General features: G+C 61.8%; 55 protein-coding genes, 1 tRNA gene and 1 riboswitch (2 of these 57 only partly in view). Of the genes, 22 read left to right on the top strand and 34 right to left on the bottom strand.

Features of this window, described 5'->3' with window-relative positions:
* Positions 1-625 carry the 5' end (the start) of a glutamine--fructose-6-phosphate transaminase (isomerizing) gene (gene glmS, locus KR52_RS01745; protein WP_038551697.1) on the bottom strand. It extends 1,265 nt beyond the left edge of the window, so 625 of the gene's 1,890 nt are visible here — the first part of the coding sequence; it begins with the start codon at positions 623-625; the stop codon falls past the left edge of the window.
* A gap of 51 nt (positions 626-676) precedes the next feature.
* The gene (psaC, locus tag KR52_RS01750) at positions 677-922 is read right to left on the bottom strand and encodes a photosystem I iron-sulfur center protein PsaC (protein WP_006850103.1); all 246 of its coding nucleotides are present in this window, start codon (positions 920-922) and stop codon (positions 677-679) included.
* 147 nt (positions 923-1,069) lie between these two features.
* Here psaC and acpP point away from each other — a divergent pair, with 147 nt between their 5' ends.
* Genes acpP through tkt form a run of 3 tightly spaced genes read left to right on the top strand, consistent with a single transcriptional unit; the run spans position 1,070 to position 4,631 of the window.
* Positions 1,070-1,312 carry an acyl carrier protein gene (gene acpP, locus KR52_RS01755; RefSeq protein ID WP_011363161.1) on the top strand — a complete coding sequence of 81 codons (243 nt, stop codon included), beginning with the start codon at positions 1,070-1,072 and terminating at the stop codon, positions 1,310-1,312.
* A gap of 8 nt (positions 1,313-1,320) precedes the next feature.
* Positions 1,321-2,568, top strand: coding sequence for a beta-ketoacyl-ACP synthase II (gene fabF / locus KR52_RS01760; protein WP_038551700.1), 1,248 nt, complete (start codon positions 1,321-1,323; stop codon positions 2,566-2,568).
* A 53-nt stretch (positions 2,569-2,621) separates the two neighbouring features.
* Positions 2,622-4,631, top strand: a complete 2,010-nt coding sequence (gene tkt / locus KR52_RS01765; RefSeq protein ID WP_038551702.1) for a transketolase — start codon at positions 2,622-2,624, stop codon at positions 4,629-4,631.
* 132 nt (positions 4,632-4,763) lie between these two features.
* On the opposite strand, the gene thiC is transcribed toward tkt, so the two are convergent.
* The 6 genes from thiC to ruvB form a co-directional block, all read right to left on the bottom strand.
* The gene (gene thiC, locus KR52_RS01770; protein WP_038556705.1) at positions 4,764-6,167 is read right to left on the bottom strand and encodes a phosphomethylpyrimidine synthase ThiC; all 1,404 of its coding nucleotides are present in this window, start codon (positions 6,165-6,167) and stop codon (positions 4,764-4,766) included.
* Positions 6,168-6,212: 45 nt separating this feature from the next.
* Positions 6,213-6,319, bottom strand: a riboswitch (TPP riboswitch).
* A gap of 31 nt (positions 6,320-6,350) precedes the next feature.
* A complete protein-coding gene (locus tag KR52_RS01775) occupies positions 6,351-6,965 on the bottom strand; it encodes a HEAT repeat domain-containing protein (protein WP_038551705.1) in 615 nt (204 codons plus the stop codon).
* Positions 6,962-7,189 carry a DUF3188 domain-containing protein gene (locus KR52_RS01780; protein ID WP_038551707.1) on the bottom strand — a complete coding sequence of 76 codons (228 nt, stop codon included), beginning with the start codon at positions 7,187-7,189 and terminating at the stop codon, positions 6,962-6,964. The genes KR52_RS01775 and KR52_RS01780 overlap by 4 nt, the downstream gene beginning before the upstream one ends.
* Positions 7,186-8,367: an amidohydrolase gene (locus KR52_RS01785; protein WP_038551710.1), complete on the bottom strand. Its 1,182-nt coding sequence runs from the start codon at positions 8,365-8,367 to the stop codon at positions 7,186-7,188. The genes KR52_RS01780 and KR52_RS01785 overlap by 4 nt, the downstream gene beginning before the upstream one ends.
* 1 nt (position 8,368) lies before the next feature.
* Entirely contained in the window at positions 8,369-9,133 is a 765-nt protein-coding gene (locus KR52_RS01790) for a tetratricopeptide repeat protein (protein WP_038551712.1), read from the bottom strand.
* On the bottom strand, positions 9,130-10,176 hold the full coding sequence (gene ruvB / locus KR52_RS01795; protein WP_038551714.1) for a Holliday junction branch migration DNA helicase RuvB: 1,047 nt from the start codon (positions 10,174-10,176) through the stop codon (positions 9,130-9,132). Before ruvB ends, KR52_RS01790 begins: the two co-directional genes overlap by 4 nt.
* Positions 10,177-10,226: 50 nt before the next feature.
* Between ruvB and smpB the strand changes: the two genes are divergently transcribed.
* Positions 10,227-10,727, top strand: coding sequence for an SsrA-binding protein SmpB (gene smpB / locus KR52_RS01800; RefSeq protein WP_038551717.1), 501 nt, complete (start codon positions 10,227-10,229; stop codon positions 10,725-10,727).
* On the opposite strand, the gene KR52_RS01805 is transcribed toward smpB, so the two are convergent.
* On the bottom strand, positions 10,721-12,496 hold the full coding sequence (locus KR52_RS01805; protein ID WP_051834245.1) for a serine/threonine protein kinase: 1,776 nt from the start codon (positions 12,494-12,496) through the stop codon (positions 10,721-10,723). The genes smpB and KR52_RS01805 overlap by 7 nt on opposite strands.
* Before the next feature lie 81 nt (positions 12,497-12,577).
* Here KR52_RS01805 and egtB point away from each other — a divergent pair, with 81 nt between their 5' ends.
* Genes egtB through KR52_RS01825 form a run of 4 tightly spaced genes read left to right on the top strand, consistent with a single transcriptional unit; the run spans position 12,578 to position 15,406 of the window.
* On the top strand, positions 12,578-13,726 hold the full coding sequence (egtB, locus tag KR52_RS01810; protein ID WP_038551718.1) for an ergothioneine biosynthesis protein EgtB: 1,149 nt from the start codon (positions 12,578-12,580) through the stop codon (positions 13,724-13,726).
* Positions 13,723-14,676 (top strand): L-histidine N(alpha)-methyltransferase, encoded by a 954-nt coding sequence (gene egtD / locus KR52_RS01815; RefSeq protein WP_038551721.1) that lies wholly within the window; start codon positions 13,723-13,725, stop codon positions 14,674-14,676. Before egtB ends, egtD begins: the two co-directional genes overlap by 4 nt.
* Positions 14,677-14,696: 20 nt before the next feature.
* Positions 14,697-14,930: a hercynine metabolism small protein gene (locus KR52_RS01820; protein WP_038551723.1), complete on the top strand. Its 234-nt coding sequence runs from the start codon at positions 14,697-14,699 to the stop codon at positions 14,928-14,930.
* The gene (locus tag KR52_RS01825) at positions 14,927-15,406 is read left to right on the top strand and encodes a hercynine metabolism protein (protein WP_038551726.1); all 480 of its coding nucleotides are present in this window, start codon (positions 14,927-14,929) and stop codon (positions 15,404-15,406) included. Before KR52_RS01820 ends, KR52_RS01825 begins: the two co-directional genes overlap by 4 nt.
* Before the next feature lies 1 nt (position 15,407).
* Here KR52_RS01825 and KR52_RS01830 read toward each other — a convergent pair whose 3' ends face one another.
* From KR52_RS01830 to KR52_RS01860, 7 genes are all read right to left on the bottom strand, one after another.
* Positions 15,408-15,671, bottom strand: coding sequence for a hypothetical protein (locus KR52_RS01830; protein ID WP_006851112.1), 264 nt, complete (start codon positions 15,669-15,671; stop codon positions 15,408-15,410).
* A 27-nt stretch (positions 15,672-15,698) separates the two neighbouring features.
* Positions 15,699-17,207: a lysine--tRNA ligase gene (gene lysS / locus KR52_RS01835; RefSeq protein ID WP_038551728.1), complete on the bottom strand. Its 1,509-nt coding sequence runs from the start codon at positions 17,205-17,207 to the stop codon at positions 15,699-15,701.
* A 44-nt stretch (positions 17,208-17,251) separates the two neighbouring features.
* On the bottom strand, positions 17,252-18,013 hold the full coding sequence (gene rpaB / locus KR52_RS01840; protein ID WP_038551731.1) for a response regulator transcription factor RpaB: 762 nt from the start codon (positions 18,011-18,013) through the stop codon (positions 17,252-17,254).
* Positions 18,014-18,105: 92 nt separating this feature from the next.
* Positions 18,106-19,413, bottom strand: coding sequence for a sugar ABC transporter substrate-binding protein (locus tag KR52_RS01845; RefSeq protein ID WP_038551733.1), 1,308 nt, complete (start codon positions 19,411-19,413; stop codon positions 18,106-18,108).
* Complete coding sequence (locus KR52_RS01850; RefSeq protein WP_038551735.1) at positions 19,410-19,919, bottom strand: hypothetical protein; 510 nt, start codon at positions 19,917-19,919, stop codon at positions 19,410-19,412. The genes KR52_RS01845 and KR52_RS01850 overlap by 4 nt, the downstream gene beginning before the upstream one ends.
* 1 nt (position 19,920) lies before the next feature.
* Positions 19,921-20,667, bottom strand: a complete 747-nt coding sequence (gene mreC, locus KR52_RS01855) for a rod shape-determining protein MreC (RefSeq protein ID WP_038551738.1) — start codon at positions 20,665-20,667, stop codon at positions 19,921-19,923.
* 4 nt (positions 20,668-20,671) lie between these two features.
* Positions 20,672-21,724 carry a rod shape-determining protein gene (locus KR52_RS01860; RefSeq protein ID WP_038556710.1) on the bottom strand — a complete coding sequence of 351 codons (1,053 nt, stop codon included), beginning with the start codon at positions 21,722-21,724 and terminating at the stop codon, positions 20,672-20,674.
* A 142-nt stretch (positions 21,725-21,866) separates the two neighbouring features.
* Here KR52_RS01860 and KR52_RS01865 point away from each other — a divergent pair, with 142 nt between their 5' ends.
* Positions 21,867-22,244 carry a single-stranded DNA-binding protein gene (locus KR52_RS01865; protein ID WP_038551740.1) on the top strand — a complete coding sequence of 126 codons (378 nt, stop codon included), beginning with the start codon at positions 21,867-21,869 and terminating at the stop codon, positions 22,242-22,244.
* Positions 22,245-22,275: 31 nt separating this feature from the next.
* On the opposite strand, the gene KR52_RS01870 is transcribed toward KR52_RS01865, so the two are convergent.
* Both KR52_RS01870 and ahcY read right to left on the bottom strand, forming a co-directional pair.
* Positions 22,276-22,935 (bottom strand): DedA family protein, encoded by a 660-nt coding sequence (locus KR52_RS01870; protein ID WP_038551743.1) that lies wholly within the window; start codon positions 22,933-22,935, stop codon positions 22,276-22,278.
* A gap of 71 nt (positions 22,936-23,006) precedes the next feature.
* Entirely contained in the window at positions 23,007-24,437 is a 1,431-nt protein-coding gene (gene ahcY / locus KR52_RS01875) for an adenosylhomocysteinase (RefSeq protein WP_038551746.1), read from the bottom strand.
* Between the two features lie 31 nt (positions 24,438-24,468).
* Between ahcY and tsaE the strand changes: the two genes are divergently transcribed.
* Positions 24,469-24,960 (top strand): tRNA (adenosine(37)-N6)-threonylcarbamoyltransferase complex ATPase subunit type 1 TsaE, encoded by a 492-nt coding sequence (gene tsaE, locus KR52_RS01880; protein ID WP_038556712.1) that lies wholly within the window; start codon positions 24,469-24,471, stop codon positions 24,958-24,960.
* Here the strand turns inward: tsaE and KR52_RS01885 are convergent.
* The 6 genes from KR52_RS01885 to KR52_RS01905 form a co-directional block, all read right to left on the bottom strand.
* Positions 24,927-25,883, bottom strand: a complete 957-nt coding sequence (locus KR52_RS01885; protein WP_038551748.1) for a carbohydrate kinase — start codon at positions 25,881-25,883, stop codon at positions 24,927-24,929. The two genes, tsaE and KR52_RS01885, sit on opposite strands and share 34 nt — an antisense overlap.
* Before the next feature lie 21 nt (positions 25,884-25,904).
* The gene (gene mutT, locus KR52_RS01890; RefSeq protein ID WP_038551751.1) at positions 25,905-27,008 is read right to left on the bottom strand and encodes an 8-oxo-dGTP diphosphatase MutT; all 1,104 of its coding nucleotides are present in this window, start codon (positions 27,006-27,008) and stop codon (positions 25,905-25,907) included.
* A gap of 61 nt (positions 27,009-27,069) precedes the next feature.
* The gene (locus KR52_RS15040) at positions 27,070-27,303 is read right to left on the bottom strand and encodes a hypothetical protein (RefSeq protein ID WP_253912431.1); all 234 of its coding nucleotides are present in this window, start codon (positions 27,301-27,303) and stop codon (positions 27,070-27,072) included.
* Positions 27,243-27,515 carry a phosphatase PAP2 family protein gene (locus KR52_RS15325; protein ID WP_071840144.1) on the bottom strand — a complete coding sequence of 91 codons (273 nt, stop codon included), beginning with the start codon at positions 27,513-27,515 and terminating at the stop codon, positions 27,243-27,245. The genes KR52_RS15040 and KR52_RS15325 overlap by 61 nt, the downstream gene beginning before the upstream one ends.
* Positions 27,516-27,930: 415 nt before the next feature.
* Positions 27,931-28,638: a class I SAM-dependent methyltransferase gene (locus KR52_RS01900; protein WP_038551756.1), complete on the bottom strand. Its 708-nt coding sequence runs from the start codon at positions 28,636-28,638 to the stop codon at positions 27,931-27,933.
* Positions 28,635-30,017, bottom strand: coding sequence for a sodium/glutamate symporter (locus tag KR52_RS01905; RefSeq protein ID WP_051834247.1), 1,383 nt, complete (start codon positions 30,015-30,017; stop codon positions 28,635-28,637). Before KR52_RS01905 ends, KR52_RS01900 begins: the two co-directional genes overlap by 4 nt.
* Positions 30,018-31,627: 1,610 nt before the next feature.
* On the opposite strand from KR52_RS01905, the gene KR52_RS01910 reads away from it, so the two are divergent.
* From KR52_RS01910 to KR52_RS01925, 4 genes are all read left to right on the top strand, one after another.
* Positions 31,628-32,053: a zf-TFIIB domain-containing protein gene (locus KR52_RS01910; RefSeq protein WP_038551762.1), complete on the top strand. Its 426-nt coding sequence runs from the start codon at positions 31,628-31,630 to the stop codon at positions 32,051-32,053.
* A gap of 330 nt (positions 32,054-32,383) precedes the next feature.
* On the top strand, positions 32,384-33,496 hold the full coding sequence (locus KR52_RS01915) for an efflux RND transporter periplasmic adaptor subunit (protein WP_038556714.1): 1,113 nt from the start codon (positions 32,384-32,386) through the stop codon (positions 33,494-33,496).
* Between the two features lie 4 nt (positions 33,497-33,500).
* On the top strand, positions 33,501-36,764 hold the full coding sequence (locus KR52_RS01920; RefSeq protein WP_038551764.1) for an efflux RND transporter permease subunit: 3,264 nt from the start codon (positions 33,501-33,503) through the stop codon (positions 36,762-36,764).
* 68 nt (positions 36,765-36,832) lie between these two features.
* Entirely contained in the window at positions 36,833-37,696 is an 864-nt protein-coding gene (locus tag KR52_RS01925; protein ID WP_051834249.1) for an alpha/beta fold hydrolase, read from the top strand.
* Here KR52_RS01925 and KR52_RS01930 read toward each other — a convergent pair.
* Positions 37,681-38,688: an RpoD/SigA family RNA polymerase sigma factor gene (locus KR52_RS01930; RefSeq protein ID WP_038551769.1), complete on the bottom strand. Its 1,008-nt coding sequence runs from the start codon at positions 38,686-38,688 to the stop codon at positions 37,681-37,683. The genes KR52_RS01925 and KR52_RS01930 overlap by 16 nt on opposite strands.
* Before the next feature lie 54 nt (positions 38,689-38,742).
* Positions 38,743-40,203: a magnesium transporter gene (mgtE, locus tag KR52_RS01935; RefSeq protein ID WP_038551772.1), complete on the bottom strand. Its 1,461-nt coding sequence runs from the start codon at positions 40,201-40,203 to the stop codon at positions 38,743-38,745.
* Positions 40,204-40,275: 72 nt separating this feature from the next.
* Here mgtE and KR52_RS01940 point away from each other — a divergent pair, with 72 nt between their 5' ends.
* Entirely contained in the window at positions 40,276-40,749 is a 474-nt protein-coding gene (locus KR52_RS01940) for a glutathione peroxidase (protein ID WP_038556716.1), read from the top strand.
* Here the strand turns inward: KR52_RS01940 and KR52_RS01945 are convergent.
* Genes KR52_RS01945 through gyrB form a run of 4 tightly spaced genes read right to left on the bottom strand, consistent with a single transcriptional unit; the run spans position 40,715 to position 43,739 of the window.
* Entirely contained in the window at positions 40,715-41,113 is a 399-nt protein-coding gene (locus KR52_RS01945; RefSeq protein WP_038551774.1) for a CrcB family protein, read from the bottom strand. The two genes, KR52_RS01940 and KR52_RS01945, sit on opposite strands and share 35 nt — an antisense overlap.
* Positions 41,106-41,486: a CrcB family protein gene (locus tag KR52_RS01950; protein ID WP_038551777.1), complete on the bottom strand. Its 381-nt coding sequence runs from the start codon at positions 41,484-41,486 to the stop codon at positions 41,106-41,108. Before KR52_RS01950 ends, KR52_RS01945 begins: the two co-directional genes overlap by 8 nt.
* Positions 41,467-41,772, bottom strand: coding sequence for a hypothetical protein (locus tag KR52_RS01955; RefSeq protein ID WP_038551779.1), 306 nt, complete (start codon positions 41,770-41,772; stop codon positions 41,467-41,469). The genes KR52_RS01950 and KR52_RS01955 overlap by 20 nt, the downstream gene beginning before the upstream one ends.
* The gene (gene gyrB, locus KR52_RS01960) at positions 41,772-43,739 is read right to left on the bottom strand and encodes a DNA topoisomerase (ATP-hydrolyzing) subunit B (protein WP_038551782.1); all 1,968 of its coding nucleotides are present in this window, start codon (positions 43,737-43,739) and stop codon (positions 41,772-41,774) included. The genes KR52_RS01955 and gyrB overlap by 1 nt, the downstream gene beginning before the upstream one ends.
* 153 nt (positions 43,740-43,892) lie before the next feature.
* Between gyrB and miaA the strand changes: the two genes are divergently transcribed.
* On the top strand, positions 43,893-44,792 hold the full coding sequence (miaA, locus tag KR52_RS01965) for a tRNA (adenosine(37)-N6)-dimethylallyltransferase MiaA (RefSeq protein WP_038556719.1): 900 nt from the start codon (positions 43,893-43,895) through the stop codon (positions 44,790-44,792).
* Positions 44,793-44,849: 57 nt separating this feature from the next.
* Positions 44,850-45,503, top strand: coding sequence for a translation initiation factor IF-3 (gene infC, locus KR52_RS01970; RefSeq protein WP_038551784.1), 654 nt, complete (start codon positions 44,850-44,852; stop codon positions 45,501-45,503).
* Here infC and KR52_RS01975 read toward each other — a convergent pair.
* Positions 45,500-46,327: a dienelactone hydrolase family protein gene (locus tag KR52_RS01975; RefSeq protein WP_051834250.1), complete on the bottom strand. Its 828-nt coding sequence runs from the start codon at positions 46,325-46,327 to the stop codon at positions 45,500-45,502. The genes infC and KR52_RS01975 overlap by 4 nt on opposite strands.
* Positions 46,328-46,346: 19 nt before the next feature.
* On the opposite strand from KR52_RS01975, the gene KR52_RS01980 reads away from it, so the two are divergent.
* A complete protein-coding gene (locus KR52_RS01980) occupies positions 46,347-47,348 on the top strand; it encodes a GntR family transcriptional regulator (RefSeq protein WP_038556721.1) in 1,002 nt (333 codons plus the stop codon).
* A gap of 10 nt (positions 47,349-47,358) precedes the next feature.
* A complete protein-coding gene (cysE, locus tag KR52_RS01985; RefSeq protein ID WP_038551790.1) occupies positions 47,359-48,105 on the top strand; it encodes a serine O-acetyltransferase in 747 nt (248 codons plus the stop codon).
* Between the two features lie 223 nt (positions 48,106-48,328).
* On the opposite strand, the gene secA is transcribed toward cysE, so the two are convergent.
* The 3 genes from secA to uvrB all read right to left on the bottom strand — a co-directional run bounded on the left by secA (position 48,329) and on the right by uvrB (position 53,420).
* Entirely contained in the window at positions 48,329-51,139 is a 2,811-nt protein-coding gene (gene secA, locus KR52_RS01990) for a preprotein translocase subunit SecA (RefSeq protein WP_038556724.1), read from the bottom strand.
* Positions 51,140-51,217: 78 nt separating this feature from the next.
* Positions 51,218-51,289, bottom strand: a tRNA-Gly gene (locus tag KR52_RS01995).
* 91 nt (positions 51,290-51,380) lie between these two features.
* Positions 51,381-53,420, bottom strand: a complete 2,040-nt coding sequence (gene uvrB, locus KR52_RS02000; protein WP_038551792.1) for an excinuclease ABC subunit UvrB — start codon at positions 53,418-53,420, stop codon at positions 51,381-51,383.
* A gap of 71 nt (positions 53,421-53,491) precedes the next feature.
* On the opposite strand from uvrB, the gene KR52_RS02005 reads away from it, so the two are divergent.
* The 3 genes from KR52_RS02005 to KR52_RS02015 all read left to right on the top strand — a co-directional run.
* Positions 53,492-53,947 carry a GNAT family N-acetyltransferase gene (locus KR52_RS02005; protein WP_038551795.1) on the top strand — a complete coding sequence of 152 codons (456 nt, stop codon included), beginning with the start codon at positions 53,492-53,494 and terminating at the stop codon, positions 53,945-53,947.
* Between the two features lie 52 nt (positions 53,948-53,999).
* The gene (gene mutS / locus KR52_RS02010; RefSeq protein WP_038551797.1) at positions 54,000-56,705 is read left to right on the top strand and encodes a DNA mismatch repair protein MutS; all 2,706 of its coding nucleotides are present in this window, start codon (positions 54,000-54,002) and stop codon (positions 56,703-56,705) included.
* Between the two features lie 61 nt (positions 56,706-56,766).
* Positions 56,767-57,242, top strand: the 5' end (the start) of a protein-coding gene (locus KR52_RS02015) for a glycosyltransferase family 2 protein (protein ID WP_156957557.1). 2,404 nt of this gene lie beyond the right edge of the window; 476 of the gene's 2,880 nt are visible here — the first part of the coding sequence; the start codon lies at positions 56,767-56,769; the stop codon falls past the right edge of the window.

Raw genomic sequence — 57,242 nt, forward strand, 5'->3', positions numbered from 1 at the left:
CCAGAGCCGGCGTGTCGCTGGCACAGAGAAATTCCCCTTCGCCCAGGCCAATTAGCAGCGGTGCCGCCTTACGGGCCACCACCAATGCCCCAGGCGCCTGATCCCAGATCACCGCCAGGGCGTAGGCCCCTTGCAACTTGGGCAGCACCTGCTGCAGGGCCGCCAGCAACAAGCCACCACCAGGGGTTCCACCCCCGGCCTGCAGTTGCTGCAGTTCCTCGGCCAGGAGGTGAGGGATCACTTCGGTGTCGGTCTCCGACTGGAACACCACCCCTGTCGCCTCCAGCTGCTCCCGCAGAGCCCGGTGATTCTCAATGATTCCGTTCTGCACCACCGCCACCGCGCCGTCGCTGCTGCGGTGCGGGTGGGCATTGCGCTCTTCCGGCTTGCCATGGGTGGCCCAGCGGGTGTGGCCGATGCCGCATTGCCCGGGCGCGCCTTTGGCCTCAAGACAGGCGGTGAGGTTGCGCAGTTTGCCCTTGGCCCGCAGGCAGGTCAGCTGCCCCTCAGCGGCGACCGTCGCAATCCCAGCGGAGTCGTAACCGCGGTATTCCAGCTGCCGAAGACCCTCCAGGAGCTGGGGCGCCGCTTCTCTGGAGCCCACCAGGGCAACGATTCCGCACATACAAAAAAGGCCCGGCTTCAGCCGGGCCGAGCTTATGGGATGAAACTGGGATCAGTAAGCCAGACCCATGGAGCGAGTGGTCTCGTCGCCGAGATAGACGCGGATGCTGAGGAAGTCGGTGGGGCAGGCGGTTTCGCAGCGCTTGCAGCCAACACAGTCTTCGGTGCGAGGCGAGGACGCAATCTGGCCGGCCTTGCAACCGTCCCAGGGCACCATCTCAAGCACGTCGAGAGGGCAGGCACGCACACATTGGGTGCAGCCGATGCAGGTGTCGTAGATCTTGACGGCGTGGGACATGTGCCCGATGCATGCGAAGGCTTGCGGCAAACGTACCCGTCCTTCGCCGGTCCATGGCCAGGCCGTCACCGTTGTTAACGGCCCAGTCCTTGGCGAGAAGGCCGCAGAGGGCGTGCCCGTAAGATGCAGCGTCCCGTTGCCACGGCTATGTCCCAGGAAGCGATTCTCGAAAAGGTGCGTTCGATCGTCGCCGAGCAACTGAGTGTTGACTCTGGCGAAGTGAAGCCGGAATCCAACTTCCAGAACGATCTGGGCGCTGATTCCCTGGACACTGTGGAACTCGTGATGGCTTTGGAAGAAGCCTTCGACATCGAAATCCCCGACGAAGCAGCTGAAGGCATCACCACCGTCGGCGACGCCGTCAAATACATCGAAGACAAGCAGGCCTGAGCATCGCAATGGTGGATGGTCTCCATCGCGTCGTCATCACAGGCCTCGGCGCGGTTACACCGATCGGCAACACGGTTCAGGATTACTGGAACGGCCTCATCTCCGGCAGCAACGGAGTCGAAGCCATCACCCTGTTCGATGCATCCGAGCACGCCTGTCGCTTTGGAGCCGAGGTGAAGGATTTTGATCCCTCCGGTTTCATCGAACCGAAGGAAGCCAAGCGTTGGGATCGATTCTGCAAATTCGGTGTGGTGGCAGCCAAACAGGCTGTGGCCCATGCCGGGCTTGAGATCAGCGATTCGAACGCAGATCGGATCGGCACGATCATCGGCTCCGGCGTTGGCGGCCTGTTGATGATGGAAACGCAGGCCCATGTGCTTGAGGGCCGTGGTCCTGGGCGGGTGAGCCCGTTCACGGTGCCGATGATGATTCCCAACATGGCCACGGGGCTGGCGGCCATCGCCCTTGGCACCAAGGGCCCCAGCTCAGCCGTCGCCACTGCCTGCGCCGCCGGCTCCAATGCTGTTGGCGATGCGTTTCGAATCCTGCAACTGGGCAAGGCCGACGCAATGGTGTGTGGTGGGGCCGAGTCCTGCATCACTCCCCTGGGTGTGGCAGCGTTCGCCAGCGCCAAGGCCCTGTCTTTCCGTAACGACGACCCGGCTAAGGCCAGCCGTCCGTTCGACAAAGATCGCGATGGCTTTGTGATCGGTGAAGGGGCCGGCGTGCTGGTGCTCGAAACCCTCGAGCACGCCCAGGCCCGTGGCGCCACGATCCTTGGCGAAGTGGTGGGCTACGGCATGACCTGCGACGCACACCACATCACCTCCCCCACGCCGGGTGGGGTCGGTGGTGCCGAAGCGATGCGCCTCGCCCTGGCCGATGGTGGGATTGATCCGTCCGAGATCGATTACGTCAACGCCCACGGCACCAGCACCCCTGCGAACGACAAAAACGAAACCTCGGCCATCAAAAGTGCCCTGGGTGAACGTGCGCTGCAGATTCCGGTGAGCTCCACCAAATCGATGACCGGTCACCTGCTGGGCGGTTCTGGTGGCATCGAGGCCGTGGCCTGCGTGCTGGCGCTGCAACACGGCGTCGTGCCCCCCACGATCAACCACACCACGCCAGATCCGGACTGTGATCTGGATGTCGTGCCGAACGAGGCGCGGGACCAGACACTGGGAACCGTCTTGTCGAACTCCTTTGGCTTCGGCGGCCACAACGTCTGCCTGGCTTTCAAACGCGCCAGCTGAGCTTTCCGCTCACGCCGTGCGTCAAAATCGCTCCAACTTTCCCTCTTAACACCATGGTCGCTGCGCCCGCGTCACTCGACACGCTCTGCATCAACAGCATTCGGATGCTGGCTGTAGACGCCATCAACAAGTCCAACAGCGGCCACCCCGGCCTGCCGATGGGCTGCGCACCCATGGGTTACGCCCTTTGGGACAAGTTCCTCAAGCACAACCCCAAGAACCCCAAGTGGTTCAACCGCGACCGCTTCGTGCTGTCGGCTGGTCACGGCTGCATGCTCCTCTACGCCCTGCTGCACCTCACCGGCTACGACTCAGTCACCATTGAGGACATCAAACAGTTCCGCCAGTGGGGCTCCAAAACCCCTGGCCACCCCGAAACCTTCGAAACCCCTGGCGTTGAAGTGACCACCGGCCCTCTGGGTGCCGGCATCTCCAACGCCGTGGGCCTGGCCATCGCGGAATCCCACCTGGCGGCCAAGTTCAACAAGGCCGACGCCACCGTGGTAGATCACTACACCTACGTGGTCATGGGCGACGGCTGCAATCAGGAGGGTGTGTCCTCCGAAGCTGCCTCCCTGGCTGGTCACCTGAAGCTGGGCAAGCTGATCGCCCTGTACGACGACAACAGCATCACCATCGACGGCCGCACCGATGTGTCCTTCACCGAGGACGTGTTGAAGCGCTACGAGGCCTACGGCTGGCACGTGCAGCACGTGGCCGAAGGCAACACTGATGTGGATGCCATCGCCAAGGCGATCGAAGCTGCCAAAGCAGTCACCGACAAGCCATCGATCATCAAGGTGACGACCACCATCGGCTACGGCTCCCCAAACAAGGCTGACACAGCTGGTGTGCACGGTGCTGCTCTGGGTGAAGAGGAAGCAGCCCTGACCCGTCAGCAGCTGGGTTGGGACTACGCCCCCTTCGAGATTCCCCAGGACGCCTACGACCAGTTCCGCCAGGCCATCGACCGCGGCGCCAGCCTCGAGGCCGAGTGGAACCAGACCCTGGCCGCTTACCGCACCAAGTACCCCAGCGAAGCCGCCGAGTTCGAACGGATGCTGCGCGGTGAACTGCCCGAGGGCTGGGACAAGGACCTGCCCACCTACACCCCCGAAGACGGTGGCCTGGCCACCCGCAAGCACTCCCAGATCTGCCTGGGCGCACTGGGCCCCAACCTGCCCGAACTGATCGGCGGCTCCGCTGACCTCACCCACTCCAACTACACGGACATCAAGGGTGAAACCGGCTCCTATCAGGCCAGCAGCCCTGAGAAGCGCTACCTGCACTTCGGTGTGCGCGAGCACGCCATGGCCGCCATCCTCAACGGCATCGCTTATCACAACAGCGGCTTGATCCCCTACGGCGGCACCTTCCTGGTGTTCGCCGACTACATGCGCGGCTCGATGCGCCTGTCAGCCCTGAGTGAACTGGGTGTGATCTACGTGCTCACCCACGACTCCATCGGTGTCGGCGAAGACGGCCCCACCCACCAGCCGATCGAAACCATCCCCTCCCTGCGGGCGATGCCGAACATGCTGGTGTTCCGTCCTGGCGACGGTAACGAGACCAGCGGTGCTTACAAGGTGGCTATCCAGAACCGCAAGCGCCCCAGCTCCCTCTGCCTCAGCCGTCAGGGCATGGCCAACCAGGCCAACTCCTCGATCGACAAGGTGGCCCTGGGCGGTTACGTGCTCGAAGACTGCGCTGGAACTCCCGATCTGATCCTGATCGGCACCGGCACCGAACTTGACCTCTGCGTCCAAGCCGCCAAGCAGCTCACCGCCGAAGGCAAGAAGGTGCGCGTGGTCTCCATGCCCTGCGTGGAGCTGTTCGACGAACAGACCGACGCCTACAAGGAAGAGGTGCTCCCCAACGCCGTGCGCAAGCGCATGGTGGTGGAAGCCGCTGAATCCTTCGGCTGGCACCGTTTCATCGGCCTCGATGGCGACAGTGTCACCATGAACCGCTTTGGCGCTTCCGCCCCCGGCGGCACCTGCCTCAAGGAATTCGGCTTCACGGTGGAGAACGTGGTGGCCAAGGCCAAGGCTCTGCTCGGCTGATCGCCAGAACACGTCAACAAAAGACCCCCTGCCGAGCCAGGGGGCTTTTTTTATGCCATCAAGCAAGGGCATGACACAAAAAACCCGACGACCTAACGGACGCCGGGCCAACATCTGATTGCAAGCAGACGATCAATCAGCTTTGTCGAGTTTGACCGGCGTCAGCTCTGCGGCGCCGGTGTTGCCTTCAAGCACCTTTTCAAGACCTTCGAGATCTTCATCAGTGATCTTGGTCTGCATCGGGCAGTGCTTCGGTCCACACATGGAGCAGAACTCCGCCTGCTTGTAGATGTCAGCCGGCAGGGTTTCATCGTGATATTCCTTGGCCCGCTCAGGATCCAAGGACAGCTCAAACTGCTTGTTCCAGTCGAAGTTGTAGCGGGCACGGCTGAGCTCGTCGTCACGGTCACGGGCACCGGGGCGATGACGGGCGATGTCTGCCGCATGGGCAGCGATCTTGTAAGCGATCAGGCCTTCGCGCACATCCTCAGCGTTGGGGAGACCGAGGTGCTCCTTCGGTGTCACGTAACAGAGCATCGCGGTGCCGTGCCAACCGGCCATGGCCGCGCCGATGGCCGAGGTGATGTGGTCGTAACCGGGAGCAATGTCGGTGACCAGCGGGCCGAGCACATAGAAGGGTGCTTCGCTGCACTCCTCCATCTGCTTTTTCACGTTGAACTCGATTTGATCGAGGGGAACGTGGCCGGGACCCTCCACCATCACTTGCACGTCGTGCTTCCAGGCGCGACGGGTCAGTTCGCCGAGGGTGTGCAATTCGGCCAGTTGGGCAGCATCCGACGCATCGTGCTGGCAACCGGGGCGCAGCGAGTCACCGAGAGAGAAGGTGCAGTCGTAGCGCTTGAAGATCTCGCAAATGTCGTCGAACCGCGTATAGAGCGGGTTCTGACGATGGTGATACAACATCCATTGAGCCAGGATGCCGCCGCCGCGGCTAACGATGCCGGTGATGCGGCCCTTCACCTTGGGAAGGTGCTCAATCAGCAGTCCAGCGTGGATGGTCTGGTAGTCGACACCCTGCTGACAGTGCTTCTCGATGATGTGGAGGAAATCGTCCTCATCCAGCTTTTCGATCGATCCGTGGACGCTCTCAAGAGCTTGGTAAACAGGCACGGTGCCGATCGGCACAGGGGATGCACCGATGATCGCGGTGCGCACCTCGTCGAGATTGACGCCGCCGGTGGAGAGATCCATCACGGTGTCGGCGCCGTATTTCACCGCCAGCTTCAGTTTCTTCACCTCCTCGGCAGCATCAGATGCATTCGGGGAAGCGCCGATGTTGGCGTTCACCTTGCATTTGCTGGCGATGCCGATCGCCATCGGCTCCAGATTGGTGTGGTTGATGTTGGCCGGGATGATCATCCGCCCCCGGGCCACCTCTTCCATCACCAGCGATTCGGGCAGGTTCTCCCGCTTCGCCACATGGGCCATTTCTTCGGTCACCACGCCCTGACGGGCGTAGTGCATCTGAGAGACGTTGGCCTGACCCTTACGGGACTCAACCCAGGAAGCGCGCATGATCTGAAGTGCGACGGACAGCCCAGGGGTCGACGTTTGGCCGTGGATCACGCTCAAGCACTTCCCTGCGCCGGCATGACCCGGAATCAGGTTCGGAGGGTGTGATCTCAGTCTGGGTTCATGGTGAAACCCAGACACCCCTAGTGATCTTTGAACGCTAGCAAGCATTGCTCAAAGGCCCGTTCAGCTGGCTTGCAACCCATTGAGCACCGCAGCCACCACCCGGTGATCGCTGTCCTGCTGCAGGGATTGCAGCAGGCCTCTGGCCTGCACCGCGATGGGATCGGCGCCACCCTCCCGAACAATCCGACTCAGGATTTCTGCCCCACTCACCCGGACAATGGCATCGGCATCAGCGATGGCCATGGTGGCCAGCTCCAGCAGCCAGGTGAGATCGATCTCCGGCTGTTCCGCCAAGGCAGACAGGATGCTGCAACGCACCAGCCAGGCCTCATCGGCTTCAAAGGCCGACCGCAGCAAGGGCCAGGCCCGCTCGACCCCGTAGCTGGCCAGAGCATTGGCTGCCTCGGCCCGCACATTGGGGTCTGCATCGGAAGTGATCAAATCACTCAGGACGGTCCAGCCCTGCTCAGTACGCTTGTAGCCCAGGCCGCTGCAACTCAGGGAGCGCACCAGAAAGGGCTTCTGCTCCGTGCCCAGCACCAGCAACGGCACCGCCTCAGCGTCAGAGCAATGGCGCAGCTGGGTGATCGCCGGCATTGCCTGAACTGGATCCCCACTGGCAATGGCCTGGCGCACCGCTTCGAGATCAGGACGTTGCGGATCGGTGTCGCTCATGGGTTGCTGCCGGGTGCGCGCGCCCGTTGAAGATCGGCCAACAGCCTGGCGCGGCGGCGCTGCCGACCGAGAGCGCTGCTGATGATCAGACCCGATCCCACCAATATGGCGGGCAGCACCTGCACCCTGTCCTTGCCCTCTCGCTGGTTTGTGGCCAACAATGCGAGCACGATTAGGAACGGTGCGCCTAGGGAAACCCAGATCACCGCGCGACGTTGGTTCATGCCGAGGTGTTCTCCGCCATCCAATCCAGCAGGGTGGCCGTCAGCACGGCAATGCCCACGCCAAGGGCGTCTTCCTCCAACGCGAAGGCGCCGTTATGCAGCGGCGCACACCCATCGGGCCCAGCCACCCCCAAGCGCACCATCATTCCCGGCACATCCCGAAGCAGCTCAGCAAAGTCTTCGGCACCTAGGGAGGGTTGCTCCACGGGCAACACCTTGTCGCGGCCCAGACAGTCCACTGCGCACCGCTCAAGCAGATCCGTGAGCTGCTGATCGTTGTGCACGGGCGGCGCGATGCAGCGGTAGTTCACGACGGCGGTGCCGCCACCGCTGGCACAGATTCCCTGCACCGTCTCATCAATCCAGGTTGGCAGCTGAGCGTGCTGCTGCAGATCCAGACAACGCACCGTCCCCAGCAAACGCACCTGATCGGCAATCACGTTGAAAGCCCGGCCCCCCTCTACCTTGCCGAAACTGATCACCACCGGCTGCAAGGCATCCAAGCGACGGGCGATGGTCTGCTGAAGCTCTGTGATCACCCGCGCCGCCAACCAGACAGCGTCCACCGACTGATGGGGACGGGCACCATGACCGCCCTCCCCCTGCACCCGGATCTCCAGCTCACCGGCCGCCGCCGTGAGACAACCCCGACGGATCCCCACCGTGCCCACTGGCAGGTTCGGCACAACATGGATGCCAAACAACGCATCGAGGCCCTCCACCGCCCCCGCGTCCCGCATCCACACCGCCCCCTGGGCCAACTCTTCGGCGGGTTGAAACAGCAAGCGCACCCGGGCCGCCAAACGCGGCTCCTGGGCCAGCAACCGCGCCACCCCAAGGCCCGTGCAGGTGTGCAGGTCATGGCCGCAGGCATGCATCAGGCCCTGGCGGGTGGAGGCATAGGGCAAACCGGTGCGCTCCTCCACCGGCAAGGCATCCATGTCCACCCTCAGGCCCACCGTGGGGCCATCATCGGGGCCTAGTTCAGCCACCACTCCGGTGCGGCCGACCCCTTCACGCACACGCCAACCCAACTGACGCAACTCGCCCGCCACCAGAGCAGCCGTCTGGTGTTCTTCACCACTGAGTTCAGGGTGGGCATGCAGATGCCGGCGCAGCTCGAGCAGCTCAGGCAGCTGATGACTGAGTCGATCCGAGATCGCCTGGGCTTGGGTCATCTCAAGACGCCTCCAGGGCCAGGAACGCCATCAGATCTGCCGTTGGTTGCGGCGGCCAGCGGCGCACCTGCTGCAACCAGTCGGCCTGGCGGTAGCGCTGGTCCAACCCCGCCGCCGCGGCCCAGTGGCTTTCAGCCTCACCACTGGATCCTTTGCGCCAGAGCAAGCCACTGAGGGCCGCCCGGGCATCAGCAAACAAGGGGTAGCGGCGGATCAGCTTGCGCAATTCCGCCTCCGCCCACTCCAGATCTCCCGCCTGCCAGGCCGCCAGGGCCTCGCTGGAGCGGGCCATGGCAAAGCCGGGGCGGGCAAGGGCAGCCTGCCCGTACAGCTCACGGGCCTCCGGCCAATCCCCCTGGGAGCCACGCACGTTGGCCAGGTTGTAGAGGGCTGAGGCATCCTGCGAATCCCGCTCCAGGATCCAGAGATAGTCGTCCGCTGCCGAGGACCAGTCCTGAAGCGCCTCCTCCGCCGTGCCCCGGTTCAAGCGCGGATCGCTCTCCTCCGGTGCCAGCACGATCGAGGCGGTCTGGTCGTCAATGGCCCCGGAAGCATCCCCGAGGGCAAGACGCACATTGCCGCGGTTGCTCAACGCGGCAGCATCCTCAGGGGCCAGTTCCAAAAAGCGGTCCCAGAGAGGAAGCGCCTCCACGAAATCCCCCTGACGGCTCGCCGACAGGGCCTGCTCGTAAAGACCTTGAAGATCCAGGGCCTGCACCGGTAGCGCCAGCAACAGACTTAGACACAGAACCAGGCAGCGGTTCATGCCGCCTCCGCCAGATGGCTGCGGGCCGCATCCGTGACCATCCGACCGCGGGGAGTGCGCATCAGCAATCCCTGCTGCAACAGAAATGGTTCCACCACGGTCTCCAGGGTGACGGGGTCATCGCCGAGGGCCGCCGCCAGAGTCTCCAGGCCCACCGGTCCTCCACCGTGGTGCTCAATCAGCAGCTGCAGAAAGCGCCGATCGCTGGCATCGAGGCCTCGATGGTCGACCCGATGCAGGCTCAGGGCCTCTCCCACCAGGGCCTGATCAATGGTTCCACCGCTACCTCGACGCACGCTGGCCACATCCCGTACCCGGCGCAATAACCGGTTGGCAATCCGTGGCGTCCCGCGGCAGGAGGCCGCAATGCTGCTGCGGGCCTGCTGCGTGAGGGTCACCCCAATCAACCCTGCGGTGCGCGACACAATCGCTTCCAGATCGTTCTGGCCGTAAAACTCCAACCTCTGAATCAGACCGAAGCGATCCCGCAGTGGTGAACTCAGCGATCCGGCGCGGGTGGTGGCCCCCACCAAGGTGAACGGCGGCAAGTCAAGGGAGCGGGTCCGCGCCGTGCTGCCCTTGCCCACAGTGAGATCGAGGCGACGGTCTTCCATCGCCGGATAGAGCAGCTCCTCCGCCACCCGACTCAGGCGGTGAATCTCATCAATGAACAGCAGGTCGCGGGGCTGAAGGTTGACCAACAAGCCGACGATGTCGCGCGGGCGTTCCAGGGCCGGTGCACTGGTGACCTTGCACTGGACCCCCATCTCCTCGGCCAGCACCATGGCCATGGTGGTTTTTCCGAGGCCCGGCGGGCCATACAGCAGCACGTGATCAAGGGCATCGCCGCGGCCAAGAGCCGCTTGCACCGCAATGCCCAGCACCTGCTTCAGCTCGCTTTGACCGATGTAATCGTCCAGACGCTGAGGCCGCAGCTTGTCGTCCGGCCGACTCACCACCTCCTCAGGGGCCGACTGGGGATCCACCAGCGCTTCAGGGCGGCGTGGTGGCTTGCGACCGGAGCTGGAGGAGACAATCGCCATGGAGGCAGGGTACCCAGACCTGGATAGGGTCGGAAGACGCAGCCACAGCCATGGCCAAGGGAGGAGCGAAAAAAGCAGCCGCAGCTGCCGCAAGGGCCGCCGCCAATCGGCTGCTGGCGGACAACCGTCAGGCCCGTCATCAATACGAGATCCTCGAAACCCTCGAAACCGGCATCGAGCTGGTGGGAACCGAGGTGAAGTCAATCCGCAATGGCAAAGCCAACCTGCGCGATGGCTTCTGCCTGATCCGCAATGGGGAACTGCAATTGCACAACGTGCACATCTCCCCTCATACCCATGCGGGCAGCTATTTCAACCACGACCCGCTGCGCACCCGAAAACTGCTGGCCCATCGCCGTGAAATCGACAAACTGCGCGGTTTGGTGGATCAAAAAGGCCTGACGCTGATCCCCCTCAACATTCATCTCAAAGGATCCTGGATCAAGCTCACCATCGGCCTGGGCAAAGGGCGCAAGTTGCACGACAAGCGCGCTGCCGAAAAAGAAAAGCAATCCAAAAAGGATTTGAAGGCGGCGATGGCTCGCTACTGATTGTTCTGATTCAGCGCTTCCTGATTCAGCCCCTCTGGGCTGACGAACTCCCCGGTGGCCGAATCAGGTAGCGGATCCAGGTCCACATCCGGCAAGGGAACACGGGGACGATCGGCGCGGCAGGACAGGGTGAACAGAGCGGAAGAGACTCCATCGTTGGTGATCAGCACCTGCAGCGGTGAGCCCGCTTCCGCCGCAATTCGCACGACCCGCAGAGGGCCACGCTCCTGCACCACCTGTCCTTCAGCGCCGAACACCATCATCTGCATCAGCGGTGTGCCGTTGATCCCCAGGGACACGCCATCACCGGCCGGCACCTGCACCAACACCAGGCGGGCGCCACCGGCAGGAATGCGCAACGACGTGTTGGTGGGTTCCAGGGGACGCGCCGCGAGCCGCACAATCTCCACGTCATCGAGGCTTTGCATCGCCGCTGCAATCCAGAGCTGTTGGAAGGGTTCGGCGGGTTTCCGCCCCTGCATGGCCCCCGGCAGGAGATCCTGAGCAGCGGCACTCACAAGGTGCTCCACCACCTGCGGATGAACGGCCTGCTGCTGCAGCGCCTGCCGCGGCTGCTCCCAGTCCCCATTGCGTAAGCGGCCCAACCGGGCTCGGATCGCAGGAGGCAACTGCTCAATCCGAGCCAGCCACTCCTCCGCCAACTCGCTCCAGACCCTTCGCAGCGGCGCATCCTCCAGGGATTCCGAGGGGAGGCCGCCAGCGTGCTCGGGGAAACGGCTCAGCACGCTGGCATCCACAAGCTTGAGGAACCAGCCGCGATCCACCTGGAGCGCCCGCAACCGGCTGAACAGCCGCTGGCGTTGATCCAACTCCGCCGGCGGCAAGCGGACATCCGGAGCCCCCCCATCCCTGCTAACGCGGGGAGGTCTGGCTGGAGTGGAGGTGCGCGGGAGCAGAAACCAACCAATGGCAGAACCCACCAGGGCCGACAGGGCCAGCGCAATCACCACAGGCCCGATCCGGCCCTCCACCCCTTGCTCTCGGGCCAGCGCCCGGCTGGTTCGCGGCGGCGCGTTGGGCTTCGGCCGGTTGGGATCAGTCATTGCCGCAGGCAACACAACCGTTTCAAGGGCCTTCAGCACCTCGGAGGCCTGGCTGAAGCGGCGCTCCGGTGCCGTTGCGATCAGGCGCTCCAACACCTCGCGAAATCCCCCCTCCAGCGCCAGATGCGACGGCCAGCTCTCGTCCACCTCTGCCGTCCCGCTGAGCAACCCCAAAGCAGTGACCCCAAGGTCGTGAAGATCTCCCCAGGGAGCATCCGCCGATGGAACACCTTGCCTCTGCACTCGGCCACCATCCAGCAGCACAGGCAGACCATCGCTGCGACGACGCAGCAGATGGCGGAGATTCACATCTCCATGCACCAGTCCACTGCCATGCAAAACCGCCAGCACCGGGAGGATCTGGCGCAGCAGCAACAGCACCTCACCAGCACCGAATCGCTTCTGCCGCAGCAGCACGTCGTAAGCGACACCGTCCTGCCAATCGCGCACGAGCCAGAGCACCCCATCCAGCTCCAGGAACTCGCCACAGCGGGGCAACTGGGGATGCAACAGAGACTGCAACTGTGGCCAGACCGCCCGAAGTCGCTGCTGGGCTGCCGAGCTCTCCACTTGGCGAATGGCCACCGGCAGATCACCGCCCATCTCATCCACAGCACGCCAGAGGGAGCCCTGCAGCAGATCAGGACCGCTCAGGCGCTCCTGTAAGTGGTAGCGCTCCACCAGCACCGTGCCGGAACCGCTCAAGGGACTCAGCCGCGTCGATGGGCTGATGGTACCGATGGTCTGGAGTGCCCCCTAAGGTCCGCTGGAGAATGTGCGGAGACCGTGCTGCTGGACACTCTGCTGGCGGTGCGGCGCCGCAGCGAAGCCCTGATCGCACCGCTGGAACCGGAGGACCTGATGCTCCAGGGGATGGCAGATGCCAGCCCCCCCAAATGGCACCTGGGCCACACCACCTGGTTCTTTGAGACGTTCGTGCTCCAGCCCCACGCCCCGGGGCACCAGGTCTGCGATCCCCGCTGGAGTTTTCAGTTCAACTCTTACTACGAGGCCCTCGGGGCCCGTCATCCCCGCCCGCAGCGGGGCCTGCTCAGCCGTCCGCCCATCGGCGCAGTGCTGGCCTGGCGCCATCGGGTGGATGCCGGGCTGGAGGTACTGCTGCAGGATCCACCCAAGGGCGTGATCACCCTGGTGGAGCTGGGGCTGCAGCACGAACAGCAGCACCAGGAACTGCTGCTGATGGATCTCCTGGATGGCTTCCACCGCCAGCCTCTGGAACCGGCCTACAACCCAGAGAGCGAATTGACCCTCCAAATGGAGCCTGACCAATGGCTCCCCTGCCCCGGCGGTCTGACGGAGATCGGCCACCGGGGTGATGGGTTTCACTTCGACAACGAGGCGCCGCGGCATCGGGTGTGGCTGGAGCCGTTTGAACTGAACAGCACCCTGGTAAGCAACGCCGCCTTCGCTGCTTTCATCGACGACGGCGGCTACCGGCGCCCCGAGCTGTGGATGAGTGAAGGCTGGGCACTGGTGCAAGGGCGCCAATGGCAGGCGCCGCGCTACTGGCGGGGGGACAATGACGAATTCACCCTGGCGGGCCGCCGCCGCCGCGACCCCAAGGCACCGGTCCGGCATCTGAGCTGGTTCGAGGCGGATGCCTTTGCCCGCTGGAGCGGAGCCCGTCTTCCCACAGAAGAGGAATGGGAGCACGCTGGAGACCTGCATCGCACGTCCATGCAGCATGCCCATCGGGCGTTGTGGCAATGGACCTCCAGTGCTTACAGCCCCTATCCCGGTTTTCGTCCGGTTGAGGGAGCAATCGGCGAATACAACGGCAAATTCATGAGTTCTCAGATGGTGCTGCGGGGCAGCAGCTGGCTCACCCCTCCTGGCCACGAACGCAACAGTTACCGCAATTTCTTCCCACCGGACAGCCGCTGGATGGCCGCTGGCATCCGTCTGGCCCGATGAGCATCACCCTGATCGACCTGCACCCGCCCCAAGCAGATCTGCAGCGCCTGGTGCAGGACGGATTGCAGCGCAACCCTCGGCAACTGCCGGCCTGGATGCTGTACGACGCCGAAGGATCACGGCTGTTCTCCGAGATCTGCCGACAGCCGGAGTACACCCTCACCAATCGTGAGATCACGCTGCTGGAGCAACACGCTGACGCCATCGCAGCCGTCACCGGCCCCGGACTGGTGGTGGAGTTCGGCATCGGCAATGCCCGCAAGGTGGATCCGCTGCTCACGGCCCTCGGCAGCGGCGTCTTCGCCGCGTTGGACATCAGCCTCAGCGCGCTGGAGGAGGCCCTCTCCGGTCTCGCCACGAGGCACCCCAACACCACCATGGTGGGCATCTGCTGTGACCACACCCGCCTGGAGCAGCTGCCTCAACATCCCGCCCTGCAGGGCCAACGGCGTATTGGATTTTTTCCCGGCAGCTCCCTTGGCAACTTCACACCGAACGAGGCTGTGGACTTCCTCCGCAATGCCCGACAGCTGCTCGCCGGAGGTCCACTGTTGCTGGGGTTGGATCAACCCCGCGATCCGGCCTTGATGGAAGCCGCCTACGACGATGCCGCCGGCGTGTCCGCTGCCTTCGCCAGCAACCTGCTGCGACGACTTAACCGCGACCTCCAAGGCGATGCCGATCCCAGGCAGTTCCGCTATCGGGCCCGCTGGCAACCGCAGGAACAGCGGATCGAAATGGCTCTGGTGAGCACACGCGATCAGACCGTTCACCTCGGCGGAGAGGCCTGGTTCTTCCGCAACGGCGAGGCCTGGATCACCGAACACAGCGTCAAATATTCGCCGGAGGCCGCGGCCGCCCTTGCGGCCCGAGCCGGCTGGCGGATCGAGCGCCGCTGGGAAGATCTGCATCAGCAGATCGCTCTGCATCTGCTTCTACCGGCAGACTGAAATCAGGAGCACACGGCGGCATGAAAACAGACGAACGACGCCAGGCGATCAAACGGCAGCGCGAGCAACTGATCCAGGACCTGGAAGCCGTCTACATGGCGGCATTTGATCGCCTGGGTGAACTGGAAGGAGAAGTGGGCGAGGTCAAAGCAGCGCAGCTCACCCAGATGATCCTCAATTCCAAAACGGCCGCGATTGAGCCCCTGGAGAAAGAGATCGAAAAACCGGTGATCACCACCCCGGGCGAGGCATGAGCAACTGGCTGGAGCAGTTGGAGCGGGAGCTGGACGCAAAACTCTCCGCTTTTCTCCGCAACAACCCCGTCCAGGACAACCTGTTCAGCGAGCAGCATCTGAAGGATCGGGCCGGTGCTCTGCAACGACAACGCCAGCAATTGCAGAGCGAAGCGAAACAGCAACGCCAGCAGCTACTGCGGCTCGCCGAGGACGTGCGGGCCTGGCGTAGCCGGACGGAGCGTGCCAAGGCAGCCGGAGCAGCCGATCTAGCCGGGCGAGCCGAACAGCACCTCACCAGCCTGATGAACCAGGGCCGCGCACTCTGGGCCGACCTGGAGGATCTGGGACGCCGCTTCAACGAGGTGGAGCGACAGCTGGAGGAGCTTCACCAGCAACAGCAAACGCCCAATCCTTCAACACTGGAGAAGGACTGGGCGTTGTTTGAAGCGGAACAGGAGCTTGAACAACTGCGCCGCAATGCTGGACTGACGTAAATCAGGCCTTGGGAGCAGGTGGTTCCAGGCTGACACCCTCGGGCGGAGGCGTTGGATCCGGATCGGCGATCAGCATGTGCTGCAACACGATTTCAGGGCGCTCACTGTCACGCCAGCGGATGCGGTATGCAGGCATTTTGGTGCCGCGGCTGGTGGTCTGCTCCACAGGCTCCATCACCCATCCCCGGCGGGAACGGCCCTGGGGATTCCGCTTGACCACGGCATCAGCGTGCTTGAAGCGAAACCCGACGCGTTCTCCACTCATGGGGATAAGACCATGCCACTCCTCCCATTATTCCACTGAGGGTGGTTCTCCCTTGCGGGACTCCGGCCGGAGCAGCGGGAAGGCGATCACATCACGAATCGAAGGGCTGTCGGTGAGCAGCATCACCAGCCGGTCGATGCCGATGCCCAACCCCCCAGTGGGGGGCATGCCCACCTCAAGGGCCATGACGAAGTCCTCATCCAAGCCCTGGGCTTCCAGATCGCCCGCCGCCTTGCGCTCCTGCTGGGCCTCCAGGCGCTGGCGTTGATCAACTGGATCGGTGAGTTCACTAAAGGCATTGGCGTGCTCCCGGCCAACGATGAACAACTCGAAACGTTCCACCAGTCCTGGCTTGCTGCGATGGGGCCGGGCCAGGGGCGAGATCTCCACCGGGTAATCGGTGACGAAGGTGGGCTGAATCAACGTCGTCTCCACCGCTTGCTCGAAGGCCTCATTGAGCAGACGGCCCACCGAGTCGGCCAGTTCAGGGGCATGCAAACCCTTGGCGGTCATCGCCGCCGCTGCCTCCTCCCGGCTGCTGAAGCTGTTGAAATCAAGCCCCGTCGCGTCCTGAACGAGCTCGTGCATTGTGGCGCGCCGCCACGGCGGTGCCAGATCGATCTCGGTGCCCTGGTAGGTGATGGTGGTGGAGCCGCAGACCTCCTGGCACACCGCGCTGACCATCTGCTCGGTGAGCTCCATCATCCCGACGTAATCGCTGTAGGCCTGATAGATCTCCACCGAGGTGAACTCAGGGTTATGGCGGGTGCTGACCCCCTCGTTGCGGAAGATCCGGCCCAGCTCGTAGACCCGCTCAAAGCCGCCCACCACCAGGCGCTTCAGATGCAACTCCGTCGCGATCCGCAGGGTGAGGGGCAGATCAAGGGCATTGTGATGGGTCTCGAACGGTCGCGCGTCAGCACCACCGGGTTCGCTCTGCAGAACAGGGGTCTCGATCTCAAGAAAATCCCGCTGATCGAGCCAGCGACGGATGCCGCTCACCAGGCGGGCCCGGCGCCGGAAGGTCTTCCGGCTGTCGGGGGAGACCACCAGGTCCAGGTAACGCTGGCGGTAGCGCTTCTCCACGTCGGCCAGACCATGCCACTTGTCGGGCAGGGGCTGCAGTGCCTTGGTGAGCATGCGCCAGTCGCTCACTTTCACCGACAGCTCGCCACGGTCAGTGCGACGCAAGGTACCGCTCACCCCCAACCAGTCGCCGCTGTCCACCAGAGAGGTGATCTGTTTGAACCATCCCTCCTGCTGTGCCTCCAGACCTGCCTTCTCCAGGAACAGCTGAATGGATCCCGTCTCATCGGCCAGGGTGAAAAAGGCCAACTTGCCCATCACCCGGCGTGTCATCACCCGTCCGGCCACGGAAACACTGACGTCCCGTTCCTCACCCTTGGGCAGATCGGCATGGGTCTCCTGCAGCTCAGCCATGCGATGGCTGGGGCTGAAGGTGAGGGCATAGGGGCCCTGCCCCAACCCCTCCAATGTCTTCGCCTTCTCAAGACGGGTGTCGCGCAGCTCAGACACAGCAGCAGATCAGTCGGGCGCCATCTTGCCCGCCCGCGGGTTGATCAACCTGCCGCGGAGGCTTCACCCATGCGCTGAGAGGCATAACCAATACCCCGCACCGTGAGAATCAGCTCTGGATTGCGGGGATCAGGCTCCAGTTTTCCGCGCAAACGCGCCACATAAACATCCACCACGCGAAGGTCGGCTGCACGACGAGGGGGATATCCCCAGAGCTGCTCCAAGATTTCGGCCCGGGGCACGACATGGCCGGGGTCGCGGAACAGCAACTCCAGCAGGCTGAATTCCGTGTAGGTGAGGTTGATGCGCTCCGTTCCACGGGTGACCTGGCGTCGGTTGGTGTCCACCACCAGATCGCCGAGCCGCAAAACGCCCTGCCCTGTGGGCAATTCACGACTTTCAACAACGGCATTACCCCGCCCCACCCGGCGCAAAATGGTGGCGATCCGTGCCTCCAATTCCTTAGGGCTGAAGGGCTTGGGCAAGTAGTCATCGGCGCCCAGATCCAAGCCTGCTACCCGCTCGGAGATCGCTTCAACCGCGGAGAGGAAAATGATCGGCACGCAGGATTCGGCTCGCAGACGACGGCAGACCGCGAAGCCATCAAGCTTGGGCAACATCACATCGAGCACCACCAGATCGGGGGACTCGTTGTGGAACATTTCAAGGGCCTGCTCACCGTCCTCAGCACAGATGACGCGGTAACCCGACAACTGCAGGCGCATCACCAGAACGCGCCGGACCGCAGCCTCGTCATCAACGACAAGAATGGTCGCTTTCGGTTGTGAGGGCAAGTCGCCCGTCATCCGAATCAAACCCTTAACGAGCTGCAACCCTACAGGTCAGGAGATGAAGATCGACGCAAACGCCCTGCCGCGCAGGTCGTTTACCGATTGTCTTAAGGATTGCGTCCAGTTTCGGGCCAGCGCGAACGGGCGTAACGGTTCCATTCCGACGCAGCAGCTGCTAAGGCTTGCGCAGGTGTGACCTGGCCCAACATCGCGCGCTGCATCTGGGTGTAGATGATCTTCTGTAGACGCTTGATTCCCGGCAACGCCGGGACAAGAACCCGGGCCCGATCCAACGTGCTGGCCGACAACAGACGGGCCTGGCGAATCTGACGCTCAGCGGCTGAGTCGGGCCGTTCCTGTTCCAATTCAGCACGCACCCGAGCCAAAGCCGCCACCGACGAGGGGAGAACACGGGCCTCGCGGGCGAAGCGGGCCTGATTGGGAGCATTGGTGAGATAGAGAGCAAGATCCACAGCATCCTGAGCGCGCTGGCTCTGCCGCGGCACCGCCAGCGTCATCAAGGCCACATTGGCAGTGCCATCAGCACCGGTCACGGGGGGGTGGGGCTCCGTGACCGCGGCCACCCGTGGCGCGTTGGTCTGAATGCTGCGCAGAAATTCCGCCCCCGTGGCCGCCAGGGCCAGATCACCGCTCTGAAACAACTCGATCGCCCGACGTTGCCCCTGACTCACCACCTCCCGGGGCAACAGACCCTCCTGGTAGAGATCACTCCAGAACCGGAAGGCCCGGCGACCCGCCGGACTGTCGAAGGCAGCCCGGCGCTGGGGATCCAGCAGGGTCACCCCCATCTGCACCAGGGTTTCCAGAAGCTCGGCCGAATCATCCGGAACCGTGGTGAGGAACAGGCCGTAACGGCCCGTACGCTCACGGATGCGGCGAGCGAAGGCAGGAACCTGATCCCAACGGGTTGGTGGTGCTGCGACCCCTGCTTGATCCAGCAGCGCCCGATTCACCAGACTCAGCCGAACCGTGAGATACCAGGGCACCGCAATCTGGCCCGCATCGGGCTCGCGGCAAGCGTTCCAGACCGAGGGCAGGTAGCGGCCAGCTGCACCATCCGGCAGCAATGGGGTCAAATCCGCCAGCCCCCCTTTGCTGGCCAGATTGGCCGCGAATGGCGGATTGAGGTTCACCACATCTGGGGCGGTTCTCGCAAACACCGCCGCCAGCAACTTGCGTTCCACCGACCCCCAGGGCAGATCCGTCCAGCGCACAGGCTCGTCGGGATAGCGACGGGTCCAGGACCCCAGAACATCCTCGAAGTAGGGGTTGAACTTGGGGGCCAGTTGCAGCGTCCACAACTCCAATGGCCTGGTCTGTGGCGTCCGTCGGCCACAGGCCGCAAGACCCATGGCCGCTGCCCCCAGCAGCAGATCCCGTCGCGTCATCGTCATGAGGGAACCCTCCTGCGCCACAACAGCAACTGCAAGGACACCAACACCGGAGCCAAGAGTCCCGTCACCAGGGCCTGACACCACAGAGTCTGCAGACCCCAGCTCTGGGTGAGGGGATCCATGACTCCGCCTTGACGCAGCCAGAGTTGCAACAGCAACGACAGGCCAAGGCCCACCGAACCGAACCAGGCCAACAACCCCAGATTCAAGCTGCGTTGGATCGGCGCCGCACGTCGCCCCAGACGTCCCCACCACCAGCCCAACAGCAGAAGGGCTGGCACCTGACTCACACCGCCGAGATTGAGGCCATCCAGCACCAGGCCCAAGGCCACCCCCGCCAACGCTCCCGACACCGGGCCATCCACAAGAGCCCAAGGCAAAAGCCAGAGCACGCCCCAGGAAGGACCGACCCCATCAATGGCCAGCCAGGCCGGAGATGCCATCGCCATCAACGGCACCACCAACGCCGAGGCCACGCAGATGGGTTGGCGATGCAGACGCGTCATCTCAACGTGTTTGCACCTGCACCCAGTCGATCGCTTCCGGTGCAGCGATCAACTGGACCACCGCTGTAGGAGCCGGGACGGCCTGCTCATTCACCGACTGGATCACTCCTACAGGCACGTTGGGGGGCAACAGCGTGCTGGCGGGCGATGTGGCGACAAGATCCCCCGGCTGGACATCCGGATCCTTGTCGATGAAGCGGAGCGACAGGCGGCTGCTGCCACGTCCCACCAGCAGCCCATGGCGGCGGCTGCGAGGCAGCCAGACACCAATCTCATGACCAGGCGCAGTGAGCAACTTCACTCGAGCCGTGGCAGGGGTGACGCTGGCAATGCGCCCCACCAAACCACCAGGCCCCAGCACGGCGTCGCCCTGAGCCAGGCCCTGCAACGAGCCCTTGCCCAACTCCAGTTGCTGCCACCAACCCCGTGGTGAACGGGAAATCACAGCGGCAGGCACCTCTCCCTCGGCTGCACCTTGCTGCTGAAGCTGCAGCAAAGCGCGCAAACGACGGTTATCCCCTTCCAAGAGCTGCAGGCGGGAGCGCTCCTCCAGGTCGACCGCGGCCGTGACCCACTCCCGCTGGGCAGAACCGGGCCAGAAGGGGCGACTGAGCAGCGCATAGGCATCGCTAAAACCGGCTCCCTTGCTCAGGCGTACCAGCAACAGACCGGCCACCAGCAGCAGCCAGGGGGTGAGTTGCCCCAATCCACGCCAGCGGCTTTTGCCGGGACGAAGCGTTGGGGCCATGGCTTCAGGCGCCTGCGGCGGAGCGAACAAACTCCGGGGTATCCACCACCCGTTGCAAACGCTTCCAGTCCTCCAGCACCTGGCCGCACCCGTTCACCACACAGAGCAATGGGTCTTCGGCGATGTGCACAAAGATGCCGGTCTCGTCGCTGATCAGGTCGCTGATGCCCCGCACCAGGGCGCCGCCGCCGGCCAGCATGATGCCCCGATCAACAATGTCGGCCGCCAGCTCGGGTGGGGTGCGCTCCAGCGTTCGCTTCACCGCCTCAACGATCACATTGAGGGGTTCGGCGATCGCTTCGCGCAGGTCACCGGCCTTGAGGTTGATGGTGCGGGGCAAACCGGAGAGGAGATGCAGACCGCGCACATCCATCGACTGCTGATCGAATTCGTCGTCGGGGAAAGCTGAGCCGATGCGGATCTTGATGTCCTCGGCTGTCCGTTCGCCCACCACCATGTTGTGCACCTTTTTCAGATAGACCCCGATGGAATCGCTGATTTCATCGCCGGCGACACGCACGGATTCACTCAACACCGTTCCACCAAGGCTCAACACCGCCACCTCGGTGGTGCCGCCACCGATATCAACGATCATTGTGCCGACGGGCTCGGTGACTGGAAGGCCTGCACCGATGGCCGCCGCCACCGGCTCGTCGATCAGGTGCACCTCGCGGGCCCCAGCCATGCCGGCTTCTCGCACAGCACGACGCTCCACGCCGGTGACACCACTGGGAATGCCGACCACGAGCCGAGGAGCCATGATGCCGCGGCCCTCATTACCTTTGGTGATGAAGGTTTTGAGCATCTGCTCAGCGGCATCAAAATCGGCAATCACCCCATCGCGCAGCGGTCGGACAGCCCGGATGTTTCCAGGAGTGCGTCCGAGCATCAACTTGGCTTCATCACCCACAGCCATGGTGGTGCCACGCTCGAGGTCCAGAGCCACAACGGAGGGCTCCTGCAACACGATGCCCCGACCGGAAACGTAGATCAGGGTGTTGGCGGTGCCCAGGTCGATGCCGATGTCGCGCGACAGCTGGAAACGACGAAAGAACACAGACACCGCAGTCGAGACCGCCGGATCATAGGGGCGTTCTCAGCCGTTGCCTGTTACACCCAGCGGCTTGGGTGGAACTCCTTAGAAGCAGTCACCCAACCGGTGCCGCATCATGAATCCACATTCAGGAGATGAATTGTCTATGGGCGTTAATTCCGTCACTCTCGTCGGCCGTGCAGGCCGAGATCCCGAAGTGCGTTACTTCGAATCCGGCAGCATGGTGGCCAACCTCACCATGGCGGTGAACCGTCGCAGCCGCGACGATGAACCCGACTGGTTCAACCTGGAGATCTGGGGCAAGCAGGCCCAGGTTGCTGCGGATTACGTGAAGAAGGGCTCCCTGCTGGGCATCATCGGCAGCTTCAAGCTGGATCGCTGGACCGACCGTGCCAGCGGAGAAGAGCGCAGCAAGCCAGTGGTCCGTGTGGATCGGCTCGAACTGCTCGGATCCAAACGGGACAACCAGGAGGCCACCGGCAGCTTTGGCGGCCAGGCCTCCGATGAGGACATCCCCTTCTGAGCCTCCTTCCCAGGTAATCCCGCGCCGGTGCTCAGTCGGATGACTGGCTCCGGCGCCAGATGCGCAGACCCAACCAGATCGTGCCCGCCAGCACCGCCACCACCAGCAACACCTTCACGGCTTTGGAGACAGGGTCAATCCAGAGCTCGACGTTGCTGTAGCCCTCTCCAAGAACCATGCCAGCCACGGTGAGCAGGGCCGTCCAGATCAGGCTGCCGGCGGTGGTCCAGAGCAAAAACGGGGCCATCGGCATCATTTCGATGCCAGCTGGAACGGAAATCAAGGTGCGAATCCCCGGCACCAATCGCCCCCAGAACACCAGGGCAGTGCCGTAGCGGCTGAACCAGCGACGGCTGCGGGCCAACTCATCGGCACTGATGCCAATCCAACGGCCGTGGCGCTGAAGCCAGGCTTCGATCCGTTCCTCGTTGATCAACCGTCCGATCCCGTACCAGGGCAAAGCACCAAGGACGGTGCCCAGCAAACCGGCCAGCACCACGGGCACCAGATCCAGCTGACCTTGCTGCACATAGAAGCCCCCGAGGGGCATGATCAGCTCGGAGGGAATCGGCGGGAACAGATTCTCGAGAAACATCGCCGCGAAAATCGCGGTGTAACCCAGCCACTGGTTCGCCTCCACCGCCTGGCCGATCAACTCCGGCAGCTGTGTGATCAGATCAGAAAGCCCCATGGAGACTGCGCTCGATCGCGCAAGTCTTCCATGGGGCCGTAACGATCAGGTTCCGATCCGCTGGATCGTGATCAGTATCGGTAGTGGTCGGGCTTGTAAGGGCCTTCCACGGGCACATTGATGTAGTCGGCCTGATCCTGGCTGAGCTCGGTGAGCTTGGCCCCGATACGACCGAGGTGAAGGCGAGCCACCATCTCATCGAGATGTTTGGGTAGCACGTACACCTCCTTGGCGTACTCATCGCCTTTGGTGAACAGCTCGATCTGCGCCAACACCTGGTTGGTGAAGGAGTTGCTCATCACAAAGCTGGGGTGACCGGTGGCGCAGCCCAGGTTCACCAGGCGACCTTCCGCCAGCAGGATGATTCTGTTGCCGCTGGGCAGGGTGATGTGGTCCACCTGCGGCTTGATGTTCTCCCACTCGTACTCCTTGAGGGAAGCGACATCGATCTCGTTATCGAAGTGGCCGATGTTGCAGACGATGGCCTCGTCCTTCATCTTCACCAGGTGCTCGTTGCGGATCACCTGGTAGTTGCCGGTGGCGGTCACGAAAATGTCCATGTCTTCCACCACGTCCTCAAGACGGACAACGCGGTAGCCCTCCATAGCGGCCTGCAGCGCGCAGATCGGGTCCACTTCCGCAATGCAGACGGTGGCGCCGAGACCACGCAGAGACTGAGCTGAACCCTTGCCCACATCGCCGTAGCCGATCACCAGGGCCTGCTTACCCGCCACCATCACGTCGGTGGCGCGCTTGATGCTGTCCACCAGGGACTCGCGGCAGCCGTAGAGGTTGTCGAACTTACTCTTGGTGACCGAGTCGTTGACGTTGATGGCGGGGAAGGGCAACTCACCGCTCTTCTGCATCTTGTAGAGACGCGCCACGCCCGTGGTGGTCTCCTCGGTCACGCCTTGGATCTGCGCCTTGGTGCGGGAATAGAAGCTGGGGTCCTGGGCCAGCTTTTTCTTGATCGAAGCGAACAGGAAGGTCTCCTCTTCGTTGCCGGGGTTGTCCAGAACCGTGATGTCCTGCTCGGCCTTGCTGCCCAGCATCACCAGACCGGTGGCATCTCCACCGTCGTCCAGGATCATGTTGGGCGAGCCGCCGTCACCCCACTCGAGGATGCGGTGGGTGTAATCCCAGTACTCCTCCAGGGTTTCACCTTTAACGGCAAAGACCGGAATGCCCTGGGCGGCGATGGCCGCAGCGGCGTGGTCCTGGGTGGAGAAGATGTTGCAGGAGGCCCAGCGCACTTCGGCCCCGAGTTCCACCAGGGTCTCGATCAGAACGGCGGTCTGAATCGTCATGTGCAGGGAGCCGGCGATGCGGGCACCCTTGAGGGGCTTCTCGCTGCCGTACTTCTCGCGCAACGCCATCAGACCGGGCATCTCGGTCTCAGCGATGTCGAGTTCCTTGCGACCGAAATCGGCCTGGTTGATGTCGGCGATGACGCAATCAACGCCGAGCTTCAGCTCAGCCGGGGACGTGAGCGCTGCCACCATGGTTTGAATGCTCCCTAAAGCAAACGTGGAGTTGAATCTCTGCAGAGACGCCGAGGCTTCGGGCTCGCTTGGTGCGGACTCTACACAGCAGATCTGGCGTCTTGAGACCCTTGAGACGACACGAGCGCTGGGGCAATGGCTGGCGCAAAACCTGCCCACGGGCAGCATTCTGCTGTTGAGCGGTCCGCTGGGAGCCGGCAAAACATCACTGGTGCAGGGCCTGGCAGCAGGCCTCGGGATCACCGAACCGATCACCAGTCCCACCTTTGCCCTGGCACAGCACTACCCCCAGGGGACACCGCAACTGGTGCACCTCGATCTTTATCGCCTGGAGCACCCAGCCGCCGCCGATGAACTCCTGCTGCAGGAAGAGGAAGAGGCGCGCGCGGCAGGGGCGTTGATGGCGGTGGAGTGGCCCGAACGGCTTGGTCTCGACCTCCCGGACGCCTGGCGGCTCGAGCTGCGTCACCAGGACGAAGGCCGACTGGCTCAGCTCACCTCTCCCAGAAACGCCTCCACCTGAGCCTCCTTGGGCTGGGGGTCAATGCCGCCGGCACCGCCGCAGACCAACGCGCCACAGGCGGCCGCAAAGCGGATGCGCTCCTGGGGCGGGGACGACCATCGGTGCAACAAGCCAGCCGTGAAGGCATCGCCGGCACCAGTGGTGTCGACGACGGTGGGGGGCTGAAAGGCGAACTGCTCGCCTGATTCGGCCCCCAATTGCCATCGCACCGGAGCCGCTCCATCGGTCACCACCACATCCGGCCGCTGTGGCAACGCCTGCTGGATCGCGCCGGGATCGTCGCTGTTGAACAACCAGAGCGCTTCCTCCCGCGCCAGCTTGATCAGGGCCGCCCGGTCCAGGAGCGGTTGCATCGCCGCCAAGGCCGCAGCGGACGGCTCAGCCCCAGGATCAGCGGAGGCATCCCAAAACGTGGGGCGCCAATTCACATCAAGGGCAATCGCCGTGCCCAGGCTCTCGGCCTGGTGCACGGCCGAGAGCAGAGCCGAGGCCGAAGCGGGTGTGGCCAGCGGAAGCGTGCCGATCAACAACCATCGGGCCTGGGGCAGGGGTGCCGGCTCCAGAGCCTGATCCGCGAAGCCGGCCCCTTGATCCCCGGCAAAGCCCTGAAACTGCCGTTCTCCATCCCGAGCACGGCGCACCAACACGATGCGGCTGGGGCGCTCGCCATCCCGCTGCAGCAGCGTGGTCTCAACGCCACGCTCAGCAAACAGATGGGAAAAGGCGTCACCAATGGCGTCCTGCCCCAATCGACCGGCAAAAGCCACCTCTGTACCCAGACGGGCCAGGCCGCAGGCCACATTGGCCGGAGCACCGCCCAGACGATCGTCCACGGGGCGATCCACCGCTGGATCACCACCAGGCGGGCCAAGCCGATCGATCAGGGCTTCACCAAGACAGACGACAACGGGAACAAGCGCCATCTGACCGCAGGTGAACCTTGCCTAAGGGTGGGCAGAGCTGTCCAACCTGCCAAGCAGCGCCTCAATGATTCGTGCATTGGCCGCTGGGAAGGCGTAATTGACCAGGTCTTCCGGCAACACCCAACGCACCTGCTGACTGGCGAGAGGCTGCGGCTCCCCCGACACCCAGTCGCAGAGATGCACGACGAAGCGCAGCTTCTTGTGGCTGTAGGCGTGATCCACCGTGATCAGTTCATCGCCGACCGTCACGGCGATACCGAGTTCTTCCTGCAGCTCACGGACAATGCAGGTGTTGATCGTTTCGCCTTCTTCCTGTTTGCCACCGGGAAATTCCCACATCCCCCCGAGCAGGCCTTCCTCGAGCCGCTGATCGATCAACACCTCCCCTGCAGCATTGAGCACAACGCCCACTCCAATCACCTGGAAGGGCAAGGGTTTGGCAGCGTCGGTCACGGGCCAGGGGCGGGGATCGCCGGAAGCGTAAGCAGCACAGCGCAACCGCCAGGGGCAACGTTCGCAGGAGGGAGAGCGTGGCGTGCAGAGCGTGGCCCCCAGATCCATCAAGGCCTGGTTCATATCCCGGGGCCGCACCGGATCCAGCAACGCCTCACTCCAGCTCCAGAACAGCGCGTCATCGCGAGCCGGCGGGCGCGGATGGGCCGTCAATCGCGCCAACACCCGTTTGACGTTGCCATCCAGGATGGGCAGCGGTTCATTGAAGGCACTGGAAAGAATGCTGCCGGCGGTGGTGCGGCCAATGCCCGGCAAGGCCATCCAGCCCTCAAGGTCTCGGGGCCAGGGTCGGCCCACCAACATTGACGCCGCCTCATGCAGACGGCGAGCACGGGCGTAGTAACCGAGGCCCTGCCACTGCAGCCGCACCTCATCCAGAGACGCCGAGGCCAGGGCCTCCACCGTGGGAAACGTCGCCATCCAATGCGTCCAGTAGGGGAGAGCCACGGCCAACTGGGTCTGCTGGAGCATCACCTCAGCGATCCAGATGCCGTAGGGGTCGAGCTGTTGATCCGCTTCCGGCCATGCCCCGCACGCCAGAAACATCCAAGGCTTTTGCAGGGGATCCCGCCGACCATGGACCTGCCACCAAAGGATCAGGTGTTCGGCCAACGAATCAAAGCTTTCAGATCCCGAACATGGACTGATCAAAGGACTTTCAACACTTCAGGACTTAGTCGTAGACGACAACCAGACCTGCAGAGGGTGGCTGCATCAAGGCCTTGATCTCAGGTTTTACGGACATCTTGAACTGCTTCCACTGGAGGCTGCCGATGATCTGTAGCGCTGCAGCTTCGGCCAGACGCTGACCTGCTTCCACATCACTTGGATAGTGCATCCCGCAGGTCACACGGGCGGCCATCCCCTGACGGCCCACCTGCAACAAACGCTGTCTGCGTTCCGGCAACAAATCAGCAAGCAGCAAGCAGCAAGCAGCAAACTTGTCGTGACATACCAAGTGGAGTGGCCACTGGGGTAACTCTCGGAGTATTCCCGGGGCAAACAAGGCGTCAGATCTCGATGGGAAAGAAATGGTCTAGGGCGCCCGATTGCGTTTTTGAGCTTGTTTTTTACTTCATCGACCAGATGAACAAACTGCGGAACACCCGAGCGAATCATGACTGTTGCCAGCGCAAAACATCCAGATCACGCTTCAGCGCCTGACTGCCCCGCGCCGATGGTGACCCAACCACATTGGCCAAAGAAGAGAAATCCATTTGAAAGCCATCGTCCGGATTAGCCGCCACAGGCTGGATGAATGCTGTCGAGCCGAAAACAAAAACACTTCAAGCGCCGACCATGCCACTAAGGCCACGAAGCGCCATCAGTGCAAGGCTCCAATAGCAGCCATATTAATGCAAGTCTCACGTCATTCAATCAACCCTTTTTGACATTAAAAATCTGCAATCAGCCGCCAGAAGAAACAAAAAACACTTGTCGCAACTGAGCAGCCCCAATGGTTTTTAAGTGTTTGAAATGCTCCGGGGCAACGTCTAACGCTGATGGGGAAGCGTCTGAGACTCTGCACTGGGCTTCAAGGACGAACAGGCCGAAGCAGGGCCAGGGCTTCTGCCCGATGCTGACCGCGCCAAGCCCATGTCATCGTCCAGCCGCAGTCGGCAGCGACCGACTCGATCCAGCCACGCCGTGCCGGCCAGTCACATCGCTTCAGGTGATCGATCACAGCATCCCGCTGCTCGCCGGACAGACCGGGCCACTGCTGCACCCTGGCGACATAACGCTTGAGATAGTCGTCCCGCGATTCATCTTCCTCCTGAAACACATCCGTCCACACCAGCAGCCCGTCGTCAGCAACGCGCCGACGCGCCCCCTCAAGGAAACGACCCTTATCGGAATCGCTGAGGTGGTGAATGGCGAAGGCGGAGTGAATCAAATCCACCGGTTGCTCAGATTGCGCCACGGCCCAATCGAGCAGATCCCCACACCTCCAGTGGCAGGGGAACCGGGCCGCCCCCATCTGGCGCTCGGCCAGGGGCAGAACAGAGGCCGCCAGATCAATCCCTGTGTAGGAGCGCAAAGGCAACGAGCGGAACAGGGGCGCGAGATGGGCGAGATCACCACAACCCAGATCCACCAGAGCGACGGATGTCCGCCAGTCCCCGCGTTGATCGCACCAGTCCCTGAGTGCAACAGCGGTCGCGTCGGCAACAGCGCGGTGCTCCATCACATCGTGGTTCAGAACCTTCCGGAAGGTTTGCCATTGCTGTTCGAACAAGGTCATCGTGCCCGGCCCAGACGCAGGCCGAACACCAGGGAGGCCAGGGTGAGCGCCAGAGCGACAGCGCTGAAGCGCGGCAATCCCCAGCTGGCGATCAACACAGGCGAGAGGGCGGTGACCAATCCACCGCCCAGGAAGGGTTCGAACAACAGCTGCTTGAACGAAAAGGCTTCCATGGCCCGACTCCGTCCCAGGGGGTCGGCCATGCGCAGCAGCAGCAGGCCAGTGGCCGTCACCCCGGTTCCCTGGCCGAAGTCCGCGATCCCTCGCTCGAACCAGTGATCGCGGAAAATCCGCGGAGCCAGCACGAGAAAAGCAGCGATATTCCAGGTGAGACCAACAACTGCGAGGGCGACAAAGGGAAGCCAGTTCTCCTCCAGAAGCGGCAGATTGAGACTGGCCATCGCCGCCGTGATCAGCAGATCCATGGCCACAGAGCCGAGGCTCGCCTGAGCCAGCGGCGAAGCCAGACCGGTTTGCCCGGTGCGCTGCAGCACAACCTGCACGATCAACCCGCCGACCATGGCCAGGGGGAACACGGGAATCGCAAGGATGAGATTGGCGGTCTCGGGACCTCCAAACCAACCGGCGAGGCCCGTGAGCAAGGCCTTCAGCAGGATGCCCAGGCCGACAGCGCCGCCGGCGAGCGCCACATTCAGCGTGAGGGCATCGATCGTCATCGACCGTGGAGCGTCTGGATCAACCGTTCCCGCAGCACGCTCCAGATTGAGTCGCTCCTCAGCAGACATCGGATCTACGGTGTCAAGCGCCTGTTGCGACCTGTTCACGCGCGCCAGCCATTGGCGGGCGCGGCCGATTACCACCAGGGTGCTGCCGAGCAGAACAGCAGTCAGAACACCCACCGTCGCCATGGCCAGACCGAGGGTCTCACCAGCGGGGAAACCCAGCTCGCGGAAGGTCGGGCCCAGACCGGCCGCAGTGCCATGGCCCCCTTCAAAGCCCACCTCGATCAGGGCCGCCATCAAGGGGCTGGTGCCAAACAGCGGCTGAAGCACCAGAAGCACCAGAAGCCCCCCCACCAGGTACTGCCCGAAACCGAGCACCATCCCGAACGCGGTCTGTCCGGCCGCACGATTCCAGATCACCCCTGGGCTCGGCAGCCTCTGGCCGAGAAACAAGGTTGCGAACACCAGGGAGATCAAGACGCCAGGGGCCTGGCTCCAGATGCGATACACCTGCTCGGGGAACACACTCCAGGGTCCGAAAGGACCGATCAGCAGACCAAGCAGACCGGCAATCAACGCCTCAGGGATGCCGAGGCGCCTAAGCCAGCCCAGATGTTGACGCAGCGCTGTGCCCACCAGGAGCAGTAGACAGAGCCCCGAAAAAGACAGCAGAACATCGAACAGACTGAGGTTCATCAGATCTCAACCCATGCAGGCAGGGTGCCACCGCTCGCCTCAGGCTGATGACTTTGGCATGTGAGCGGTCATGCCAGCCAGGCCGCCACTGCCACGCTGAGATGGATCAATTAACATATAGCCATATAAAATGCCTTTCTCATCGCCGCTGATGGCAAGGAGCTGAAAAAGAGAAGAAAGAAGCAAAGAAATTCAAATAGAGAGGGCACTATAAGGCAAATGCTTTTTGCCATACTTTCAGTCAATATGTAACACATTAACTGGTAAAATGAAAGGGCTTGAATGTTTATCCAGACTTGAAGAGGACTCAACTTTGCTAGAACCCAGGTATTTTTACCTTTAATTAAATCATTACAAATCACTGCTGATTTTGATATAATCATACGCGAAAAAGTGATCGCTTAAATAGGCATTATTCACGCAAAGTCGCCCCACACAAAATTGACATTCAATGTAAATGTCTCAGGCGATCTTATTCGAAGCCCTGATAAACGTGAAATTTTACTTGAACTGATTGCCTCCGCCTCCACCTAACAAAAAACTACAAATTGAAATTGTTGAAGACTCATTTGAAATAGAGGCTCATGTATGGATGTTTTTTCACATGCCTTGAATTGTTGAATATTAAAGTATATATCGATGACTTTGGCTTAGGCTTTGCATCAATCGACCGTATATTATCTCTTCCGATTTATGGGGTAAAAATTAGATGGCATTTTTGTTTCTGGGCTAGATGAGCGCGACCAGAAAAAAATAATTTCCTAGGTTCCATCGTCAAAGCTCTTACCAGTTCAGACTTAGAAGTTGTTACTGAAAGCATAGAAAATCAAGATCAGATTGAGTGGATTAAAAGTTTAGGTGTTTAAAAATACCAAGGCTATGCAATTTCGAAGCCAATCTCTTTACAGGATACGCTTGCATTCATCATGGCAAACGAAATCAAACCAGAAGCGATTATTGGTCGGAATAAATCCAGCAGAATGATCAATTCTTTAAGCTTTAGAAGTTTTCTGACAAAAACCCTTTATAAAATACCTTTTTACAGATCGTCGAGCTAAAACTAATATTAATCATTGGCGCTGATCAGCATCAAGAACACCTAAAATGATCAACGGCAAGTCACGTTATTTCCAGAATAAAGCAACGAATAATTGTTTGAGCATCACAATCATACAACTTGCATCCACGAACCATTACAAATCAACAACTAAGGCATCGAGCCAATGAAACCTTTATACGTTATTCTTGAAGATGGTATTTTTGAATAGTTCTACCATTGTATTGCTATTACTAGCAAGAGAAAGCTATAAATTCAATTTCAAAGGCTGATCAATGCGCGAGCTCTCAGTGTCATAGACTGAAAACTTGCACTGCAACCACGCAATTATACATCTAATAGCCACCTACTCATCTAAAATAACATTCAAAATATAAACTAGAGAGGAAAACCGACTTCACAACAATTGGCGAGGGTGACTCTGGGCTCGGCGGACAATTCTAATGAAGAAAATACGATTACATGATGAGCCAAGAAGCTCATCAGATTCAAAGACTAACAGTTGAGCTGAAGCTTGTCATAGCGAGTTCACGATGAATGAGCTCTGCAAACGATGGACTGTCCGGCCTACCACTCAAAACTCGATGAGGTAGATGTGTGCGGCCTGAGGGTTGACTTGTGCCAATACGGATGCGGGGGTATTTGGTTCGAACGTTTCGAGCTCAATCAAACCAACACAATCCACGCCCATACAATTCAGAATTTATTCAAAGCATCAACGGCAAAACATGATCAAAAGATCATGACCAGTCAAAGACGGTGTCCAAGAGATTCAACCATCATGCAACAGCATTACTACAGCATTAAAAAAGAGGTCGAGGTTGATACATGTCCTTGCTGCGCTGGCATCTGGCTCGATCGCCACGAATTAAACAAAATTCAGCAGCAGTATGAAAATGCTCGCGAGAGGGACGCAGAAGCGAACCTATTTATCGAGAAAGCATTTGACAAGATTCTTGCCACCCGATCAATCCCCTAATACCCTCCGATTCTCACGACACTCCATTTGAAAGCTCATAACCCATGATCAAGACCATCAATTCGAGGGTCTTCGTTGTCAATATGTCCTTCCAGTCTCCCTGATCAAGCGAACATTCAAGCCATCCCACCCTGACGACAACAACTCTCTCCACCAGGAAATTGCATTGAAACATGAACTCAAGCTTGAAATCCGATTGCCCCGATCGAATCTCAAGATCCCTACAGAAGCACTCAACAAGACAGACAGAGGCTTGCAGAAGCCATATCCTGCGCGCATTACAAGGTTCAAGAGTCAGGAATGCGCCGAGCTCATCAGCTCCTGGGCCAGATGCTGGTTGCAAGCACGTTGCTTGGAGGCATCTCGGGCTGCCTGTCGAAACCACCCCAAAAAACATTTCTTTCGATCCAGACGAGCCGGATCAAAACAGCGACGTTCTCTCCCGTCATCGAAGCGATCAGCCCGCTGGAATCCACCAGCAATGTGGCGGTGAAGCCCCAGGTGGCTGGCACCGTGGTGCAGATCCTGGCCACCGCTGGCCAACCGGTGAAAGCCGGCCAGGTGATCCTCGTGCTCGACAACGTTCAACAGAGCGCCGCCCTGGATGCGGCCCGCAGCGAAGCTCGGAAGGACATCCTCAACGCTGAACGCTACGACTATCTCTACAAGCAAGGAGCCGTCTCAGCCAAGGAACGCGATCGATACGCCACTATGGCCGAGCAGGCCAAGGATGATGTCCGCACCGATGCTGCGGATCTGGGCTACAAATTCGTGCGCGCACCCATTGACGGCGTCATCGGTGATCTGGATTCCGTGAAGCTTGGGGACTACGTCAAAGTCGGCCAGCAGATCACTGGCATCGTCGACAACTCGACGCTCTGGACCTTGATGGAGATCCCAGCCTCCGAGGCCTCAGCGGTCAAAGTAGGCCAAACGGTGAAGCTGGTGTCGCAATCAACACCACCGGTGAGCGGTGAAGGCAAGGTCACCTTCGTGTCGCCTTACTACGGCATCACCGGCAGCAGCAACGCTCCCAACACCTTGATGGTGAAAGCGGAGTTCCCCAACCTCACCGGGAAGCTCAAAACCGGCCAGTTTGTGGCCTCCGAAATCATCACAGGCAACCAGTCCCATCTCGCGGTGCCAGTGCAGGCCGTGATGATGCAGGCCCAGCAACCCTTCGTCTACAAGGTTGTTCCTCTCAACAAAGTCTTACCAAAGATCAAGGCTTCTCCGAACGCCTCCCCGAAAACAGTGAGCGAGCTGGAACGGTTACCGGCGGACACCCCGGTTGTGGTGCAGACCAAGGTGCAGCTGGGCGATCTTCAGAACAATGCCTACCCCGTGAAATCTGGGCTGAAAGCTGGTGATCAGGTGGCGATCAGCAACACCAGCCGCCTGCGCAGCGGGATGCCAGTGCATGTGAAGACCGGAGCGAACTGAAGCGATGTCTTTCTCCGACAACTTCATCAAGAAGCCTGTTCTCACCACGGTTTGCAGCATCCTGATCGTGCTGATTGGGGTCATTGCGATCCCCACCCTGCCGATTGCCAACCTGCCCAACATCGCCAATCCTCTGATCCAGGTGAGCGCGGTGTACAGCGGTGCCAATGCAGAGGTAACCGAGCAGGCGGTGACCAACCCGATCGAAGCACAGATCAACGGAGTGCCCGGGGTGGCCTACATCGCCTCCACGAGCGACATGACAGGCAACAGCACGATCAATGTCTACTTCGATCAAACGACCGACATCGACATCGATCAGGTAAACGTGCAAAACCGGGTCACCCTGGCGTCGCCGCAGCTGCCGGAGCAGGTGTCAAAAAGCGGTGTTTCGGTGAAACAAAGCAACCCTTCGATCCTGTTGGCCTACGAGATCAGTTCATCGGAGGGCCAGTACGACGCGGCTTACCTGAACGGCCTGATCTACGAACAGCTCTATTACCCTCTGTCGCGCGTCGAAGGCGTGGCCACAGTGGGGGTGCTTGGCGGAGCCAACCCAGCCTTCTGGCTGTTTGTCGATCCCGACAAACTCGCCGCCAACAAGATCACTGCTGAAGACGTGATCACCGCGGTGAACGCTCAGAACAGCGTGGCGGTGGGGGGCCTGGTGGGAGGGCCTCCGGCCTCTGGGGATCAGGCCTACACCTACCCGATCGTTGTAGAGAACAACGGCAACCTCATCTCCCTGGAGGACTTCAACAACCTGATCCTCAACCGCTCACCCTCGGGCAACCTGCTCAAACTCGAGGATGTGGGCGAAGTTCGCTACGGAACACAAAGCTTCTCCGTTCAGGGCATCGACAAAAACGGCCATGAGGCCCTGACTGTTGTGGTGTACCAGACACCCGCCAGCAATGCCCTGGATGTGTCCAAGGCTGTGGTGGAGCAACTCGACCAGTTCCGCAGTCTCGTCCCGCCCGGGGTGACGGTGAATCAGATCTATGACGTCGGCCAGTTCATCAAGTCTTCGGTGGATGGGGTAATTGATGCCCTCGGCCTGGCGATCGTGCTGGTGCTCGTGATCCTGTTTCTGTTCCTGCAGAACTGGCGGGCCACCGTGGTGCCCAGTCTGGCCATTCCGATCTCCCTGATCGGCACCTTTGCTTTCCTCAAGCTGTTCGGCTTCTCGATCAATCAACTCACGCTGCTGGGGTTGGTGCTGGCCACGGGTCTGGTGGTGGACGACGCCATTGTGGTGATCGAGGCGGTGTCGACCAACATCGAACAGGGGATGAAACCCCGCGAGGCCGCCCTGGCCTGCATGGGGGAGCTGTTTGGTGCGCTGATCGCGACAGCACTCGTGTTGATGGCGGTGTTCGTTCCAGTGGCCTTTTACCCCGGCGGCATCGGGATCATCTACAAGCAGTTCGCCCTGACGATCGCTTTTTCGATCGCCATCTCGGCCTTCAACGCCCTCACGTTTTCGCCGATGTTGTCGGGTTTGATCCTGCCTCGGGAGAAACCGCCCGAGCCGCGTGGAAGCTCCTGGATCGTTGTGGGTGTGATCGTGGGCCTGGCCTTCGGACGCTTCAGTGCTGCCGCCTTTGGCAGCTGGACCTACCTGGCCGGTGTGGGCATCGGCGCCGTGGCCGGAGCCAACCTGCCCAAAATCTTTGCGGCATTCAATGCCGGTTTTGATCGCCTGCAGCGGGCCTACGCCGCGCTGCTCACCCGGGTGATCGCCCTGCGCCAGCTGATTCTCGGCGGATTGGCCCTTGGCATCGTGATGACCATTTTCGCCTTCACAACTCTGCCCAGCGCCTTCATCCCTGATGAAGACCAGGGCTACGGACTCGGCTTCTTCCAACTCCAAAACGGCGCCTCCCTGGTGGAAACGAAGCGGCTCGGCATGAAGATCGCCGAGGTGCTGAGCGAGGAAGACGACGTGGTCAACGCCGGGATCATCAACGGCTACGGCTTCAATGGTTCCAGCCCTGACCAGGGCATCTTCTTCTTCGGGTTCAAGCCCCTGGAGGAACGCAAAGGCGCCGGCCAGAGCTCCGACGCGATCATCAAGCGGCTCAACACCAAGCTGATCGAACTGAGCGATGGCCTGGCAAGAGCATCAGGCCCACCAGCAGTGCCTGGTTTCTCCCCTCAGGGTGGGTTCTACTTCCAGTTCAACGACCTCAGCAACGGCCAATACAGCCTCAATGAACTGTCAGATCTGGCAAATCAACTCATCCAAGAGGGGAATGCCAGCGGCGACTTTTCCACGCTTTACACCCAATTCAATCCCAGCTCCCCCGCCGTTGGTCTGTCGATCAACCGCGACGTGATGGGCGCACTCAACGTCGACTATCAGGAGGCCATGAACAGCATCGCTGCCCTCACGGGCAGCAACTACACCGGGCTCACCTATGAGAACGGTCAAGTGCGCCAGATCTACGTGCAGGGCACACCGGATCAACGCCAGAGCATCGACGACGTGCTGGGTTACTACGTTCAAGATCGCGACGGCGGGCTGGTGCAGGTGTCGCAGTTCGCCGACGCCGAGCTGAGCAGCGCTCCGCCGGTGATCAGCCATTACAACCTCAACCGCACCGTGCAGATCCAGGGCGCGGAAGCGATCGGCAAGAGCAGCGGTCAAGCCCTGGCCAAGATTCAGGCGCTGTTCACAGCTGCCGACTTCACCAACATCGGCTCGGCTTTCACCGGGCTCGCCGCTTTGCAGTTGTCTGCCGGCAACGCCAGCGTGCTGGTGTTCGGCCTTGGCGTGTTGATCGTTTACCTGGTGCTCTCCGCCCAGTACGAGAGCTATGTCACGCCCGTGATCATCCTGGCCACGGTGCCGCTGGCCATGCTGGGTGCCCTGGCCTTCCTGGCCCTGCGCTCGATCGATCTGAACATCTATGCCCAGGTGGGCCTGGTGACCCTGATCGGACTGGCGGCCAAGAACGGCATCTTGATCGTGGAGGTGGCGGAACAGAAACTCGAGCAGGGTCTGAGCATCACCGAGGCGGTGGTGAAGTCCGCCGAATCCCGGCTGCGGCCGATCCTGATGACCGCCATCGCCGCCTTGGCGGGCTTCCTCCCTTTGGTGGTCGCCAATGGTGCCGGTGCCCACAGTCAGCAGTCGCTGGGCACCGTGATCTTCGGTGGCCTGGTGGTGGCCACGGTGTTGTCCCTCGGGGTGGTGCCACCGGTGTACGTGCTGGTGAAAAACCTCGAAAACCGTCTGTTCTCTCGCCAGGATGTACCGGCGTAGCAGGCCAAGGCGTGAGCCATAGCGAGAACCTTTGGAGCTGGAAGGAGCGATCGATTGGCTGGAGCCGGATGGGCGAGGCAGATGCTGAAGAGGCGGTGCTGCTGATCCATGGCTTCGGGGCCAACACCAGCCACTGGCGCTTCAACCAACCGGTGCTGGCGGAGCAAGCTCCTACCTATGCCATTGATCTGCTGGGCTTCGGCCGCAGTGATCAACCCCGGGCCCGCTTGAAGGATGAAGCTGCAAGCGACGATGCGGTGCATTACGGCTTTGATCTCTGGGGTAAGCAAGTCGCCGACTTCTGCCATGAGGTGATCGATCGGCCGGTACGGCTTGTCGGCAATTCGATCGGCGGTGTCGTGGCCCTACGGGCGGCGCAGCTGCTGGGAGAGCATTGCCGAGGTGTGGTGCTGATCGACTGTGCCCAGCGCTTGATGGATGACAAGCAACTGGAAACCCAGCCGGCCTGGATGACATGGATCCGACCCGCGTTGAAGACCCTGGTGCGGCAGCGCTGGCTCAGCACCGCACTGTTCCGCAATGCTGCACGGCCTGGCGTGATCCGCAGCGTGTTGAAGCAGGCTTACCCCAGTGGCGCCAACATCGACGATGAACTGGTGAACCTGCTACTCAAACCCACACAACGGGATGGAGCCACTGAAGCCTTCCGCGGCTTCATCAACCTGTTCGATGACCATTTGGCTCCTCAATTGATGGAGGAGCTGAAAGTTCCGGTGCATCTGATCTGGGGCGCGAAGGATCCCTGGGAGCCGATTGCCGAGGCCAGACGCTGGACACAGACCATCGGGTGTATCGAATCACTGGAGGTGATTCCTGAGGCAGGTCACTGTCCCCATGACGAAGCACCGGATCAGGTGAATCCAGTGCTTCAACGATTGATCAAAACAGCATCAACTCAACAGGCAACGTAGGCCTCCACCTGATCACTCACGCGACGCAGACCAGCCAAACCATCACGCTCCAGATTCCGTACCCGATCGCGGCTCATTCCAAGGATCCTGCCGATGCCGGTGAGACTCATCGGATCTTCACCATCCATGCCGTAACGCATGCGCAGCACCTGCTCCTGCAGATGGGGCAACTGGCCCAAGAGACTACGCAAATCACCCTTAAGACAGTCTTCCTCAACCTGGTCGCTGGGAAGATCTCCTTCACCGGAGAGCAGCTCCAGCAGTTCGGTGTCATCACCATCACCCACCTTCATCTCAAGGCTCACCGGCTGACGAGCACGGCACATGAGGTCCTTGACGTCGTCTTCTGGGAGTTCAACGAACTCGGCCAGCTCAGTGACGGTGGGCGTGCGACCAAGCTCCTGACTCAGCTCCCGCTGGCCTTTCTTGAGCTTGTTCAACATCTCGGTGATGTGAATCGGCAGGCGAATCGTGCGGCTCTTCTCAGCGATGGCCCGGGTGATGCCCTGACGAATCCACCAGTAGGCATATGTGGAAAACTTGTAACCACGGGTGGGATCAAATTTTTCCACTCCGCGGACCAGGCCAATGGTTCCTTCCTGGATCAGATCCAGCAGTTCCATGTTCCGCTTGGTGTACTTCTTGGCCACGCTCACCACCAGTCTCAGGTTGGCAGCCACCATCCGTTCTTTCGCACGACGACCATGTTGCAGCTTGCGCTTGAGCTGCATGGAAGACAGTCCAGAAGCTTTTGCAAGCTTGTCTCGGCTGGGCTTTTCACCTTCCTTGCTCTCCAGTTCAGACTCGAGTGACTCCAGATCCATCAGCTCCTGAACCTGTCGCCCAAGGGTGATCTCCTGCTCATGGGTCAGCAGCGGAACACGGCCGATGTCGCGCAGATAAGAACGGACCAGATCGACGTCAGCCGTAACGGTTTTCGCAGCCTTAGCAGCAGTTTTGGGCTTGGAAGCAGCGGTCGCAGCCGGAGCCATGGGGCGCTTCTTTGAGTTATGTAAAGAGTACTCCTAAGAATCGTTAACAGACTCTCAGAAAGCCAGCAAAGCAAAGAAATGGGTAGAAATACCTGCGGTCTGCAGCAGCTGTGGCAAGTGGATCAGCAGCCATCCCGCTGTCTTCAAGTAGATCAGCGTGCCAGCCACGTCAGTGCAGGTGGTGATGAACGGCGTGGACATCAGCGCTGGATCCAAACCCATGCGGTGAAACAGCAGCGGGAAAGCCGCGCCTGCGGTGGCAGCCAGGGTGGTGATCGCCAGCAGGCTCATCCCCACAGACAGGCCCACCAGGGCGCTTTCCCCTCTCCACCAGGCAAAGGGCAGCACCAACAGCATCATCAACACCCCCAGCAGAGCCCCCGCCATGGCTTCGCGCCCAATGGCACGCCAGGGACCGAGGGCAGAGATGCTCTCGGTGCTCAAACCACGGATCACCACGGTGGAGCTTTGGGCCCCCACATTGCCTCCGGTGCCAACGAGCAAGGGGATAAACGCCGCCAGCAAAACCACCCGCTCCAGCACCTCTTCATTGGAGGCGATCACTTCCGAGGTGAAAAAACTGGCGAGCACCAGCACCGCCAGCCACACCACGCGGCGTCGGGCGACGGTGAACAGATTGCTGCTGAAATAATCATCGTCATCACCGGCCTGAACTGCGCCAGCCGCATAGAGATCACGGGTGGCCTCTTGCTCGATCACATCGATCACGTCGTCCACCGTGACGATGCCCACGAGTCGCTGTTCCCGATCCACCACAGGAACGGCGAGAAAGTCGTAACGCTGAATCGTGCGGGCCACCTTCTCCTGATCGGTGTCGGTGCTGACGCTGAGCACCTCCTCCGTCATCACACCGCCGATGCGGGCCTGGGGGTCAGCTGTCACCAGATCCCTGAGCGACAGAATTCCGCTGAGGCGTCGCTCCGCATCCGTCACGTAGAGGGAATAAATCGTCTCGGTGTCCCGGGCGCGCCGCCGCACGATTTCCAGCGCCACAGCTGCGGTCTGGTTTTCCTTGAGAGCGATGTACTCGGTGGTCATCAAGCGACCGGCCGTCTCAGAGCGGTACCCCAGGAGTTCAGCAGTCACCTTGCGCTCATCCGGGCTGAGCTCACTGAGCAACTGCCGCACCACCTTGGCCGGGAGCTCTTCGAACAAGCGAGCGCGGTCATCCGGAGACATCTCCTCCACCACCTCCCGCATCTCACCAGAACGCAACAGGCTCAGCAGGCTCTGCTGGGTGGCCGTGTCGAGGTACTCATACACACTGATGGCTTCATCCTTGCTGAGCAGGCGAAAGGCGATCGCCTGCAGGTTGACTGGAAGCGTTCCGATCGCTTGAGCGATATCCACCGGCTGAACAGGTTCCAGCAGCAATTTGACGGCGTCGTAATTGCCCGCCTGCAACATCGCGGCGAGCTCGTGGGAGACGGCCTCGGCCAGCAACTCGTGCTCCACGCCCATGCCAGCACTGCTCAGCCCCGATGCCTCCGTCATGCCCCTCCGGCCGGGAGCCCAGTGTATGGCCGTTACAGCCGGTTAACCTCTGCGCTCTATCCCTGTTCCACCATGGCGATCAGCGTCAGTTCCGTCTCCGTCACCACCCCCGACGGCAGCAGCAAATCCCTGGGCGACTACGCCGGCAAGGTGCTGCTGATCGTGAACGTGGCCAGCCGCTGTGGCTTTACCAAACAATACGCCGGCCTCCAGGCCCTGAACGAGGCCTACGCCGCCAAGGGCCTGGCCGTTCTGGGTTTCCCCTGCAACGACTTCGGCGCCCAGGAGCCCGGCAGCCTCGACGAGATCAAGAGCTTCTGCTCCACCACCTACGGCGCCGACTTCGAACTCTTCGAGAAGGTGCACGCCAAGGGCAGCACCACCGAGCCTTACACCACCCTCAATCAAATGGATCCCGCCGGTGATGTGGAGTGGAACTTCGAGAAATTCCTCGTGGGCAAGGACGGCACCGTGATCGCCCGCTTCAAGAGTGGCGTCACACCGGAAGACCTCAAGTCGGCGATTGAGGCGGCCCTGGCGGATTGAGCCGTCGCCCCAGGCTGAACCCAAGGGCTGCGGCACCCAGCCCCAGCCCGAGGGTCAGCCCGATCAAGCCCAAGGCGGCAGCCCAATCTCCGGAACTCAGGTGCTTCATGGCCGCCAGCATCCAGCTGCTGAAGGTGGTGAGCGAGCCACAGAAGCCAATGCCCAGCAGCAACTGCCGCCGCGGTGCGGCGGGAAGCCCGGCCAGCAAGCCCAACAGGGCAGCCCCCAGAACGTTGACCAGCAGGTTCTGATCTCCCAGACGATGAACCACCTGCCAGCGCAGGAGCGCTCCGGGCACGGCGCCCAGCCCCACGAGAAGCAGCTCCTGCAGTTCCAGTTGCAGGCTCGGTTTCGTTTCAGGCATGGGTCCCCAATCCGTAACCAACGGCCGAGGCCAGCAAGCCGGCCCCAATCGAAGCCACCGCCAAGACCAGGGCGGTCAGCGCCTGACCGGCCCGCAGCTCATTGAGGAGTTCCACAGCAAAGGTGGAAAAGGTGCTGAGGCTGCCGAAAAAACCCACTCCCATCAGCAAGGCAATTCCCGTGCTGGCGGTGCAGGTTTCGTTGAGGGCCAGCACCAACCCCAGGGCGAAACAGGCCACCACATTCACCAGAAACGTGCCCCAGTGCTTCTTCGGCACCATCGGCTGAAAGTGGTTCACCACCTTCAAGCGCAGCCAGGCTCCGGGGATCGCCCCGAGACCAACCAACAGGGCATCAGACGCGGAGCCAGCCACGGCGTTGATCTCCGGAAAGGGTTTGCACGTGCAGCCAGTCCTGGCCATCGGCGGCGGACCAACGCCGCAGCAGTCGCAGGGAGGATCCCGCCTTGAGGGTGCCCAGCCTGGGGGCCACCGCCAGGGGGCTGAGCCGCAAAGGCTGATCGGAGCTGATGTGCAGCGGCCCGGAGGCCGCACGACGCCGGGGCTGCGGTTGACGCCGATCCGCACCTCCAGCGGGCAAAGCCGCCGGGGCCATCAGGGCCACCCCCAGCAGCCAACTCCAGCGCAGAACAGGCCCCATCAAATGTCGAGGGCTGCCATGTCCAGCTCGGCGCTGTGGGTTTCGATGAATTCGCGACGGGGCGCCACCTTGTCGCCCATCAGGATCGTGAAGATGCGATCGGCCTCGAGGGCATCCTCGATCTCCACACGCTTCATCGTGCGCGTGGTGGGATCCATGGTGGTTTCCCAGAGCTGCTTGGGCATCATTTCGCCAAGGCCCTTGAAGCGCTGGATCGTGTAGTTGGCCTTCTCGCCGAAGCCCTCCAGGGTCTTCTGCAGATCGCCCTCGTTGTAGCAATAGGTATGGTTCTTGCCGCGCTCCACTTTGTAGAGCGGCGGACAGGCGATGTAGATGTAGCCGCCCTCCACCAGCTCCTTCTGGTAGCGGTAGAAGAAGGTGAGCAGCAGGGTGCGGATGTGGGCGCCGTCCACATCCGCATCGGTCATGATCACGACGCGGTGGTAGCGGAGGTTCTTGACGTCGAAGTCTTCGCCCTTGATCCCCAGGCCCAGGGCGGTGATCAGCGCCTGGATCTCGGTGTTCTTGTAGATCTTGGCGTCGTCGGTTTTCTCGATGTTGAGGATCTTGCCCCGCAGCGGCAGGATCGCCTGGAAGCGCCGGTCACGGCCCTGCTTGGCAGAGCCACCAGCAGAATCGCCCTCCACGATGTAAATCTCGGATTCGCCGGGGTCGCGGGAGCTGCAGTCGGCCAGTTTTCCAGGCAGGGTTGAGCTCTCCAGCACGCTCTTGCGCCGCACCAGTTCGCGGGCCCGGCGAGCGGCTTCCGCCGCATTGAAGGCCTGGATCGCCTTCTCCAGGATCAGACCGATCACGGAGGGATTGAACTCAAGGAACTGGCTGAGGGCTTCACCCACCAGGTTGTCGACGATGCCCCGAACCTCGGTGTTGCCGAGCTTGGTCTTCGTCTGACCTTCGAATTCCGGTTCCGGCACCTTCACCGAAAGCACCGCCGTCAGGCCCTCACGGATGTTTTCCCCCGCCAGGTTGGAATCAGATTCCTTGCGTTTTCCCAGCTTCTTGGCAAAGGCATTGAGGGTGCGGGTGAGCACCGTCTTCAGGCCTTCAATGTGCGTGCCGCCATCCACGGTGCGGATGTTGTTGGCGAAGCCAAGGATGCTGTCGGAGTAGGCATCGGAACACCACTGCAGGGCCGCCTCCACCTGAACGCCATCCTTCTCCGAATTGACATAGATGATGTCGGGATGAAGGGCGTCCTTCTCCTTGTTCATGTAGGAGACGTATTCCTTGATGCCACCTTCGTAGAAGTAAGTCTCCTCATGGGGCTGACCCTCCTCATCCCTGGCCGACTCCCGCTCATCGCGGAACACGATCCGCACGCCGCCATTGAGGTAGGCCAGTTCCCTTAGACGGGCCGAGAGGGTGGCGTAATCAAAAACGATGCCGCCGGTGAAAATGTCGAGGTCGGGCTTGAAGCAGACGGTGGTGCCGGTTTCACCGGACTCCTCTGAAGGTTGCGACTCCGAGGCGAGCGCCCCGATGGCCGCACCACGCTCAAAGCGCTGGCGATGGATCTGACCCTGACGGCGCACCGTCACCTGCACCCATTCGCTCAGCGCATTCACCACGGACACGCCGACGCCGTGCAGACCGCCGGAGACCTTGTACCCCCCGGCGCCGAATTTGCCGCCCGCATGCAGCACGGTGAGCACCGTCTCCAGGGCGCTCTTGCCGGTGCGGGGGTGCACATCCGTGGGAATGCCGCGACCGTTATCGCTCACCGAGGCGGAGCCGTCTTCGCCGAGCACCACCACGATCCGATCGCAATGGCCAGCCAGGGCCTCATCAACCGAGTTGTCAACGACCTCGTACACCAGATGGTGCAAGCCCCGCGGCCCGGTGGAGCCGATGTACATGCCGGGGCGCTTGCGAACGGGCTCAAGCCCTTCCAGCACCTGAATCTGCTCAGCGCCGTAGGCGTTCTGGACCTTGGAAGCGTCGCTCATTCAGAAAGTCTCAAGCCAGGAAACCGGGTCATGGGCGGGCGCAACGGCTCTAAACCTCGACCTGACAATGTCAATCTACCACCGGCTGTCTATAGAGGCTTGCAGAGGCCTCTCAGCGCCCATTCCAAGCCGGGCTGCACCCCCCTCACCCCTTTGAACAGCTCCAACCCCCTGGTGATCACTCTGCTCGGGCCCACCGCCAGCGGCAAGACGGCCCTGGCTCTGGAGATCGCTGAACGGCTGGATCTGCCGGTAATCAACGTGGATTCCCGCCAGCTCTATCGGGAGATGGACATCGGAACCGCCAAGCCGACGGCGGAGCAGCAAGCGCGGGTGCAGCACCATCTGCTCGATCTGCGTGCACCGGACCAGCCAATCACGCTGCAGGAGTTCCAGGCAGCGGCCAATCCCTGCATCAACCGTGAACTGGAGCAACGGGGCATCGCCCTGCTAGTGGGCGGTAGCGGGCTGTATCTCAAAGCACTCACCAGCGGCCTGCAGCCTCCGGCGGTGCCCCCCCAGCCGCAGCTGCGCCAGCAACTGACGGCCCTGGGCCAGGACATCTGCCATCCACTGCTGCAGGCCGCAGACCCCGAGGCCGCCGCCAAGATCGCCCCCGCCGATGCTGTGCGCACCCAGCGGGCCCTAGAAGTGCTCTACGCCTCCGGGCAACCGATGAGCCGCCAGGCCACGGCCACCCCTCCGCCCTGGCGGGTGCTGGAGCTGGGCCTCAATCCCGCCAATCTGCGCCAGCGGATCCAGCAACGCAGCGAGCAGCTTTACACAGAAGGGCTGGTGAACGAGACCCGACACCTGAGCGATCGCTACGGCGCTGATCTACCCCTGCTGCAGACCATCGGCTACGGCGAAGCATTGCAAGTGATCACTGGCAGCCTGAGCACCTCTGAAGCGGTGCGGATCACCAGCCAACGCACCCGCCAGTTCGCCAAACGCCAACGCACCTGGTTCCGACGTCAACACAACCCCAACTGGCTGCCGGACCAGGCAACAGTGACAGATGCGATGACGTTGATCCAGCAGCATCTAAGGTGAAGAATGCAGACGTTGTATTCATCGAAGTTGTCTGCTCCTGTCCCTGTCACCACCTGAATGCCCCCACGTCCCCGTTTTGACCGTCGTGCCCCGGTTCGGGAGCTGCCCAACATCAACGACAGGATCAATTACCCCCAGTTGCGGGTAGTCGACTCAGACGGCGCTCAGCTGGGCGTGATCAGCCGGGACGAAGCCCTGGATGTGGCCCGCGACCGGGAATTGGATCTGGTGTTGGTGAGCGAAAAGGCTGACCCGCCGGTCTGCCGGATCATGGACTACGGCAAGTTCAAGTTCGAGCAAGAAAAGAAAGCCAAAGAGGCCAAGAAGAAGTCGCACCAGACCGAAGTCAAGGAGGTCAAGATGCGCTACAAGATCGATCAGCATGACTACGACGTGCGCATCGGTCAGGCCCAGCGCTTCCTCAAGGCCGGAGACAAGGTGAAGTGCACCGTGATCTTCCGAGGCAGGGAAATTCAGCACACCGCTCTGGCGGAGACCCTGCTGCGGCGCATGGCCAAAGATCTGGAGGAAAAGGCCGAAATCCAGCAGGCGCCCAAACGGGAAGGCCGCAACATGATCATGTTCCTCACCCCCCGCAAAACGCCGCTGGTGAAGAAGGAAGAAAAAGAACAAGCCGCCAATAAGGCCGTACGCACAATTCCGGCACCCCCACGGCCAACGGCCGCCAAGGTGAGCAACCCCCAGGGCTAAATCTCAGGGTCGCCACCAAGGAGCACGTTCCAGCCCTGGGCTGAGGCCTGGGGATCAAAACTGCTGCGTGCTTCGCACATGAAGCCGTGGTCGGCGCCGTCATAGGTCACACAGCGCAAGCGTTCGCCAGCGGGATCGGCCTTGTGCAGGGCTGCCTGAATCGCTGCACGATCTTCTGCAGGGATCAGGGGATCTGCTGTTCCGAACACGCAGGTGAGGCGTGCCTGGATCTCGGGCAACAGAGCCAGGGAAGGCGCACCACCGCCAGGCCGCATCCGGCTGATGCCCGCGCCATAGAAATCAAAAGCGGCCGTCACGCCAGGCAGGGTGGCCGCCAGAAAGGCGGCGTGCCCCCCGAAGCAAAAGCCCACCACATGGATTTCTGCTTGCGGGTGACGGCCGCGCAGCCAGGCCAACGCCGCAGCAACATCACCGAGGATTTGATCAGTGGTTGTGGCGTCCTTGTGGCGTCGACCATGGGCCAGATCGGACGGTTCATAGGCCAACTCCAAATCAGGCGCCGTGCGGGCAAACAAGGGGACAGCGAGGGCCGGATAACCCTGGGCGGCCAGACGCCCCGCCACGCCGCGCACCCAGGCGTTCACGCCGAAGACCTCAGGCAGCACGATATAGACTCGATTTTGAGACGATTTCGACCCAATAACGTTCACACTTGGGTCCAGCTCCGCCCACCAGCAGCGCAGTGGTACGGCCCCATTGGCGAGCCGAATCCAACGGGATGACGGGGAGTTGGAAATTGTCACAGGTCCACAGGACACAGCCCCAATTGTCACCAAGCAATTCGCTCCGTATGGTGGCCGCATTCCGACCTGTCCCACCGGCGTGCGATTCCATATCCAACAGGAAAGCGACATTCCGGCATCGACGCAGCTCTACAACCAGATCTGTTTCGCCATCGCTGCGAGGCATTACCCGCCGGGCCATCGCTTGCCCAGCACCCGCCAGCTGGCAATGCAGACCGGATTGCACCGCAACACGATCAGCAAGGTCTACCGCCAATTGGAAACCGATGGCGTTGTGGAGGCCATGGCCGGCTCCGGCATCTACGTGCGCGACCAGCAGAAACCACGGGAAATCAAAACACCACCGCACATCCGCAATCGCGGTGTCACCGATCTCGACCGAGAAGTGCGCAAATGCGTGGATGGCCTCCTGAATGCAGGCTGCACTCTTCAGCAGACCCGGGAACTGCTGACCCGGGAGATCGACTGGCGCCTGCGCTGCGGCGCCCGCGTGCTGGTGAGCACGCCACGGGAAGACATCGGCGCCTCGATGCTGATTGCCGAGGAACTTGAACCCTGCCTCGACGTCCCCGTGGAAGTAGTGCCGATGGAGGAACTGGAGAGCGTTCTGGAGAACTCCAGCAACGGAACGGTGGTCACCAGCCGCTATTTCCTCCAACCGGTGGAGGAGCTGGCCAAAAAACACAGCGTTCGCGCGGTGGCCGTTGACCTCAACGACTTCCGCCAGGAGCTGGCCATGCTCAAGGAGCTGCGCCCCGGAAGCTGCGTGGGCCTGGTGAGCATCAGCCCCGGCATCCTGCGAGCCGCCGAAGTGATTTTGCACTCGATGCGCGGCAACGAGTTGCTGCTGATGACCGCCACACCGGATGTGGGCAGCCGCCTGCTGGCCCTGCTGCGGGCCTCCAGCCACGTGCTCTGCGATCGCCCCAGCCTGCCCCTGGTGGAGCAGAGCCTGCGCCAGAACCGCTCACAGCTGATGCGGATGCCGCAGGTGCATTGCGCCGAGAGCTACCTCAGCACCGATACGATCGACCTGCTCCGCAAGGAGATCGGCCTGCAGATCCCGGCCGCCGCCAGCTGAACCCCCTGCGATGTTTGATCACATCCGTGCCGACCTCGCGATCATCCGCGAGCGCGATCCGGCTGCTCGTGGCTGGCTGGAGATCCTGTTTTGTTATCCCGGCTTCCAGGCGATCAGCCTGCACCGGATCAGCCATCGCCTCTGGACCTGCCGTCTGCCCCTGAAGCTGGCCGCCCGTTGCCTCAGCCAGCTCGGCCGTTCCCTCACCGGCATTGAAATCCACCCCGGCGCCCGCATCGGCCCCAGCGTGTTCATCGACCACGGCATGGGCGTGGTGATCGGCGAAACCGCCGAAATCGGTGCCCGCTGCCTGCTTTACCAAGGGGTGACCCTGGGGGGCACGGGCAAGGAACACGGCAAACGCCACCCCACACTGGCCGAAAACGTTGTGGTGGGAGCAGGTGCCAAGGTGTTGGGGGCGATCACGATCGGCACCAACACCCGCATCGGTGCTGGATCGGTGGTGGTCCGGGATGTGGAGAGCGACTGCACGGTGGTGGGCATTCCTGGGCGCGTAATCCACCAGAGCGGTGTACGAATCAACCCCCTAGCTCACTCAGCTCTGCCGGATGCAGAAGCAAACGTGATCCGCAACCTGATGGAGAGAATCGATGAACTGGAGAACAGCGTGGGGAACCTGCAACGCTGCCTGCGGGAGGTGGCGGAGGGCCGAGCGCTGCGGGAGGTGTGCCGCGGCGAAGCCCAAAACCTCAAGGACCGCGAAATCCTGGAATTTTTAGGCGACAACAACGGATGATCGGGCGTTGAACCTCCACGATCAAACCTTAAAAATCACCACCCAAAACAAACCATCAAACACAAAGAGTGAGCGCCAGAAACCAGTAGCAGCCTGGCGAACGACAGCAAACGCTAATTTAATATTACTGAAAAGGTGAAACTTTTAATTTCACAATGGTCAACAGCTTGTCGGCACCACTGGAGCGTAAATCACTCCATTCACACATCCAATCTCTCTTGAATCAAGACTGCCCTTGAGGGCTCGCCGGCTGAAACATGAACATGGAATAAATCACATTCCGGCGCATGTTCGTCATCATCTCCAGGAACATGTCGTATCCCTCGTTCTTGTATTCGATCAAAGGATCCTTCTGGCCGTAACCACGTAGGCCCACCGATTCACGCAGGGCATCCATGGCCTGAAGATGTTCGCGCCAGAGGGTATCGATCTGCTGAAGGATGAAGAAGCGCTCGGCCTCCCGCATCAGCCCCGGGCGTTGCTGTTCGATCTGTCCCTCCTTCAGGTCGTAGGCGTTGCGCAGTTGCTCCTGCAAGAAGGCCTTGAGTTCCTCCATGCCGAGACCCTGCAGCTGATCAGGGGTGAGGTCTTCCAGCAAGTAGATGAACTCCTTCACCTTGCCCACCAGCTGGTCGAGATCCCATTCCTCGGGCGGTAGGTCGGGATTCACATAAGCCTCAACGATCTCTCCCATCGTGCGCTCGCCATAACCAATCACCTGTTTTTTGAGCGCTCGTCCATCCAACACACGCCGCCGCTCGGAATACACCGCACGTCGCTGATTGTTCATGACCTCGTCGTACTCGAACACCTGTTTGCGGATGTCGTAGTAATAGGTTTCCACCTTCTTCTGAGCCCCCTCCAGCGATCGGGTGAGCATGCCGGATTCAATCGGCATGTCTTCCTCCACACGGAAGGCATTCATCAGACCGGCAACGCGGTCACCCCCGAAGATCCGCAGCAGGTTGTCTCCCAACGAGAGGAAAAAGCGGGTGGATCCAGGATCGCCCTGGCGACCCGCCCGGCCCCGAAGCTGGTTGTCCACCCGGCGGGACTCATGCCGTTCGGTGCCGATCACATGCAAGCCACCGGCCTCGCGAACTCGGCTTTCCTCCTGCTTCACCACCGCGTCGTATTCGCCCTTCACCCGGGCGATCGCCTCACGCAGGGCCTGAATCTGAGGGTCATCGGTGGGGGCTTTCTCAGCAGCAGTGGCGATGCGCTCCTCCAGCTCAATCACAGTGAGGGCCCGGTCACCCCAAGCCTTGACCAGATCGCGGGCCAGCTGGCCGAGGGCTTGATCGGCATCGTCAGTGAGAGAACAGGGATAGAGGCTCTCACCAGCGCGGGGAAGCGATGGCGCCGCTGCATCAGCGAATCCACCAGCAGTACTGCGCTGCATCGGCACCGGCGGCTTGTGGTCGTCCTCCGGCTTCACCAGACGGCCCAGCAACACCTCCCGCAACTTCAGGCGAGCCATGTAGTCGCTGTTGCCGCCAAGGATGATGTCGGTGCCCCGGCCCGCCATGTTGGTGGCGATGGTCACGGCTCCGGCACGACCGGCCTGAGCCACGATCTCCGATTCGCGCTCCACGTTCTCAGGCTTGGCGTTCAGCAGGTTGTGGGGGATCTCCTGCTCCGCTAACAGCGAGCTCAGCAACTCGCTTTTCTCCACTGAGGTGGTGCCCACCAGCACCGGCCGGCCGTTCTTGTGGATCTCAGCTGTTTCGTTGGCCACAGCCCGCCACTTGGCGGCTTCGGTTTTGTACACCTGATCGGCCCAGTCTTGGCGGGCCCGAACCCGATTGGTGGGGACGATAGTGGTTTCGAGTTTGTAGGTCTTCTCGAACTCCACCTCTTCTGTTTTGGCCGTACCGGTCATGCCGGCCAAACGGGGATACAGCAGGAAGAAGTTCTGGTAGGTGATCGAAGCGAGGGTCTGCGTTTCCGGTTGGATCGGAAGGGCCTCCTTGGCCTCGATGGCCTGGTGCTGACCGTCACTCCAACGGCGGCCCGGCATCACCCGGCCGGTGAACTCATCGACGATCACCGCCTCGCCATCGCGCACGATGTAGTTCACATCCTTCACGAACAGCTCCTTGGCCTTGAGGGCGTTGGTGATGTAGTGGGCCCAGGGGTCTTGGGGGTTGAACAGATCCGCCACCCCGAGCATCTGTTCGGCCTTGGCGAAGCCTTCATCGGTGAGGGTGCAGCTGCGCTGCTTTTCATCCACCTCGTAGTCACCTTCAGGATCGATGCCGTCTTTGCCCAACTCAGCGGCGCGAGCCAGGGCATTGGCCACCTCGGCCGCCTGCTGATATTTCTCCTGAGGACGTTCCACCTGACCGGAAATGATCAGTGGCGTTCGAGCTTCGTCGATCAGGATCGAATCGACCTCATCGATCACGCAGTACTGGAACTCCCGCTGCACCACCTCCGAGATGTCTGCGGCCATGTTGTCGCGCAGATAGTCGAAGCCCAGCTCTGAGTTTGTGGCGTAAGTGATGTCGCAGTTGTAGTTGCGCCGGCGTTCCTCAGGACGCATGTCCTGCTGGATAAGACCAACGGAAAGACCGAGAAAGCGATGCACCTGACCCATCCATTCGGCATCGCGGCGTGCCAGGTAATCGTTCACCGTCACCACATGAACGCCCCTTCCGGTAAGGGCATTGAGATAGCTGGGAAGGGTCGCCACCAGGGTTTTGCCTTCTCCTGTTTTCATCTCGGCGATCTGTCCCTCGTGCAGCACCATGCCTCCGATCAGCTGCACATCGAAATGACGCATCCCCAGCACCCGCTTGCCGGCTTCGCGAACGACGGCGAAGGCTTCGGGAAGGATCTCGTCAAGGATCGGTCGCTGGTTCTGCAGCGATCCGGCATTGGCCAAACGCTCCTGGAAGGCAGCGGTTTTGCCACGTAACTCATCGTCGGAGAGCGGAGCGATCTCCTCTTCGAGCAACTGGATGTCCGAAACGATCGGCTGGTAACGCTTCAGCTTGCGGGCATTGGGATCACCCAGCAGGAGCTTGAGCATGGAAAGCGGCAACCGAATCGGGTGCAGCCTAATGGAGGCTCACTCGCAGAAGGCCCTTCTGGACTGGGATCTGAATCAAGCGGATGAAGAGATTCGAACTCTCGACCCTCTCCTTGGCAAGGAGATGCTCTACCACTGAGCTACATCCGCAGTTGTCGACGCGGGCGTGTCCCTGACGACGTGATGACTCTGCCTTACCGAGGGACCAAAGGTCAATTGCCAGCGGATGCCACCGTGGATTTCAACGGGAGCCGGCCATCTTCTGCCGCAGTTGCTTCACCCGATCCCGCAGGTTGGCGGCTTCTTCGAAATCGAGCTTCTTGGCCGCCTCCTTCATCTTGGCCTCGAGCTGATCGATCAATTCCGGCAGCGCCTCCAGCGCGAGGCCGGCATCGGGATCGTTCTCCAAGGCCTTGGCGGCCTTGCCCACCACCTCCACCAGATCCGCGTCCGGTCCATCCTGCTTCAACTTCCGGGACAACTCCAGGAAATTGAGGATCGAATTGCTGGCCTTCTTGCCGGCCGCCGTGGGCACCACGCCGTGCTTCTCGTTGTAGGTCTGCTGAATGGCGCGGCGCCGCTCCGTTTCGGAGATGGCCTTGGCCATCGAATCGGTCATGTTGTCGGCGTAGAGCAGCGCCACCCCCTCCACGTGGCGAGCGGCCCGGCCGATGGTCTGGATCAGGGAGCGCTCGGCCCGCAGAAAGCCTTCCTTGTCGGCATCGAGGATCGCCACCAGGCTCACCTCCGGCAGGTCCAGACCCTCCCGCAGCAGGTTCACCCCCACCAGCACGTCGTATTCCCCCAACCGCAGGTCTTGGATGATCTCGATCCGCTCGATCGAGTGGATCTCCGAGTGCAAATAACGCACCCGCACCTCGTTCTCCGCCAGATAGTCGGTGAGATCTTCCGCCATCCGCTTGGTGAGGGTGGTCACCAAGACCCGCTGGTTTTTGCTGGCCCGGTCTCGGATCTCCCCGAGCAGATCGTCCACCTGGCCCGTGGTGGGCCGCACCTCCACCACCGGATCAAGAACCCCGGTGGGGCGGATCACCTGCTCAGCCACCTCACCGCCGCTCACATCCATCTCCCAGTCCCCCGGGGTGGCTGAGACGAACACCGTCTGGTGTGCCTTCTCCCAGAACTCGGCGCCCTTCAACGGCCGATTGTCGGCGGCACTGGGCAAACGGAAACCATGCTCGATTAGCACCTTCTTGCGGGCCTGGTCGCCGTTGTACATCGCCTGCAACTGCGAGCAGGTGACGTGGCTCTCATCCACGATCAGCAGCCAGTCGTCCGGGAAATAATCAATCAGGCACTCCGGCGGCGTGCCCTCTTCGCGGCCGGCCAGATGGCGGGCGTAGTTCTCCACCCCATTGCAGTAGCCCACCTGGCCCAGCATCTCCAGGTCGTACTTGGTGCGCTGCTCCAACCGCTGGGCCTCCAGCAACTTGCCTTCGCCGTTGAGCACATCCAGCCGCTCCCGCAGCTCTGAGCGGATGGCACTGATCGCCGAATCCAGACGGTCTTTGGGCGTCACAAAGTGCTTGGCCGGGTAGATGTTCACCGCATCCATGCTTTGCAGGATCTCGCCGGTGGTGGGATCGACATAGCGGATCGCCTCCACCTCGTCGCCGAACAGTTCGATCCGCACCAGCCGGTCTTCGTAGGCGGGGCCGATCTCCAGCACATCCCCCTTCATGCGGAAACGACCGCGGGCGATTTCGGTGTCGTTGCGGCTGTACTGGTTGTTCACCAGCTCCCGCAGCTGGCTCCTGATGTTGAGGGTCTCGCCCACCTCGAACTTCACCGCCGCCTTGAGGTATTCACTCGGAATGCCCAGGCCGTAGATGCAGCTGATCGAGGCCACCACGATCACGTCGCGCCGTTCGAACAATGAGCGCGTCGCCGAGTGACGCAGCATGTCGATCTCCTCGTTGATCGACGCCGTCTTGGCGATGTAGGTGTCGCTGACCGGAACGTAAGCCTCCGGCTGGTAGTAGTCGTAATAGGAAATGAAGTATTCAACGGCGTTCTCCGGGAAGAACTCCCGCAACTCGTTGCAGAGCTGGGCCGCCAGGGTTTTGTTGTGAGCCAGCACCAAGGCCGGCCTGCCGGTCTGGGCGATGACGTTGGCCATCGTGAACGTCTTGCCCGTCCCCGTCGCCCCCAGCAGGGTCTGATAGCGCTCGCCACTGTTCACCCCCGCCACCAGCTGCTTGATCGCGGTCGGCTGGTCGCCCTTGGGGGAATAAGGAGCCGTGAGGTCGTAGGCAGGCATGGGTGCGGGGCCAGACGGCGGCTGTCAATTATCGCCGGGGAGCAAGATGAAGTGCTGCGGCTCCCCGACCCGTGACCCCGATCCGGCTGGTTCACCATGCCCCCGGTGCCCCAGGCTTGCGCTGGCTCGGCCTCGGGCCGGATCTGCGCCCCGGCAGGGCGCTGCTGAAGCTGCAACGGCTGTTCGATCGCCATGCCTTCTGGGCTCGCGGCCGTAGCTTTTCCCAGCTGCGGCGATTGCTGGCCGGCAGCGACGCCGTGGTGAGCCTCTGGCGGGGCAAGCGGCTGGTGGGCTTCGGCCGGGCCACCTCCGATGGCTTCAGCCGGGCTGTGCTCTGGGACATCGTCGTGGCCGGCGATCTGCAGGGCCATGGCCTGGGCCGCCGGGTGATCGAAGAACTTCTCCACACCCCGCCGGTGGTGGGCGTGGAACGGGTGTATCTGATGACCACCAAGAGTGCGGGCTTCTACCGGCAACTGGGCTTCCAGGATGCGAACCCCCAGCAATTGATGGTGCTGCGCCGCTGAGGCATCTCAATTCTGTTAAGCCCGGTACGATCCGGATCCGTCAGATCAGCCGATGCCCCGGTCCGCGTCCCAGCCCCCTGACGACGCCCTGCAGGGCAATCTGTTTGGCGCTCCCGAACCAGCAACGCCGGCTGCGCCCGGCAGCGAACCTGAGGCGGCCAGCCACGACCTCAGCGACGACGAACTCGGGGCCGATGCCGCCGCACGGCCCCGCCAGCGCCAGGCCCCATCAACTGACAGCAGCGCTGAGACCCCAGGGGCCAGCGATCCCGAACCCAGCAGCGACGAACCGGCCTGGGCCCACCACAGCCAGCTGGATCCGCTGGAGCTCACGCCGATGCTGCGCCACTACGTGGAGCTCAAAGCGGCCCATCCCGAACGGGTGCTGCTCTACCGCCTGGGCGACTTCTTCGAGTGCTTCTTCGAGGACGCGATCGAGCTCTCCCGGGTGCTGGAGCTCACCCTCACCGGCAAGGAGGGCGGCAAGGCGATCGGCCGGGTGCCGATGGCGGGCATCCCCCACCACGCCGCTGAGCGCTACTGCGCCGAACTGATCAAGCAGGGCTACAGCGTGGCCCTCTGCGATCAACTGGAAACCACTCCCACCAAGGGCGCCCTGCTCAAGCGGGACATCACCCGGGTGCTGACCCCTGGCACGGTGCTGGAGGAGGGCATGCTCAGCGCCCGCCGGAACAACTGGCTGGCGGCGGTGGTGGTGGAGCCGGCCGAGGGGAAACAACCGCTGCGCTGGGGCCTGGCCAGCGCTGATGTGAGCACCGGCGAGGTGCAGGTGATGCAGCGGGAGGAGAGCAGCGCCCTGCACCAGCAACTGGCCCAGCAGGAGGCCTCCGAACTGCTCTGGGCCGCCGCCCTCGATGCTGAGCGGCCGGCCTGGTGCCCGGAACGGTTGCGACTGACGCCGATGGCCAGCACCCCCTTCAGCCCAGCGGACGCGGAGCGCACCCTGCAACAGCACTACGGGCTCAGCAGCCTCGATGGCCTGGGCCTGCCGGAACAGCCCTTGGCCCTGCAGGCCCTCGGCGGCCTGCTGCGCTACCTGCAGGACACCCAACCCCTGGAGGAAGAAAGCCGCATTCCCCTGGAGGTGCCGGCGATCGTGCACCGCGGCGATGCCCTGGTGCTGGATGCCCAGACCCGCCGCAACCTCGAGCTCACCGCCACCCAGCGCGACAACCAGTTGCAGGGGTCGCTGCTCTGGGCGATCGATCGCACCCTCACCGCCATGGGCGGCCGTTGCCTGCGCCGCTGGCTGGAAGCACCGTTGATGGACCGCCAAGCCATTCAGCAGCGCCAGGATCTGGTGAGCAGCCTGGTGGGGGAGCGCAGCCTGCGGCTGGCCATCCGTCAGCTGCTGCGGCCGATGGGCGACCTGGAGCGGCTGGCCGGCCGGGCCGGAGCGGGCCACGCCGGTGCCCGTGATCTGGTAGCTATCGCTGATGGCCTGGAACGGTTACCCCAGCTCACCGCGCGGCTGAAATCTGCGATCAGCTCGGGGCCGGAGTGGCTGGAGCAACTGCTCAGCCCCGATCCAGCCCTGGCCGAGCTGGCCCGAACGATTCGCCACAAGCTGGTGGAGGCCCCACCGCTCTCCCTCTCCGAGGGAGATCTGATCCATGACGGCGTCGACCCGCTGCTGGATGGGTTGCGGAACCAGCTGGACGATCAGGACGCCTGGCTCAGCCACCAGGAGCAACAGGAGCGCCAACGCAGTGGCATCAGCACCCTGAAGCTGCAGCACCACCGCACCTTCGGCTATTTCCTGGCGGTGAGCAAAGCCAAAGCCACCGCCGTTCCAGACCACTGGATCCGGCGCCAGACCCTGGCCAACGAGGAACGCTTCATCACTCCGGAGCTCAAAGAGCGAGAGGGGCGCATCTTCCAGCTGCGGGCCCGGGCTTGCCAACGGGAATACGAGCTGTTCTGCCAGCTGCGGGACGAGGTGGGGGCCATGGCTGCACCAATTCGCCAGGCTGCCCGCGCCGTCGCGGCCCTCGATGCCCTCACGGGCCTCGCCGACGTGGCCGCCAGCGGTGGCTACTGCGCACCAACCATCACCGACGGCCGGGGGCTGCAGCTGGAGGCCAGCCGCCATCCAGTGGTGGAGCAGCGGTTGGTGGAAACTGCGTTCACCCCCAATGATGTGCTGCTCGGTGATGGCACCGATCTGGTGGTGCTCACGGGCCCCAACGCGAGTGGCAAGAGCTGCTACCTACGCCAGATCGGCCTGATCCAGTTGATGGCCCAGATCGGCAGCTGGGTGCCGGCACGATCCGCGACTGTCGGCATCGCCGATCGGATCTTCACCCGGGTGGGTGCCGTGGATGATCTGGCCGCCGGCCAGTCCACCTTCATGGTGGAGATGGCCGAAACCGCCAACATCCTGCACCACGCCAGCGATCGTTCCCTGGTGCTGCTCGATGAGATCGGGCGTGGCACCGCCACCTTCGATGGCCTCTCGATCGCCTGGGCCGTGAGCGAGCACCTGGCCGGCGACCTGGGCAGCCGCACCGTGTTCGCCACCCATTATCACGAGCTGAACAACCTGGCCTCTGAACGCGACAACGTGGCCAACTTCCAGGTGCTGGTGGAGGAAACCGGTGAGGATCTGGTCTTCCTCCATCAGGTGCAGGCCGGCGGCGCCAGCCGCAGCTACGGCATCGAAGCGGCGCGACTCGCCGGTGTTCCCAAGCCCGTGGTGAAACGGGCCCGCCAGGTGCTGGATCAACTGGCGGCCTAATCACTCAATCGATCAGCTCATCACTCCCAGGCTTTAATCACTCAGAACAGACGCAAGCCATATGGACACAAAGACTGAACTCAATAAAAAAATTGCCGCAGCCGTTGCGGAATACAAGACCAGCCCAAAACAATTACGCCTCCTCAGCCGACACCTGCGGAAGCCAGAGACACGAAAAGCCTGCCGCATCTGTGCCACAAAATTGCTCAAACTAAATCCGGACTCCAAAGATGCAATAGCCTCACTGATTTACACCTACGCCAACAGCAGCTACAGCGAAAAAATCCGCACAGCACTGGACCTCGCACACCAAAACTGCCAAGGCAATGAAGACAATCTCAATAAGATTCTGCATAAAGTATTTAAATATCTAAACGAGAAGGAGGCTGGCAACTTTGAAGGAATTTTGCACCAATACAAGATCGAGAAAGCCGAAATCTCCCGGCGACTGCAGATCAATCTAAACGCCAGAACGCGCCTCTTGAATCGCGCCAGCATTGAAACCAACAGCTGCGATGTGATCACCGTTGCTTCCAA

This window comes from Synechococcus sp. KORDI-52, assembly GCF_000737595.1.
GTDB lineage: Bacteria > Cyanobacteriota > Cyanobacteriia > PCC-6307 > Cyanobiaceae > Parasynechococcus.

Coding starts and splice junctions, on each gene's coding strand:
- psaC (WP_006850103.1), bottom strand. CDS start 922: ATGTCCCACGCCGTCAAGATCTACGACACCTGCATCGGCTGCACCCAA.
- acpP (WP_011363161.1), top strand. CDS start 1,070: ATGTCCCAGGAAGCGATTCTCGAAAAGGTGCGTTCGATCGTCGCCGAG.
- fabF (WP_038551700.1), top strand. CDS start 1,321: ATGGTGGATGGTCTCCATCGCGTCGTCATCACAGGCCTCGGCGCGGTT.
- tkt (WP_038551702.1), top strand. CDS start 2,622: ATGGTCGCTGCGCCCGCGTCACTCGACACGCTCTGCATCAACAGCATT.
- thiC (WP_038556705.1), bottom strand. CDS start 6,167: ATGCGCGCTTCCTGGGTTGAGTCCCGTAAGGGTCAGGCCAACGTCTCT.
- KR52_RS01775 (WP_038551705.1), bottom strand. CDS start 6,965: ATGAGCGACACCGATCCGCAACGTCCTGATCTCGAAGCGGTGCGCCAG.
- KR52_RS01780 (WP_038551707.1), bottom strand. CDS start 7,189: ATGAACCAACGTCGCGCGGTGATCTGGGTTTCCCTAGGCGCACCGTTC.
- KR52_RS01785 (WP_038551710.1), bottom strand. CDS start 8,367: ATGACCCAAGCCCAGGCGATCTCGGATCGACTCAGTCATCAGCTGCCT.
- KR52_RS01790 (WP_038551712.1), bottom strand. CDS start 9,133: ATGAACCGCTGCCTGGTTCTGTGTCTAAGTCTGTTGCTGGCGCTACCG.
- ruvB (WP_038551714.1), bottom strand. CDS start 10,176: ATGGCGATTGTCTCCTCCAGCTCCGGTCGCAAGCCACCACGCCGCCCT.
- smpB (WP_038551717.1), top strand. CDS start 10,227: ATGGCCAAGGGAGGAGCGAAAAAAGCAGCCGCAGCTGCCGCAAGGGCC.
- egtD (WP_038551721.1), top strand. CDS start 13,723: ATGAGCATCACCCTGATCGACCTGCACCCGCCCCAAGCAGATCTGCAG.
- KR52_RS01820 (WP_038551723.1), top strand. CDS start 14,697: ATGAAAACAGACGAACGACGCCAGGCGATCAAACGGCAGCGCGAGCAA.
- KR52_RS01825 (WP_038551726.1), top strand. CDS start 14,927: ATGAGCAACTGGCTGGAGCAGTTGGAGCGGGAGCTGGACGCAAAACTC.
- KR52_RS01830 (WP_006851112.1), bottom strand. CDS start 15,671: ATGAGTGGAGAACGCGTCGGGTTTCGCTTCAAGCACGCTGATGCCGTG.
- rpaB (WP_038551731.1), bottom strand. CDS start 18,013: ATGACGGGCGACTTGCCCTCACAACCGAAAGCGACCATTCTTGTCGTT.
- KR52_RS01845 (WP_038551733.1), bottom strand. CDS start 19,413: ATGACGATGACGCGACGGGATCTGCTGCTGGGGGCAGCGGCCATGGGT.
- KR52_RS01850 (WP_038551735.1), bottom strand. CDS start 19,919: ATGACGCGTCTGCATCGCCAACCCATCTGCGTGGCCTCGGCGTTGGTG.
- mreC (WP_038551738.1), bottom strand. CDS start 20,667: ATGGCCCCAACGCTTCGTCCCGGCAAAAGCCGCTGGCGTGGATTGGGG.
- KR52_RS01865 (WP_038551740.1), top strand. CDS start 21,867: ATGGGCGTTAATTCCGTCACTCTCGTCGGCCGTGCAGGCCGAGATCCC.
- KR52_RS01870 (WP_038551743.1), bottom strand. CDS start 22,935: ATGGGGCTTTCTGATCTGATCACACAGCTGCCGGAGTTGATCGGCCAG.
- ahcY (WP_038551746.1), bottom strand. CDS start 24,437: ATGGTGGCAGCGCTCACGTCCCCGGCTGAGCTGAAGCTCGGCGTTGAT.
- KR52_RS01885 (WP_038551748.1), bottom strand. CDS start 25,883: ATGGCGCTTGTTCCCGTTGTCGTCTGTCTTGGTGAAGCCCTGATCGAT.
- KR52_RS15325 (WP_071840144.1), bottom strand. CDS start 27,515: ATGATTCGCTCGGGTGTTCCGCAGTTTGTTCATCTGGTCGATGAAGTA.
- KR52_RS01900 (WP_038551756.1), bottom strand. CDS start 28,638: ATGACCTTGTTCGAACAGCAATGGCAAACCTTCCGGAAGGTTCTGAAC.
- KR52_RS01905 (WP_051834247.1), bottom strand. CDS start 30,017: ATGAACCTCAGTCTGTTCGATGTTCTGCTGTCTTTTTCGGGGCTCTGT.
- KR52_RS01910 (WP_038551762.1), top strand. CDS start 31,628: ATGGACTGTCCGGCCTACCACTCAAAACTCGATGAGGTAGATGTGTGC.
- KR52_RS01915 (WP_038556714.1), top strand. CDS start 32,384: ATGCTGGTTGCAAGCACGTTGCTTGGAGGCATCTCGGGCTGCCTGTCG.
- KR52_RS01920 (WP_038551764.1), top strand. CDS start 33,501: ATGTCTTTCTCCGACAACTTCATCAAGAAGCCTGTTCTCACCACGGTT.
- KR52_RS01925 (WP_051834249.1), top strand. CDS start 36,833: ATGGGCGAGGCAGATGCTGAAGAGGCGGTGCTGCTGATCCATGGCTTC.
- KR52_RS01930 (WP_038551769.1), bottom strand. CDS start 38,688: ATGGCTCCGGCTGCGACCGCTGCTTCCAAGCCCAAAACTGCTGCTAAG.
- mgtE (WP_038551772.1), bottom strand. CDS start 40,203: ATGACGGAGGCATCGGGGCTGAGCAGTGCTGGCATGGGCGTGGAGCAC.
- KR52_RS01940 (WP_038556716.1), top strand. CDS start 40,276: ATGGCGATCAGCGTCAGTTCCGTCTCCGTCACCACCCCCGACGGCAGC.
- KR52_RS01945 (WP_038551774.1), bottom strand. CDS start 41,113: ATGCCTGAAACGAAACCGAGCCTGCAACTGGAACTGCAGGAGCTGCTT.
- KR52_RS01955 (WP_038551779.1), bottom strand. CDS start 41,772: ATGGGGCCTGTTCTGCGCTGGAGTTGGCTGCTGGGGGTGGCCCTGATG.
- gyrB (WP_038551782.1), bottom strand. CDS start 43,739: ATGAGCGACGCTTCCAAGGTCCAGAACGCCTACGGCGCTGAGCAGATT.
- infC (WP_038551784.1), top strand. CDS start 44,850: ATGCCCCCACGTCCCCGTTTTGACCGTCGTGCCCCGGTTCGGGAGCTG.
- KR52_RS01975 (WP_051834250.1), bottom strand. CDS start 46,327: ATGCGGCCACCATACGGAGCGAATTGCTTGGTGACAATTGGGGCTGTG.
- cysE (WP_038551790.1), top strand. CDS start 47,359: ATGTTTGATCACATCCGTGCCGACCTCGCGATCATCCGCGAGCGCGAT.
- secA (WP_038556724.1), bottom strand. CDS start 51,139: ATGCTCAAGCTCCTGCTGGGTGATCCCAATGCCCGCAAGCTGAAGCGT.
- uvrB (WP_038551792.1), bottom strand. CDS start 53,420: ATGCCTGCCTACGACCTCACGGCTCCTTATTCCCCCAAGGGCGACCAG.
- mutS (WP_038551797.1), top strand. CDS start 54,000: ATGCCCCGGTCCGCGTCCCAGCCCCCTGACGACGCCCTGCAGGGCAAT.